General features: G+C 61.5%; 51 protein-coding genes. 42 read left to right on the top strand and 9 right to left on the bottom strand.

Annotated elements, in window-relative coordinates; translation table 11 throughout:
• From DNJ95_RS15670 to DNJ95_RS15655, 4 genes are all read left to right on the top strand, one after another.
• The coding region (locus tag DNJ95_RS15670) for an alpha/beta hydrolase (RefSeq protein ID WP_131185666.1) at positions 1–881 on the top strand (881 nt) is incomplete at its 5' end.
• 122 nt (positions 882–1,003) lie between these two features.
• On the top strand, positions 1,004–1,921 hold the full coding sequence (locus DNJ95_RS15665) for a DUF4351 domain-containing protein (RefSeq protein WP_131185665.1): 918 nt from the start codon (positions 1,004–1,006) through the stop codon (positions 1,919–1,921).
• A gap of 253 nt (positions 1,922–2,174) precedes the next feature.
• On the top strand, positions 2,175–3,437 hold the full coding sequence (locus DNJ95_RS15660) for a 3-phosphoshikimate 1-carboxyvinyltransferase (protein ID WP_131185664.1): 1,263 nt from the start codon (positions 2,175–2,177) through the stop codon (positions 3,435–3,437).
• 570 nt (positions 3,438–4,007) lie between these two features.
• Entirely contained in the window at positions 4,008–4,514 is a 507-nt protein-coding gene (locus DNJ95_RS15655; protein ID WP_131185663.1) for a macro domain-containing protein, read from the top strand.
• 130 nt (positions 4,515–4,644) lie between these two features.
• Here DNJ95_RS15655 and DNJ95_RS15650 read toward each other — a convergent pair whose 3' ends face one another.
• Positions 4,645–6,549, bottom strand: a complete 1,905-nt coding sequence (locus tag DNJ95_RS15650) for a HAMP domain-containing methyl-accepting chemotaxis protein (RefSeq protein WP_131185662.1) — start codon at positions 6,547–6,549, stop codon at positions 4,645–4,647.
• Between the two features lie 338 nt (positions 6,550–6,887).
• Between DNJ95_RS15650 and glyQ the strand changes: the two genes are divergently transcribed.
• The 5 genes from glyQ to DNJ95_RS15625 are packed head-to-tail and all read left to right on the top strand — an operon-like array spanning position 6,888 to position 12,601.
• A complete protein-coding gene (gene glyQ, locus DNJ95_RS15645; RefSeq protein WP_131185661.1) occupies positions 6,888–7,835 on the top strand; it encodes a glycine--tRNA ligase subunit alpha in 948 nt (315 codons plus the stop codon).
• Positions 7,832–9,886 (top strand): glycine--tRNA ligase subunit beta, encoded by a 2,055-nt coding sequence (gene glyS / locus DNJ95_RS15640; RefSeq protein WP_131185660.1) that lies wholly within the window; start codon positions 7,832–7,834, stop codon positions 9,884–9,886. The genes glyQ and glyS overlap by 4 nt, the downstream gene beginning before the upstream one ends.
• Before the next feature lie 4 nt (positions 9,887–9,890).
• Positions 9,891–10,430, top strand: coding sequence for a D-glycero-beta-D-manno-heptose 1,7-bisphosphate 7-phosphatase (gene gmhB / locus DNJ95_RS15635; protein WP_131185659.1), 540 nt, complete (start codon positions 9,891–9,893; stop codon positions 10,428–10,430).
• A complete protein-coding gene (locus tag DNJ95_RS15630) occupies positions 10,430–11,182 on the top strand; it encodes a lysophospholipid acyltransferase family protein (protein WP_131185658.1) in 753 nt (250 codons plus the stop codon). The genes gmhB and DNJ95_RS15630 overlap by 1 nt, the downstream gene beginning before the upstream one ends.
• 42 nt (positions 11,183–11,224) lie before the next feature.
• On the top strand, positions 11,225–12,601 hold the full coding sequence (locus tag DNJ95_RS15625; protein WP_131185657.1) for a diguanylate cyclase: 1,377 nt from the start codon (positions 11,225–11,227) through the stop codon (positions 12,599–12,601).
• A gap of 131 nt (positions 12,602–12,732) precedes the next feature.
• On the opposite strand, the gene ahpF is transcribed toward DNJ95_RS15625, so the two are convergent.
• Positions 12,733–14,298 carry an alkyl hydroperoxide reductase subunit F gene (gene ahpF / locus DNJ95_RS15620; protein WP_131185656.1) on the bottom strand — a complete coding sequence of 522 codons (1,566 nt, stop codon included), beginning with the start codon at positions 14,296–14,298 and terminating at the stop codon, positions 12,733–12,735.
• A gap of 592 nt (positions 14,299–14,890) precedes the next feature.
• On the opposite strand from ahpF, the gene DNJ95_RS15615 reads away from it, so the two are divergent.
• Both DNJ95_RS15615 and DNJ95_RS15610 read left to right on the top strand, forming a co-directional pair.
• Positions 14,891–15,484 (top strand): biliverdin-producing heme oxygenase, encoded by a 594-nt coding sequence (locus tag DNJ95_RS15615; RefSeq protein ID WP_131185655.1) that lies wholly within the window; start codon positions 14,891–14,893, stop codon positions 15,482–15,484.
• Positions 15,477–15,911 (top strand): YbaN family protein, encoded by a 435-nt coding sequence (locus DNJ95_RS15610; RefSeq protein ID WP_242671889.1) that lies wholly within the window; start codon positions 15,477–15,479, stop codon positions 15,909–15,911. Before DNJ95_RS15615 ends, DNJ95_RS15610 begins: the two co-directional genes overlap by 8 nt.
• Before the next feature lie 149 nt (positions 15,912–16,060).
• Here the strand turns inward: DNJ95_RS15610 and gyrB are convergent, their stop codons facing one another.
• Genes gyrB through dnaA form a run of 4 tightly spaced genes read right to left on the bottom strand, consistent with a single transcriptional unit; the run spans position 16,061 to position 22,166 of the window.
• Positions 16,061–18,478, bottom strand: coding sequence for a DNA topoisomerase (ATP-hydrolyzing) subunit B (gene gyrB / locus DNJ95_RS15605; RefSeq protein WP_131185654.1), 2,418 nt, complete (start codon positions 18,476–18,478; stop codon positions 16,061–16,063).
• On the bottom strand, positions 18,475–19,572 hold the full coding sequence (recF, locus tag DNJ95_RS15600; protein ID WP_131185653.1) for a DNA replication/repair protein RecF: 1,098 nt from the start codon (positions 19,570–19,572) through the stop codon (positions 18,475–18,477). Before recF ends, gyrB begins: the two co-directional genes overlap by 4 nt.
• A 9-nt stretch (positions 19,573–19,581) precedes the next feature.
• Positions 19,582–20,688, bottom strand: a complete 1,107-nt coding sequence (gene dnaN / locus DNJ95_RS15595) for a DNA polymerase III subunit beta (protein ID WP_131185652.1) — start codon at positions 20,686–20,688, stop codon at positions 19,582–19,584.
• A 35-nt stretch (positions 20,689–20,723) separates the two neighbouring features.
• A complete protein-coding gene (gene dnaA, locus DNJ95_RS15590) occupies positions 20,724–22,166 on the bottom strand; it encodes a chromosomal replication initiator protein DnaA (RefSeq protein ID WP_131185651.1) in 1,443 nt (480 codons plus the stop codon).
• Positions 22,167–22,740: 574 nt separating this feature from the next.
• Here dnaA and rpmH point away from each other — a divergent pair.
• The 5 genes from rpmH (at position 22,741) to mnmE (ending at position 26,665) form a co-directional block, all read left to right on the top strand.
• The gene (gene rpmH, locus DNJ95_RS15585) at positions 22,741–22,875 is read left to right on the top strand and encodes a 50S ribosomal protein L34 (protein WP_003246698.1); all 135 of its coding nucleotides are present in this window, start codon (positions 22,741–22,743) and stop codon (positions 22,873–22,875) included.
• Between the two features lie 17 nt (positions 22,876–22,892).
• Entirely contained in the window at positions 22,893–23,261 is a 369-nt protein-coding gene (gene rnpA / locus DNJ95_RS15580) for a ribonuclease P protein component (RefSeq protein WP_131185650.1), read from the top strand.
• Between the two features lie 6 nt (positions 23,262–23,267).
• Positions 23,268–23,513 carry a membrane protein insertion efficiency factor YidD gene (gene yidD / locus DNJ95_RS15575; RefSeq protein ID WP_131185649.1) on the top strand — a complete coding sequence of 82 codons (246 nt, stop codon included), beginning with the start codon at positions 23,268–23,270 and terminating at the stop codon, positions 23,511–23,513.
• A 2-nt stretch (positions 23,514–23,515) separates the two neighbouring features.
• Positions 23,516–25,228, top strand: a complete 1,713-nt coding sequence (gene yidC, locus DNJ95_RS15570; protein ID WP_131185648.1) for a membrane protein insertase YidC — start codon at positions 23,516–23,518, stop codon at positions 25,226–25,228.
• 69 nt (positions 25,229–25,297) lie between these two features.
• Positions 25,298–26,665, top strand: coding sequence for a tRNA uridine-5-carboxymethylaminomethyl(34) synthesis GTPase MnmE (gene mnmE, locus DNJ95_RS15565; RefSeq protein ID WP_131185647.1), 1,368 nt, complete (start codon positions 25,298–25,300; stop codon positions 26,663–26,665).
• 36 nt (positions 26,666–26,701) lie between these two features.
• Here the strand turns inward: mnmE and DNJ95_RS15560 are convergent, their stop codons facing one another.
• Together DNJ95_RS15560 and DNJ95_RS15555 are read right to left on the bottom strand one after the other, a co-directional pair.
• Entirely contained in the window at positions 26,702–27,487 is a 786-nt protein-coding gene (locus DNJ95_RS15560; protein ID WP_242671890.1) for an amino acid ABC transporter permease, read from the bottom strand.
• Positions 27,484–28,308 (bottom strand): ABC transporter substrate-binding protein, encoded by an 825-nt coding sequence (locus tag DNJ95_RS15555; RefSeq protein WP_131185645.1) that lies wholly within the window; start codon positions 28,306–28,308, stop codon positions 27,484–27,486. Before DNJ95_RS15555 ends, DNJ95_RS15560 begins: the two co-directional genes overlap by 4 nt.
• A gap of 115 nt (positions 28,309–28,423) precedes the next feature.
• Here DNJ95_RS15555 and DNJ95_RS15550 point away from each other — a divergent pair, with 115 nt between their 5' ends.
• From DNJ95_RS15550 to DNJ95_RS15475, 16 genes are all read left to right on the top strand, one after another.
• On the top strand, positions 28,424–29,323 hold the full coding sequence (locus DNJ95_RS15550; RefSeq protein ID WP_131185644.1) for a homocysteine S-methyltransferase family protein: 900 nt from the start codon (positions 28,424–28,426) through the stop codon (positions 29,321–29,323).
• 607 nt (positions 29,324–29,930) lie between these two features.
• Complete coding sequence (gene mnmG, locus DNJ95_RS15545; protein WP_131185643.1) at positions 29,931–31,817, top strand: tRNA uridine-5-carboxymethylaminomethyl(34) synthesis enzyme MnmG; 1,887 nt, start codon at positions 29,931–29,933, stop codon at positions 31,815–31,817.
• Entirely contained in the window at positions 31,814–32,476 is a 663-nt protein-coding gene (gene rsmG / locus DNJ95_RS15540; RefSeq protein ID WP_131185642.1) for a 16S rRNA (guanine(527)-N(7))-methyltransferase RsmG, read from the top strand. The genes mnmG and rsmG overlap by 4 nt, the downstream gene beginning before the upstream one ends.
• Before the next feature lie 5 nt (positions 32,477–32,481).
• Positions 32,482–33,270, top strand: coding sequence for a ParA family protein (locus DNJ95_RS15535; RefSeq protein WP_131185641.1), 789 nt, complete (start codon positions 32,482–32,484; stop codon positions 33,268–33,270).
• A 9-nt stretch (positions 33,271–33,279) separates the two neighbouring features.
• Positions 33,280–34,152, top strand: a complete 873-nt coding sequence (locus DNJ95_RS15530) for a ParB/RepB/Spo0J family partition protein (protein ID WP_131185640.1) — start codon at positions 33,280–33,282, stop codon at positions 34,150–34,152.
• Positions 34,153–34,276: 124 nt separating this feature from the next.
• Entirely contained in the window at positions 34,277–34,672 is a 396-nt protein-coding gene (locus tag DNJ95_RS15525) for a F0F1 ATP synthase subunit I (RefSeq protein WP_131185639.1), read from the top strand.
• Between the two features lie 15 nt (positions 34,673–34,687).
• Entirely contained in the window at positions 34,688–35,542 is an 855-nt protein-coding gene (gene atpB / locus DNJ95_RS15520; protein ID WP_131185638.1) for a F0F1 ATP synthase subunit A, read from the top strand.
• Positions 35,543–35,598: 56 nt separating this feature from the next.
• Positions 35,599–35,826 (top strand): F0F1 ATP synthase subunit C, encoded by a 228-nt coding sequence (gene atpE, locus DNJ95_RS15515; protein WP_019340921.1) that lies wholly within the window; start codon positions 35,599–35,601, stop codon positions 35,824–35,826.
• A gap of 93 nt (positions 35,827–35,919) precedes the next feature.
• On the top strand, positions 35,920–36,390 hold the full coding sequence (locus DNJ95_RS15510) for a F0F1 ATP synthase subunit B (RefSeq protein WP_131185637.1): 471 nt from the start codon (positions 35,920–35,922) through the stop codon (positions 36,388–36,390).
• Between the two features lie 12 nt (positions 36,391–36,402).
• The gene (locus tag DNJ95_RS15505; RefSeq protein ID WP_131185636.1) at positions 36,403–36,939 is read left to right on the top strand and encodes a F0F1 ATP synthase subunit delta; all 537 of its coding nucleotides are present in this window, start codon (positions 36,403–36,405) and stop codon (positions 36,937–36,939) included.
• 15 nt (positions 36,940–36,954) lie between these two features.
• On the top strand, positions 36,955–38,499 hold the full coding sequence (gene atpA, locus DNJ95_RS15500) for a F0F1 ATP synthase subunit alpha (protein WP_131185635.1): 1,545 nt from the start codon (positions 36,955–36,957) through the stop codon (positions 38,497–38,499).
• A gap of 51 nt (positions 38,500–38,550) precedes the next feature.
• Entirely contained in the window at positions 38,551–39,417 is an 867-nt protein-coding gene (gene atpG, locus DNJ95_RS15495) for a F0F1 ATP synthase subunit gamma (RefSeq protein ID WP_131185634.1), read from the top strand.
• A gap of 30 nt (positions 39,418–39,447) precedes the next feature.
• Positions 39,448–40,824, top strand: coding sequence for a F0F1 ATP synthase subunit beta (atpD, locus tag DNJ95_RS15490; RefSeq protein ID WP_131185633.1), 1,377 nt, complete (start codon positions 39,448–39,450; stop codon positions 40,822–40,824).
• An 87-nt stretch (positions 40,825–40,911) separates the two neighbouring features.
• Positions 40,912–41,334: a F0F1 ATP synthase subunit epsilon gene (locus tag DNJ95_RS15485; protein ID WP_276330891.1), complete on the top strand. Its 423-nt coding sequence runs from the start codon at positions 40,912–40,914 to the stop codon at positions 41,332–41,334.
• An 85-nt stretch (positions 41,335–41,419) separates the two neighbouring features.
• Positions 41,420–42,781: a bifunctional UDP-N-acetylglucosamine diphosphorylase/glucosamine-1-phosphate N-acetyltransferase GlmU gene (gene glmU / locus DNJ95_RS15480; protein ID WP_131185631.1), complete on the top strand. Its 1,362-nt coding sequence runs from the start codon at positions 41,420–41,422 to the stop codon at positions 42,779–42,781.
• A gap of 363 nt (positions 42,782–43,144) precedes the next feature.
• Positions 43,145–43,627, top strand: coding sequence for a TonB-dependent receptor domain-containing protein (locus DNJ95_RS15475; protein ID WP_131185630.1), 483 nt, complete (start codon positions 43,145–43,147; stop codon positions 43,625–43,627).
• A gap of 101 nt (positions 43,628–43,728) precedes the next feature.
• On the opposite strand, the gene DNJ95_RS15470 is transcribed toward DNJ95_RS15475, so the two are convergent.
• A complete protein-coding gene (locus DNJ95_RS15470; protein WP_131185629.1) occupies positions 43,729–44,277 on the bottom strand; it encodes a gamma carbonic anhydrase family protein in 549 nt (182 codons plus the stop codon).
• Between the two features lie 238 nt (positions 44,278–44,515).
• On the opposite strand from DNJ95_RS15470, the gene prlC reads away from it, so the two are divergent.
• The 10 genes from prlC to azu all read left to right on the top strand — a co-directional run bounded on the left by prlC (position 44,516) and on the right by azu (position 52,990).
• Positions 44,516–46,567 carry an oligopeptidase A gene (gene prlC, locus DNJ95_RS15465; RefSeq protein ID WP_131185628.1) on the top strand — a complete coding sequence of 684 codons (2,052 nt, stop codon included), beginning with the start codon at positions 44,516–44,518 and terminating at the stop codon, positions 46,565–46,567.
• Positions 46,564–46,842 carry a YheV family putative zinc ribbon protein gene (locus tag DNJ95_RS15460; RefSeq protein WP_131185627.1) on the top strand — a complete coding sequence of 93 codons (279 nt, stop codon included), beginning with the start codon at positions 46,564–46,566 and terminating at the stop codon, positions 46,840–46,842. Before prlC ends, DNJ95_RS15460 begins: the two co-directional genes overlap by 4 nt.
• An 89-nt stretch (positions 46,843–46,931) precedes the next feature.
• Positions 46,932–47,714, top strand: a complete 783-nt coding sequence (locus DNJ95_RS15455) for a DUF1835 domain-containing protein (protein ID WP_131185626.1) — start codon at positions 46,932–46,934, stop codon at positions 47,712–47,714.
• Between the two features lie 92 nt (positions 47,715–47,806).
• The gene (locus DNJ95_RS15450) at positions 47,807–48,658 is read left to right on the top strand and encodes a class I SAM-dependent methyltransferase (RefSeq protein WP_131185625.1); all 852 of its coding nucleotides are present in this window, start codon (positions 47,807–47,809) and stop codon (positions 48,656–48,658) included.
• 141 nt (positions 48,659–48,799) lie between these two features.
• The gene (locus DNJ95_RS15445) at positions 48,800–49,771 is read left to right on the top strand and encodes a bile acid:sodium symporter family protein (protein ID WP_131185624.1); all 972 of its coding nucleotides are present in this window, start codon (positions 48,800–48,802) and stop codon (positions 49,769–49,771) included.
• 73 nt (positions 49,772–49,844) lie between these two features.
• On the top strand, positions 49,845–50,906 hold the full coding sequence (locus DNJ95_RS15440; RefSeq protein ID WP_420824378.1) for a PA0069 family radical SAM protein: 1,062 nt from the start codon (positions 49,845–49,847) through the stop codon (positions 50,904–50,906).
• 109 nt (positions 50,907–51,015) lie between these two features.
• Positions 51,016–51,249 (top strand): hypothetical protein, encoded by a 234-nt coding sequence (locus DNJ95_RS15435; protein WP_131185622.1) that lies wholly within the window; start codon positions 51,016–51,018, stop codon positions 51,247–51,249.
• Complete coding sequence (locus DNJ95_RS15430; protein WP_131185621.1) at positions 51,230–51,445, top strand: sigma factor-like helix-turn-helix DNA-binding protein; 216 nt, start codon at positions 51,230–51,232, stop codon at positions 51,443–51,445. The genes DNJ95_RS15435 and DNJ95_RS15430 overlap by 20 nt, the downstream gene beginning before the upstream one ends.
• Positions 51,446–51,589: 144 nt before the next feature.
• Entirely contained in the window at positions 51,590–52,216 is a 627-nt protein-coding gene (locus DNJ95_RS15425) for an SCO family protein (RefSeq protein ID WP_131185620.1), read from the top strand.
• A gap of 324 nt (positions 52,217–52,540) precedes the next feature.
• The gene (gene azu, locus DNJ95_RS15420) at positions 52,541–52,990 is read left to right on the top strand and encodes an azurin (RefSeq protein ID WP_131185619.1); all 450 of its coding nucleotides are present in this window, start codon (positions 52,541–52,543) and stop codon (positions 52,988–52,990) included.
• Positions 52,991–53,181 lie beyond the last annotated feature (191 nt).

Genomic DNA, 53,181 nt, shown 5'->3' with positions numbered 1-53,181 from the left:
GCCCCGACCCGCTCAACCCAACCCCGCCGCTGTACGAGCGCCACGCCGACGCTGAACCGCTGCAAGCGGTATCACTGCTGGAACTGCCCGGCGCGGTGCCGCAGCCCTGGCTGCAACCCGTCGCGCCCGGGCAGGCAGGCCACAGCCAGCGGCTGCAATGGCGCAGCGACAAGCTGGGCAACTCGCGCCCGCTCACGCTCTACACGCCCCCCGGCTACCAGGCCGGGCGCGCCTACCCGCTGCTGGTCCTGTTCGACGAGCACGCCTACACCGCCCAGGTACCGACCGCCGTCATCCTCGACAACCTGATCGCCGCTGGCGAGATACCGCCAATGCTGGCGGTCATGCTGAGCAACCCGAGCCGGAACTCACGCCAGCGGGAACTGGCGTGCAATCCGCTGTTCGCCGATGCCCTGGCCCATGAATTGCTGCCCTGGCTCGCCGCTCGCCACCGCCTCAGCGAACGGGCGAGCGAACGCATCCTCGCCGGCTCCAGTTATGGCGGCCTGGCCGCCGCCTGTGCGGCCTATCGTTATCCCGGGCATTTCGGCGCCGTGTTGAGCCAGTCCGGCTCCTTCTGGTGGGGTCCGGAGAGCGAAGTGCAATGGCTGACCAACCGGTTGCGCGAAACGCCCCGGCTGCCCCTGCGCTTCTACCTGGATGCGGGATTGCTGGAGGGCGCGGATGCCCGGGGCATACTCGGCAGCACCCGGACCCTGCGCCAGGTGCTGTGCGAGAAAGGCTACCCGGTGGCCTACCAGGCATTCACCGGCGGCCATGACTATGCCGCCTGGCGCGGCACTCTGGCCGATGGCCTGCGAGCCCTGCTGGGGGCGCCGCCGGAACGGTTGCAGGGATGTGGAAGTACCCTGAAACCATGAGGTGTTTCACAAAACAGCACATCCTTGTGTGACCGACTTCACAGTTCCAGCCCATCGTCCTTGTCGGCAGATTTCATCTGCCAGCAGTCTGGCCGCCAGACGGATAGCGACGGGCGGCCAGCATGAACGAAGACCACGACTCACCCTGGGAAGAGGCATTGGAAGTGTTCTTCCAGCCTTTCCTGCAACTGCTGTTTGCAGATGTCGAAGCATTGATCGACTGGCGCCAGGCGCCGGTCTTCCTCGACAAGGAATTGCAGAAGATCAGCAATGATGCCGAACAGGGACGGCGCTATGTCGACAAACTGGCCCAGGTCCGGCTGCGGGATGACGTAGAACACTGGCTGCTGATCCACACCGAGGTGCAAGGCGAGCCGGAGCAGAATTTCGCCGAGCGCATGTACCACTATTACAGCCGTATTCGAGAACGCTACCAGAAGCCAGTCATCAGCCTGGCAATACTCACCGACACCCATCCAGGTTTCCGTCCCAAGTGCTTCTCCAGTCATTTCGCCGGCAGTGGTGTCACCTTTCACTTCCGCACCTGCAAGCTGCTGGATTTCCAGGCGGATATGGACAAGCTGCAACACAGCGACAATCCATTCGCCCTGCTGGTGGCAGCCCAGCTCACCGCCAAGCTGATCCGCGATGGCCGGCAGCGCGCCGACAACCTGATTGGCTTCTATCGCCTGGCCATTCGTCAACGCCTGGACCGGCAACTGATCGGTCGCCTGGTGATCTTCCTGGAATGGATGGTGGCCTTGCCGGCCGAGTCCAGCGACTACTACGATGCATACATTGACCAGCTACAGGAGAAGGCCATCATGCCCTACGTCAGTTCATTCGAACGCAAGGGAATAGCGAAGGGGTTCGAACACGGTACCCAGGCCATTCTGCTGAAGCTGCTGGCCCGCCGTTTTGGTGAACTGGACGAGGCTACCCTGGCGCGCGTCCAGGCAGCGAAGACCCCGGAGCTGGAGCGCTGGGCGGAAAACATCCTCGAAGCAGGAACCCTGGATGAGGTATTTGCCGAGCACTGATCCTGCTTCCTCCGGGACTGTCGCAGCATATGCAAAAGCCTTCGATGAACGCGCTGGAGGCTTGGCTGGACGGAAAAGGGAAAAGCGTCCGAAACCAAGGCTTCTACGTCCAGCTGTCCAGCCTCCAGCGCTTTTGTCGGCGCTTTGAGCGCATAGCGCGATCGCTCTCTGTACCTACCCCCCAGGCCAATCACCAAGGCACTGGCTTGCCGCTATAATCGCCGGCACTTTCGTCGAGCCAGCAGGCCGTGCCATGACCGATTTCCTCAAGCGTCCTTCCCTGACCCCCATTCCAATCGAGCAACCCCTGCGTGGCCGACTGACCCTGCCCGGCTCCAAATCGATCACCAACCGAGCCCTGCTGCTGGCCGCGCTGGCCAAGGGTAGCAGCCGCCTCAGCGGTGCCCTCAAGAGCGCCGATACCCACTGGATGGCCGAGGCACTGCGGGCCATGGGCGTGGTGGTGGAAGAACCGGACGACAGCACCTTCGTCGTGCACAGCCAGGGTCGCCTGCAGACGCCGAGCGCACCGCTGTTCCTCGGCAATGCCGGGACCGCTATGCGCTTTCTCACCGCCGCCCTGGCCAACAGCGAGGGCAGGGTGGTGGTCGATGGCGACGAACATATGCACAAGCGCCCCATCGAGCCGCTGGTCCGGGCCTTGCGCGCCCTCGGGCTGGATATTTCCGCCAGCAATGGTTGCCCGCCCGTGACCATCGAGGGCCGCGGCCGCCTCAAGGGTGGCCGGATGGAGATCGACGGTGGCCTCTCCAGCCAGTATGTCTCGGCACTGCTGATGGTCGCCGCCTGCGCCGAAGGCCCATGTGAGGTAGCGCTGCTCGGCAGCGAGATCGGCGCACGCGGCTATATCGACCTGACCCTGGCGGCGATGCGCGCCTTCGGCGCCGAAGTAGAGCAGGTGGACGAAGCCACCTGGCGCGTGCAGCCGACCGGCTACCAGGCGCGGGATTTCGCCATCGAGCCGGATGCCTCGGCCGCCACCTACCTGTGGGCCGCCGAGGCGCTGAGCGGAGGCGCTATCGACCTGGGCATGCCAGCCTCCGAGTTCACCCAGCCGGACGCACGGGCCAAGGCGCTGATCGACAGCTTCCCGGACATGCCGGCGCTGATCGACGGCGCCCAGATGCAGGACGCCATTCCCACCCTGGCGGTACTGGCGGCTTTCAACCGCACCCCGGTGCGCTTCACCGGCATCGCCAACCTGCGGGTCAAGGAATGCGACCGGATCGCGGCGCTGGCCACCGAGCTGTCGCGCATCCGTCCGGGGCTGGCCGTGGAGGAGGGCGATGACCTGCTGGTGGCTGCCGATCCGAACCTGGCCGGGCAACATCTGCCGGCGCGTATCGAAACCTATGCCGACCACCGCATCGCCATGAGCTTCGCCCTGGCGGCATTGAAGATCGACGGCCTGGAGATCCTCGACCCGGCCTGCGTGAGCAAGACCTATCCGGGCTACTGGCAGGCACTGGCGCAATTGGGTGTTCGCTATCGCTGAATGACGATGTCATGGGGGAGATATCGGATTGGCAATCCAGTGTGCGTTTTATCGTAGGCCGCTGGCGATGTTTTGTTGTCCGCGTTGTTGCGAACCCGGCGAGCCCCGCTACGAAACACGTATGCACCCGTCGCCCATATGAATAAGGGGGTGCTCTTCGTCGGCGTCCCTGACGACGAAGGTTTCGTAGCGGGGCTCGCGGTAGATACCGTGGCGACTATGGAAAGAGCTGTCGGCGTAGTACCGAATCATCCATAGGGCTTTCTGTTTCGCGCTCTTTCCCACAGGCGCTACTGAAGGTGACTGTGCGGATGCCTGGTGGTGGGACGGGGCCTTCGCCGCCAGGGATGGCGGCGAAGAGCTACAGGGATGTATTCACGCGTGCCCCGTCCCGCCACCAGGCATTCGCACAGGGAAGGTGAGCCCGAGATCACGCTCTGCACCCTATGGCCAGACACACTATTGCCAATCCAGTCTCACAGCAGTCATGGCCCCCCCTGATGACCTGTATCAAGCCCGCCAGCAACGAAAGGTTCATGCTGGAAACAGGCAAAAACCAAGGAGATATGCATGATTCATTTCGTCGAAGGCGACATCCTGCTTTCCCACGCCCAGGTCATCGCCCACGGTATCGCGCCGCACGATCACTTCGACAAGGGGCTGGCCTTGGAGCTGCGCCAGCGCTGGCCCTCGCTGGTGCGCGACTATCGCCACTGGGCGCATGACAACTCGCCGGAATCCGGCACCCTGTGGGCATGGTCCGGGGTGGATGCCGATGGTAGCGTGCGCGGCATCGTCAACCTGCTGACCCAGGAAGATCTGCACCGTGGTCCGGCCGGCAAGCCGGGCAAGGCCAGCCTGGAAAACGTCAGCCGCTGCCTCAAGGAACTGGCGCACCATGTACAGAGCGAGGGCATCCACAGCCTGGCCCTGCCGCGCCTGGCGACCGGCGTGGGCGGCCTCGAGTGGGCGGAAGTCAGGCCGCTGGTGGAGAAACACCTGGGCGATCTGGATATTCCCGTGGTGGTTTATGAGGTGTTCCGCCAGGGCGTCGAGGCCGAGGAACCGCTGGGCTGATCCGCGCCGCCATCCATAGGAGCAGCTTGGCCGCCAGCACGCCGTCATTCGCGACCAAGGCCGCTCCTACGGAGTTGTTCAGTGAACCGGGCGCCTGGCGTAATCGCCTCGGTGCCGGCGAGGTGGTGGCTCAGATACGGAAGCGCCCGATCACCTGCTGCAGGTCCGTCCCCAGCCGCGCCAGCTCGACGCTGGAGGCGGCGGTTTCTTCACTGGCGGCGGCGCTCTGTTCGGAAATGTCGCGCACATTGATCACGCTGCGATTGATTTCCTCGGCCACCGCGCTCTGCTCCTCGGCGGCCGTGGCGATCTGCTGATTCATCGACTGGATACTCGACACCGAGTGGGTGATGCTCTCCAGCGCCCGGCCCGCCTCACGTGCCAGTTCGGCGGTTTCATGGGTCAGTTCCCGGTTCTTCTCCATCAATGTCGCGGATTGCTGGGTCCCGCCTTGCAGGCTGGCGATCAGCTCTTCGATTTCCTCGGTGGATTTCTGCGTGCGCTGGGCCAGGCCGCGCACTTCATCGGCGACCACGGCGAAACCGCGCCCGGCTTCCCCGGCCCGAGCGGCTTCGATAGCAGCGTTCAGCGCCAGCAGGTTGGTCTGCTCGGCCACCGCCTTGATCACATCCAGCACACCCCCGATCTTGTCGCTTTCCTGCTTCAGTTGCAGGATCGTGCTGGCGGATTGCTCGACCTCTTCGGCCAGGTGGTTCATCTGCTCGACGGCCTTGCGTACCACGCGCTCACCCTGCTGCGCATCCTGATCGGCCTGACGGGCGATATTCGAAGCATCTTCGGCATTGCGTGCAACTTCATGAACGGTGGCCGCCATTTCGTTCATGGCAGTGGCCACCTGGTCGGTCTCCACCTTCTGGCTGTTGACGCCGGCACTGGTCTGCTCGGTAACCGCCGACAACTGCTCGGCGGCGCTGGCAATCTGCGTGGTGCTGTCGCTGATATGCCCGATCAGTTCGCGCAGGCTCTGGGTCATGTTCTGTACGCCCTGCTGCAGGCGACCGATCTCATCCTTGCGGGAAGTCAGCAGGTCACGGGTCAGATCACCCGCGGCGATATGGCCAACGGCCGTCAGCGTCTGCTGCAGAGGCTGGGTGATGCGCCGGCTGATGACCACCGCGGCCAGTATGCCGATGAACAGTGCCACCAGGGCGCTGGCGTTCAGCAACAGATAGGCGGAAGAGGCTTCGCTGTCACGCTTGCCCAACTGGCTCTGTTGCAGTGCCTGGGTGATGCCGAGGATTTTCTCGATATGATCGAACAGATCCTGGCGCTCCCGCTGCAAGGATTCGGTGTCGGCCTGGAAGCGGTCGAAATCGGCGATATAGCTGTCGATGGCGCCCTTGAGGGCCTGCTGGCCGGCACCATCGCTCGTGTCCAATGCCGCGGCGGCGGCTCCGGCCTGTTCGACAGCGGCCCGGGAGGATGCCAGAAGGCTGGCGTCTTCCCTGAGAATGTAATTGAGCGTCTGCAGGCGGGCCTGTACGTAGGTACTGCTGAAACGTGAAACAGCCAGCAGTTGCAGGGTGCGCGCATCGCCTTCAGGCTGCCTGCCAATGCTGTCTTCTATGCGCAGGACCGCCTGGGTGGCATCGGCGGCATTCCTGAGGAAGCTCTGGTGTACCTGGTCACGGCTATGCCGGGTAGCCACCAGCCGCTCGAAGGTCTCCCGGTAATCCTTCAGGTGCTGTTCGAAACGGCTCAACAGCTCCAATTCGCTCCGGTCACTCAGCCGCGAGGAAAGCTCGTTCTCCTTCTGCTGCAGAAAATCCAGCAACTTGCCCACCACCTCCTGGTTCTGCCCGGTCGGTGACTGGGTGTAGTTCAGCCGGGCAATCCGCAGGTCCTTGCTGGCCTCGTTCAACTCCTGGATAGCCTGCAACTTGTCGCCACGCTCGATGAGCCCGCCAGTGGAAAAGGTGCCTACCAGGGAAATCCCTATCGTCAGCAACAGAACGAGGCCAAAGCCGACCGCAAGCTTGATACCCGCATTCAGATCATCGAACAGTCGAAACATGGCGGCACCCCGATTCATCGCATGAGGAAGTGAATGGGTTATCGGCCTGAAACAATCGCGCTAGAGGGCTTTCAATGTTTAATTGACATTTAACGTCTATTGTGTTGATAAAAATCATCATATAGATGAGCGCCCACACAATGCCCCTTGCGGCCTCTCCATTGGCAAGGCCCCATCCGAATACGCCGATTGCACGATCCATGAGCAATGCCGGACAGGCCGCCATGGCATCTCCAGGCACTGCGACACCCAGTGCAAAGCTACAGCGCATGCGGGTTTGCCGTTGCATCGGGTATACTCTCCGGCTTTCCGTCGCAGCCCCCACAGGTGAATTTTTCGTGAGCCAGACTACGCCTGCCGTGCGCACCTTCCAGGATCTGATCCTCGCCCTGCAAAGCTACTGGGCCGAACAGGGGTGCGTGGTCCTGCAGCCCTATGACATGGAAATGGGTGCCGGCACCTTCCACACCGCCACCTTCCTGCGCGCCATCGGTCCCGAGACCTGGAACGCCGCCTATGTCCAGCCCTCCCGCCGCCCGGCGGACGGTCGCTACGGCGAGAACCCCAACCGCTTGCAGCACTACTACCAGTTCCAGGTGGTGCTCAAGCCCAACCCCGACAACATCCAGGACCTGTACCTGGAATCGCTGCGACGCATCGGCGTGGACACCGCCGTGCATGACGTGCGCTTCGTCGAGGACAACTGGGAATCGCCGACCCTGGGCGCCTGGGGCCTGGGTTGGGAAGTCTGGCTGAACGGCATGGAAGTGACCCAGTTCACCTACTTCCAGCAAGTCGGCGGCATCGAGTGCTATCCGGTCACCGGCGAGATCACCTATGGCCTGGAGCGCCTGGCCATGTACCTGCAGGGCGTCGACTCGGTCTACGACCTGATCTGGACGGACGGCCCCTTTGGCACCGTGACCTACGGCGACGTGTTCCACCAGAACGAAGTGGAGCAATCCACCTACAACTTCGAACACGCCAATGTGCCGAAGCTGTTCGAACTGTTCGACTTCTACGAGAGCGAAGCCAACCGGCTGATCGGCCTCGAACTGCCGCTGCCGGCCTATGAGATGGTGCTCAAGGCTTCCCATACCTTCAACCTGCTCGATGCCCGCCGCGCCATCTCGGTGACCGAGCGCCAGCGTTACATCCTGCGCGTACGCAGTCTGGCCCGCGCCATCGCACAGAGCTACCTGCAAGCCAGGGCACGCCTGGGCTTCCCGATGGCGCCCGGCGACCTGCGTGACGAAGTACTGGCCAAACTGGAGGCAGCACAATGAGTGCACTGGATTTTCTGGTGGAACTGGGCACCGAGGAGCTGCCACCCAAGGCCCTGCCGAAACTGGCCGCAGCCTTCCTCGCCGGCATCGAGACGGGCCTGAAAGAGGCCGGCCTGGCCCATGGCCAGACCCACGTCTACGCCGCGCCGCGCCGCCTGGCGGTATTCGTCGCCAACCTCTCCACCGAGCAGCCCGAGCGTAGCGTCAACCTCGACGGCCCGCCTGTACAGGCCGCCTTCGATGCCGATGGCGAACCGACCCAGGCCGCCCTCGGCTTCGCCCGCAAGTGCGGGGTGGACCTGGCGGAAATCGACCGCAGCGGCGCCAAGCTCAAATTCAGCCGCACCATCCCCGGCCAGCCGGCCAGCGAGTTGCTGCCACAGATCGTCAGCGCTTCGCTGGGCGCCCTGCCGATTCCCAAGCGCATGCGCTGGGCGGCGCGCAAGGAAGAGTTCGTACGTCCGACGCAGTGGCTGGTGATGCTGTTCGGCGACCAGGTGATCGACTGCGAGATCCTCGCCCAGCGCGCCAGTCGCGAATCCCGCGGGCACCGCTTCCACAGCCCGGCACCGGTGCGTATCAGCCAGCCGTCCAGCTACCTGGAAGACCTGCGTGGCGCCCGTGTGATCGCCGACTTCGCCGAACGTCGCGAACTGATCGCCCGCCGCACCGAACAACTGGCGGGCGAGCAGAACGGCAGGGCTATCGTACCACCGGCGCTGCTCGATGAAGTCACCGCCCTGGTGGAATGGCCGGTGCCGCTGGTCTGCTCGTTCGAGGAGCGCTTCCTCGACGTGCCGCAGGAAGCGCTGATCGCCACCATGCAGGACAACCAGAAATACTTCTGCCTGCTGGATGACACCGGCAAGCTGCTGCCGCGCTTCATCACCGTGGCCAATATCGAGAGCCTCGACCCGCAGCAGATCGTCGCCGGCAACGAGAAGGTGGTACGCCCGCGCCTGACCGACGCCGAGTTCTTCTTCAGGCAGGACAAGAAGCAGCCCCTGGAAAGCTTCAACGAGCGCCTGCAGAACGTGGTCTTCCAGGCCCAGCTCGGCAGCGTCTACGACAAGGCCGTGCGAGTTTCCCACCTGGCCGCCTTCATCGCCGAAAGCCTGGGCGGCAACGTGCCGTACGCCGCCCGCGCCGGGCTGTTGAGCAAGTGCGACCTGGCCACCGAAATGGTCGGTGAATTCCCGGAAATGCAGGGCATCGCCGGCTATTACTACGCCCTCGGCGGCGACGAGCCGGAAGAGCTCGCCCAGGCCCTGAACGAACAATACATGCCGCGCGGCGCCGGGGCCGAACTGCCCTCGACGCTGACCGGCGCGATCCTGGCGATCGCCGACAAGCTCGACACCCTGGTCGGCATCTTCGGCATCGGCATGCTGCCCACCGGCAGCAAGGACCCCTACGCCTTGCGCCGAGCCGCGCTGGGCATCCTGCGCATCCTGATCGAAAAGCGGCTGGACCTGGACCTGGTCAGGGCGGTGAACTTCGCCCTGGCGCAATACGCCAGCAAGGTCAGCGCCAGCGATGTCGCCGAGCAGGTGCTGGAGTTCATCTTCGACCGCTTGCGCGCGCGCTACGAGGACGAAGGCGTCGAAGTGGCCTGCTATCTCTCGGTGCGCGCCGTGCAGCCGGCCTCGGCACTGGACTTCGACCAGCGCGTGCAAGCCGTGCAGGCATTCCGCTCGCTGCCGGAGGCCGAAGCACTGGCCGCGGCCAACAAACGCGTATCGAACCTGCTGGGCAAGGCGCAGGACATCCTGCCGGAGAGCGTGGAGCCACGCTACTTCGATAACGCCACCGAGTTCTCGCTGTACTCGGCGATCCAGCAGGCCGAGCAGGCCGTGCAACCGCTGGCGGCGGCTCGCCAGTACAAGGAAGCGCTGGAGCGCCTGGCGCACCTGCGTGGCCCGGTGGATGCCTTCTTCGAAGCGGTGCTGGTGAACGCCGAGGATGCCTCGGTGCGCGCCAACCGCTATGCGTTGCTGGCCCGCCTGCGCGCCCTGTTCCTGGGCGTTGCCGACATTTCCGTGCTTGGCTAACTCATTGAAACTGATAGTTCTCGACCGCGACGGAGTCATCAATGAAGACTCCGATGCCTACGTCAAATCGGTGGACGAGTGGATTCCGCTCCCCGGTTCGCTGGAAGCCATCGCTCGCTTGTGCAAGGCGGGCTGGACGGTCGCCGTGGCGACCAACCAGTCCGGCCTGGCACGCGGCATGTTCGATGCCGACGCGCTGGAGGCCATGCACCGCAAGATGCAACGCCTGGCGACGGAGCAGGGCGGGCATATCGAGCTGGTCGTCCATTGCCCCCACGCTCCGGAAGACCACTGCGATTGCCGCAAGCCCCGCCCGGGCCTGTTCCGCACCATCGCCGGGCACTTCCACCTGGCCGACCTGGATGGCGTACCAGTGGTCGGCGATAGCCTGCGCGACCTGCAAGCCGGTATCTCGCTGGGCTGCACTCCCTATCTGGTCAGGACCGGAAAGGGCGAAAAGACCCTGAAAAGCGCACTGCCCACGGGCACGCAGGTTTTCCCCAACCTGTCGGCGGTCGCCGATCATCTACTCGGAACTCCCTGATGAACGCTCTGTACCCTGTGCGCATTCTGCTGTTCTATGTACTGCTTTCGATATCAGCGCTGGTCTGGTGCCTGATCAGCCTGGTCTGCGCCCCCTTCATGTCCTTCCGCACCCGTTACCGTTTCGTGGTGCGCACCTGGTGCCGCAGCGCCATCTGGATGGCCAGCGGCATCCTCGGCCTGCGCTATGAAGTCAGCGGCCAGGAGAATATCCCCGAGCGCCCTTGCGTCATCCTCGCCAAGCACCAGAGCACCTGGGAAACCTTCTTCCTCTCGGCCTATTTCGAACCGCTGACCCAGGTGCTCAAGCGCGAACTGCTGTTCGTTCCCTTCTTCGGCTGGGCCATCATGCTGCTCAGGCCAATCGCCATCGACCGCGCCAATCCCAAGGCCGCGTTGCGGCAAGTGGCCAAGCAGGGTGACGAGCGCCTGCGCCAGGGCACCTGGGTGCTGATCTTCCCGGAAGGCACGCGCACCCCGGTCGGCCAGCCTGCCCGATTTTCCCGTAGCGGTGCAGCGCTCGCTGCCAACGCCGGACTGCCGGTACTGCCGGTGGCGCACAATGCGGGGGTATTCTGGCCGCGAACCGGCTGGGGCAAGCGGCCTGGCACCATACGGGTGGTCATCGGCCCCGCCATGTACGCACAGAACGAGCCTGGCTCACGGGCCATCGCCGAGCTCAATCAACGCGCCGAGGATTGGGTAAATGCCGAAGTATCCCGGCTGGAAAGCCTGGCCTCTTCGGGCAGTTGAGCGCATACGAGTGCAACACCGACCAGTGATGATCCTGCCGATATGCAACAGATAAGCAACGAGGAACTCTCCCAAGAGTGGACCAGCCTGGTCGAGCGCTTCTCACCCCAGGCAGCCTCGATATTGCAGGAGACGGCCAAGGAGAAGAGTGCCGATCTGGCCCGGCATTTCTATGCCTACATGCTGAGCGACTCGCACTCGGCCAGCTTCCTCTCCCATGAGCAGGTCAAGACCCGGCTGAGCAAATCCATGCAGCAGTGGGTGATCACGGTATTCACCCCGATCGCACAGATAGACGACCTGCAGACGGTCATCGACCTGCAGCGCAAGATCGGCGAAGTGCACGCCCGCATCGAGCTTCCGGTCAGCCTGGTGCTGCGCGGCTCCCGGGTGCTCAAGGAGCGCCTGCGCCATCTGCTGGCCCTGCGCGGACTGAGCGACGAGCTCTATCGCGAAACCATCTGCCTGGGCAGCGACATCATCGACCTGGCCATCGAAATCATCTGCTTCGCCTTTTCCCAGTCCCATGACCGTAACTCCCGGGCGGAGGAGGCCTATCGTCTGTTCTCCGTGTCGCAGAACATCGGTACCGAGAAAGAACGCCAGCGCGGCGCCCTGCTGGACTGGGAAAACCAGTTGATGTTCGACCTGGCTATGGGCAATACAGGCGACAACCTGCCCAAACTGGCCAGTTCGGAATTCGGCCTGTGGTTTCGCCACAAGGCTTCCCATGCCTTCCAGAGCTCTCCGGAAAGCGAAAGCATCCTCGAGTACATCAGGCAGATCGACACCGCCTTGCAGGATATTCCCGATGGCCAGCAGCCAGGCAGCGACCATGGGCTGAGCGTACTGCGGGAGATACGCCAGCAGACACGGGCCATCAAGTTCCTCCTCGACACGCTGTTCGAACAGGCCAACGACCTGGAGGCGGGCAGGGACGTACTCACCCGACTGCTCAACCGCAAATTCCTGCCCGTGGTGATGAGCAAGGAAATCCTCTACAGCCGCCAGTCCAGCAATACCTTCGGTGTACTGGCCATCGATGTCGACCACTTCAAGACCATCAACGACCGCTACGGGCATGATGCCGGCGACTCGATATTGCAACAGGTCGCCACGCTGCTGGCCGGCAATACCCGTGGCGGTGACTATGCATTCCGCCTGGGAGGCGAAGAGTTTCTCGTCGTACTGGTGGATATCAATCCGGAAAAGGGCATCATCGCAGCCGAGAAACTGCGCGAAAGCGTGGCGCGGGAACGCTTCAAGCTGCCCCAGGGCGGGGACCTGAAAGTCACCATCAGCATCGGCATGGCCGTGCACAATGGCCATCCGGACTACGAGAAGCTCTTGCAACAGGCTGACCAGGCGCTCTACCAGGCCAAGGCGACAGGCCGTAATCGCAGCGTACTCTATAAGTAGGAATGGGCTTGCCCACGAAGCTTCCCATGGCTTGAAGGCTGTTCGCGGCCAAGACCACTCCTACCTCACCGCTCACCAGCAGCCACGAAAAAGGGCCTCATCACGAGGCCCTTTTTTTCCGCTCGGCACCATCAGGCAGGCGCGGAAGTCCTGATCAAGTGATCGAACGCGCTCAAGGAAGCCTTGGCGCCTTCACCGACGGCGATGACGATCTGCTTGTACGGCACGGTCGTCACATCGCCCGCCGCGAAGACACCGGGGATGCTGGTCTGGCCCTTGGCATCGACCACGATCTCGCCGAAGCGGGACAGCTCCAGCGTACCCTTGAGCCATTCGCTATTGGGCAGCAGGCCGATCTGCACGAAGATGCCTTCCAGTTCCAGGTTATGCGATTCCTCGGTCGAGCGATCCTTGTAGACCAGGCCGTTGACCTTCTGGCCATCGCCCTTGACCTCGGTGGTCTGTGCCTGCTTCAGCACGGTGACGTTGGGCAGGCTGTTCAGCTTGCGTTGCAGCACCGCATCGGCCTTCAGGGTGTCACCATACTCCAGCAACGTGACATGGGCCACGATACCGGCCAGGTCGATAGCCGCCTCGACGCCCGAGTTGCCACCGCCGATCACCGCCACGCGCTTGCCCTTGAACAACGGACCATCGCAGTGTGGGCAGTAAGCCACGCCACGCCCACGGTATTCCTGCTCGCCCGGCACGTTCATCTCCCTCCAGCGTGCACCGGTGGCGAGGATCAGTGTCTTCGCCTTGAGCGAGGCGCCATTTTCCAGCTTCACTTCGTGCAACCCGTTTTCCCCGCTGGCAGGGATCAGCGCGGCGGCGCGTTGCAGGTTCATGATGTCCACGTCATAGGCGCGCACATGTTCTTCCAGGGCGCGGGCCAACTTCGGCCCTTCGGTTTCCTGCACGGAAATGAAGTTCTCGATGGCCATGGTGTCAAGCACCTGCCCACCGAAGCGCTCGGCGGCGACCCCGGTACGGATACCCTTGCGCGCGGCATAGATCGCCGCAGCGGCGCCGGCAGGCCCGCCACCGACCACCAGCACCTCGAAGGCCTCCTTGGCGCCAATTTTCTCGGCATCGCGGGCAGCGGCACCGGTATCCAGCTTGGCGAGGATTTCCTCCTCGCCCATGCGGCCCTGGCCGAACAGTTCGCCATTCAGGTAGATGCTCGGCACAGACATGATCTGCCGGCGCTCGACTTCATCCTGGAACAGTGCGCCATCGATGGCCACGTGGCGGATGTTCGGGTTCAGCACCGCCATCAGGTTCAGTGCCTGGACCACGTCAGGGCAGTTCTGGCAGGACAGCGAGAAATAGGTCTCGAAGTTGAACTCGCCCTGCAGCCCCTTGATCTGCTCGATCACGTCGGCCGCCAGCTTGGATGGGTGGCCACCGACCTGCAGCAATGCCAGCACCAGGGAGGTGAACTCGTGCCCCATGGGAATTCCGGCGAAACGCAGGCTGATATTGCCGTTCGGGCGGTTCAGGGCGAACGAGGGACGACGCTGGTCATTGCCATCGGTCTTCAGCGTGATCTTGTCGGTCAGGCCGACGATGTCCTGCAGCAGCCCCAGCATCTCTTGGGATTTCTCCCCGTCGTCCAGGGAGGCGACGATCTCGAACGGCTGGGTGACTCTTTCCAGGTAGGCTTTCAACTGGGTCTTGAGGTTGGTATCCAACATGGCGGCTATATCCTCTCGTGCAATGTCAGGAAGGGATGGGAAATTTCAATGGAGCCACCTTACGCCAAACCGATCCATTTTCTAAATTGCTTAAACCACTCGGCATGATTGCTTTTGCCTATGGTCAGCCTGCCGACAGGAAGGCAGGCAAAAGAAGAGCGCCACCCTCCATACGGCCGGCCCTCTAGAAGCGATATTCCAGTGCCCCTTGCACCGTGCGGTCACGGCCCAGAGTGTAGGAAATGGAATCGCCGTAGCCGACGATGTAGGCCCGGTTACCGAGCTTCCGTTCTCCACCGAAGCGCTGAGTTTCAGGTGACTGCTCAACCGGTAGGAGGCATACAGGTCGACCCGTGCGTATTCGGGCCAGTCCGCCACATAGAAGGCCCCGGTTCCCCCGGGACTGTTGAGCGTGGAATCGTCCCGCAGCCCTCGGTTGTAGCGCACGATCAGCCCCGCATCCAGCCGCCGGTCGAACCAGCGCCTGCCCAGGGTCAGCGAGCCACGCAAATTTTTTTACTCCATCCGGGTAGCTGATTCGTCTTCTATTGGAGATGGACCAATCGCCACCTACCGATACGAGAACACCCGCATGACTGCCCAGCAATCCGCACTGTCCCACCCACTACGCTCGCAACGCCTGAATGCACTGACCCACGAGCCGCACAGCCGCCTCGACAAGCAGGTCAAAAGCCACGACCCGTTCGCCAGCACCGGGCGTTTCGCCCGTTTCGTCGCCGCCCAATACCTGTTCCAGTACGACCTGGAAAAACTTTATGCCGATACTGACCTGGCCAGATGGATTCCCGGGCTGGAAAAACGCTGCCGTGTCGAACAGACCCTCCTGGACCTGGCCGACCTCGAACATGCCGTTCCCAAAGGCGACGAAAGCATTCGGGAACGGGAAATGGATATCAGCGAAGCCCTGGGCTGGCTGTTCGTTTCAGAGGGTTCCAAGCTCGGCGCGGCATTCCTGCTCAAGCGCATGCCGCCACTGGGCCTGAGCGACAGCTTCGGTGCACGCCATCTGGGTGAACCGGAAGGAGGGCGAGCACAGGGTTGGAAATCCTTCGTCACAGCCCTGGACAGCATCGAACTGAGCGCCGAACAGGAACGTCTGGCCGAAGCCGCCGCAAGCGCGGCCTTCGAACGCTTCACTGTGCATCTGGAGCGCAGTTTTGCCTGATACACCGGCTGCTACCCGGCCACGCCCTGGACGACTGCGCTGGCTATGGCTGATCGTCGCCTACCTGAGCATCGGCCTGGCCATGCTCGGTGTACTACTTCCAGGCTTGCCAACCACCGAATTCGTGCTTCTGGCGGCCTGGGCCGCTTCGCGCAGTTCGCCACGGCTCAGCGCCTGGCTGGAAAACCACCGGTTGTTCGGCCCACTGCTGCTCGACTGGCGGGATGGAGGCATCATCACTCGCCAGACCAAGCTGGTATCCGCATTGCTCATGTCGGTAGCCCTGCTGATCATGCTGCTGACCGTCCATCACCGGCCCTCGATCCTCTTCGCAGCACTCGGCATGGCTTGTGGGGCCGCCTGGATATGGTCGCGCCCGGAGCGCAGGAGCAAGCCTGCGACATCCGCAGATGGAGTGCAGGAATAGAGCAGCGGATGAGCCGATAGCCGTGACTGGCAAGCAAGCCCTCGACAATCCGGTGTGCTGAAAGGACGAATGGGGCATTGCCTTTCGGCAATGCCCCATCCGTGCAATACGCCGGTCCGGGATTTGGCACCCAGGACCAGGATGCATTATCAGAAATCCAGGTTGGATACCGCCAAAGCGTTGGCCTCGATGAAATCACGTCGAGGCTCGACTGCATCGCCCATCAGGGTATTGAAGATCTGGTCGGCACCAATGGCATCCTCGATGGTCACCTTGAGCATCCGGCGCACCTCCGGATCCATGGTGGTTTCCCACAACTGTTCCGGGTTCATCTCGCCCAAGCCCTTGTAGCGCTGGATGGTGTGGCGCTTGGTGCTTTCATTCATCAGCCAGTCCAGGGCCTCCTTGAAGGTCCTGACCGGCTTCTTGCGCTCGCCACGCTGGACGTAGGCATTCTCTTCCAGCAGGTTGTTCAGGGCCTCGCCCAGGCGCACCACCGTACGGTAGTCGTTACTGGCAAAGAAATCCCGGTTGAAGGTGACGTAGTTGGAAACCCCATGGGAGATCAACTCCACCACCGGTAACCAGATATGCCGCTCGGTATCCTCACGTAGACTCACCTTGTAGCTGAGGCCGGACTTTTCCGAGGTTTTCAGACGGACATCGAGCTGTTCGAGCCAGCCCTGCATGGCCTCGCGCTGTGCCAGTTGCTCGACCGGCACCCCGGGCAGATAGAGGAAATGCTCGGTGATATCCTGCGGATAGAGCCGCGACAGGCGCTGCAGCGTCTTGATCACCGCACGGTAATCATTGACCAGCTTCTCCAGGGCCGCGCCCGACAGGCCGGGAGCGCTTTCGTTGACATGCAGGCTGGCATCCTCGAGGGCCGACGAGGTCATGTACTCCTCCATGGCCTCGTCGTCCTTGATGTACTGCTCCTGCTTGCCCTTCTTGACCTTGTACAGCGGTGGCTGGGCGATATAGACGTAGCCACGCTCGATCAGCTCCGGCATCTGCCGGAAGAAGAAGGTCAGCAGCAGGGTACGGATGTGCGAACCGTCCACATCGGCATCGGTCATGATGATGATGTTGTGGTAACGCAACTTCTCGATGTTGTATTCCTCGCGCCCGATCCCGCAGCCCAGTGCAGTGATCAGGGTGCCGACCTCCTGGGAAGACAGCATCTTGTCGAAACGCGCCTTCTCGACATTGAGGATCTTGCCCTTGAGCGGCAGGATCGCCTGGGTCTTGCGGTTGCGCCCCTGCTTGGCAGAGCCGCCCGCCGAGTCCCCTTCCACTATGTAGAGTTCGGACAACGCCGGGTCTTTTTCCTGGCAATCGGCCAGTTTGCCGGGCAGACCGGCGATATCCAGGGCACCCTTGCGCCGGGTCATTTCACGCGCCTTGCGCGCCGCTTCACGGGCCCTTGCCGCGTCGATCATCTTGCCGACCACAGCCTTGGCTTCGTTGGGGTTCTCCAGCAGAAAGTCGGCGAAGTACTTGCCCATTTCCTGTTCCACGGCGGTCTTCACCTCGGAGGAAACCAGCTTGTCCTTGGTCTGCGAGCTGAACTTCGGGTCCGGCACCTTGACCGAGATGATCGCGGTCAGGCCTTCACGGGCATCGTCACCGGTAGTCGCGACCTTGTGCTTCTTGGCCAGGCCTTCCTGCTCGATATAGTTGTTGAGGTTGCGGGTCAATGCCGAGCGGAACCCTGCCAGGTGCGTACCGCCATCGCGCTGCGGAATATTGTTGGTGAAACACAGCAGATTCTCGTTGAAGCTGTCGTTCCACTGCAGAGCGACTTCGACGCCCACACCATCGTCACGCTGCACATTGAAGTGGAACACGTTATTGACGGTGGTCTTGTTGGTATTCAGGTATTCCACGAACGCACGCAGACCACCTTCGTACTTGAACAACTCCTCCTTGGCCGTACGCTCGTCACGCAGCAGGATACCCACGCCGGAATTGAGGAATGACAATTCGCGCAGGCGCTTGGCCAGGATGTCCCAACTGAAATGGATATTGGCGAAGGTCGCGGGCGAAGGCTTGAAGTGGATCTGCGTGCCGGAACTGTCGGTATCACCGACCGGAGCAAGGGGCTCCCTGGGCACACCATGTTCATAGACCTGCTCCCACACCTTGCCTTCACGGCGAATGGTCAGTTGCAGCTCGGAAGACAGGGCATTCACCACGGAAACCCCCACACCGTGCAGGCCACCGGAAACCTTGTAGGAGTTATCGTCGAACTTCCCCCCGGCGTGCAGCACGGTCATGATCACTTCGGCAGCGGAAACCCCCTCCTCCTTGTGGATATCCACCGGAATGCCACGACCGTTATCACGAACGGTGATCGATTCGTCGGTATGGATGGTGATGCTGATATCGTTGCAATGGCCGGCCAGTGCCTCGTCGATCGAGTTGTCGACGACTTCGAACACCATGTGATGCAGGCCCGAACCATCATCGGTATCACCGATGTACATACCGGGGCGTTTGCGTACGGCATCCAGTCCCTTGAGGACCTTGATACTGGAGGAATCGTACGTGTGAACTTCGCTCATGCCTTCGCTCCCAAGGGGTCGTGGACCTGGAGGATATTTCCATGTTCCACGTGAAACATTGAGACTGGCGTATCTTCCAGCCAGCCTTCCTGCAATACTTTTGAATCAACGCAGGTTATGAAAACCTGACATTCAAGCTGCTCGAGCAACGAGCATAGTGCCCGCCGATGCTGTTCATCCAGTTCCGACGGCAGGTCATCCACGAGATAGACGCACTGGCTGCGGCGTGACGCACTGACCAAATGGCCCTGCGCGATTCTCAAGGCACAGACCACCAGTTTCTGCTGTCCTCGCGACAATATATCCACGGCATTATGGTTGCCGAGACGCAAACGCAAATCGGCGCGCTGAGGCCCGGCCTGGGTATGACCGAGTGCCCGGTCGCGCTCGAAGGAGGCCGTCAGCACTTCAGCCAGTGGGCGCTCCCTGTCCCAGCCCCGGTAGTAACTCAGGGCCAGCTCGTCGAGCTCGAGCAACGCCTTCAGCACCTGCTCGAAAACCGGCTTCAGTGCCTGGATATAAGCCCTGCGGTACTTATCCATTTCATCGCTGGCCAGGGTCAACTCATGATCCCAGGCCAATTGCGAAGCAGCGTCAAGTGTACCATGACGCAGCCACGAGTTCCTTTGCCGCAAGGCCTGCTGCATGCGTTGCCAAGCCTTGATGAAACGAGGTTCCACGTGGAACACACCCCAATCGAGGAACTGCCGGCGCAACTTCGGCGAACCTTCCAGCAAGCGGAAGCTGTCAGGATTGATCAATTGCAGCGGCAGGGTTTCGGCCAGCTCGGCAGCCGAGCGGACGTTGTTGCCATCTATCCTGATACGTACATCGCCGGAGCGATCGCGGGAAATACCGAGCGCGCAATGCCCTACCTGGCCGAATACCGTACAGGATGGTTGCTCATGGGTGATCACCGGCGTCAGCTTGTGGCTGCGAAAGGAGCGGGCCATGCCCAGCAGGTAGATGGCTTCCAGCAGGCTGGTCTTGCCGCTGCCATTGTCGCCGTAGAGGATGTTGATGCGGGGAGAGGGAGTCAACGTCACCGGTTGCAGATTACGCAAACCGGTGACGGACAGACGGCTGAGCGCCATGCAGAACGGTTACAGGCGCATCGGCATGACGACGTAAGCCGAGTTGTCGTTATCGAACTCCTGGACCAGTGCACTGCTGTTGGAATCGGAAAGCAGCAGGCGAACCTGTTCGCTGTTGATCACACCCAGCACGTCCAGCAGATAGCTGACGTTGAAACCGATTTCCAACGAGGCACCGGCATAGTCGACCGCCACTTCCTCCTCGGCCTCTTCCTGCTCCGGGTTGTTCGCCTGGATCTTCAGCAAGCCGTTTTCCAGTTGCAGGCGGATGCCACGGTATTTCTCGTTGGAAAGAATCGCCGTACGGCTGAAGGCTTCACGCAGCGCCTGACGGTCACCGACCACCAGTTTGTCGCCACCACGCGGCAGCACACGCTCGTAATCGGGAAACTTGCCGTCCACCAGCTTGGAGGTGAAGGTGAACTCTCCGGTGGTAGCGCGGATATGATGCTGACCCAGCACGATACCGACCTCGGCATCCTGATCGGTGAGCAGGCGCGCCAGTTCGAGGATCCCCTTGCGCGGCACGATGACCTGGTGTTTCTCAACCTGTTCGATACCTTCGGCCTGCATTGAACACATGGCCAGGCGATGACCATCGGTGGCGACGGCGCGCAACAGGCCGCTGGATACCTCGATCAGCATGCCGTTCAGGTAGTAGCGAACATCCTGCTGCGCCATGGCGAAGCTGCTACCTTCGATGATCCTGCGCAGCTTGTGCTGGGGAACGCTGAAATTCAGCGAGCCCGGGCCTTCCTCCACGGTCGGGAAGTCGTTGGCAGGCAGGGTCGACAAGGTAAAGCGGCTACGGCCGGATTTGATGATGATCTTCTGCTCATCCAGGCGAACGTTGATGACGGCATCGTTCGGCAGGCTTTTGCAGATATCCATCAGTTTGCGCGCGGGTACCGTGATCTCACCCGGTTCGGCAGCGTCCTCCAGGGACACGCGCCCGACCAGTTCCACTTCCAGATCGGTGCCGGTCAGGGACAGCTGTTGCCCCTCCACGACCAGCAGTACATTGGAAAGAACCGGCAGGGTCTGCCGGCGTTCGACGACACCGGCAACCAGTTGCAGAGGTTTCAACAAGGCTTCGCGCTGAATGGTGAAATGCATGGTCTGATCCCTTGCCTGTTAAATGGGTGCTCTATTCAAGTTGTCAGTGTACGTAGCAAATTCTTGTAGTCTTCCCGAATATCCGCATCTGTTTCACGAAGTTCGGCGATTTTACGACAAGCATGCAAGACCGTCGTGTGGTCCCGGCCGCCAAAGGCGTCGCCTATCTCCGGAAGACTGTGATTGGTCAGTTCTTTCGACAGCGCCATCGCCACCTGACGCGGCCGGGCCACCGAGCGCGAGCGACGCTTGGACAACAGATCGGCGATCTTGATCTTGTAGTACTCGGCGACCGTACGCTGGATATTGTCGATGCTGACCAGTTTGTCCTGCAATGCCAGCAGATCCTTGAGCGACTCGCGAATCAGCTCAATGGTGATATCGCGCCCCATGAAGTGGGAATGGGCGATCACCCGCTTGAGCGCGCCCTCCAGCTCGCGGACATTGGAACGGATACGCTGGGCAATGAAGAAGGCGGCATCATGGGGCAGTTCGATCTTCGCCTGGTCGGCCTTCTTCATCAGAATCGCGACCCTGGTTTCCAGCTCCGGCGGTTCCACCGCCACTGTCAGGCCCCAGCCGAAGCGCGACTTGAGGCGTTCTTCCAGGCCATCGATCTCCTTGGGATAGCGATCGCTGGTGAGAATCACCTGTTGCCCACCCTCGAGCAGCGCATTGAAAGTATGGAAGAACTCCTCCTGGGAGCGCTCCTTCTTGGCGAAGAACTGGATATCGTCGATCAGCAGTGCGTCCACCGAGCGGTAGAAACGCTTGAACTCGTTGATGGCATTGAGTTGCAGCGCCTTGACCATGTCGGCGACGAAGCGCTCCGAATGCAGGTAGACCACCTTGGCATTGGGGTTCTTCTTCAACAGGTGGTTGCCCACCGCATGCATCAGGTGAGTCTTGCCCAGGCCGACGCCGCCATAAAGGAACAGCGGGTTATAGCCATGCTTGGGATTATCGGCCACCTGCCAGGCCGCGGCGCGTGCCAGTTGGTTCGACTTGCCCTCGACGAAATTCTCGAAGGTAAAGGTTCTGTTCAGATAGCTGGTGTGCTTGAGCCCACCTTCCACCTGTACCGAGCGCTCGGCAGCGGCCCTGGGAGCGGCAGCCATCGTAGAAGGCTCCTCTCGCACGCTGGCGGAGGCGACGACATTAGCTGGTGCACTCATCGCGACAGGAGCAACGGGTACCTGCGCCCTGGGCGCCTGAACACTGCCTGCGGCCCGTTTGCTGCCTATCAGCAACGAAAGCGCGGGAGCCATGCCACCATCACCGCGTTCCGACAGCAGCTCGAGCAGACGGGTCAGGTATTTCTCGTTGACCCAGTCGAGCACGAAGCGATTGGGCGCATAGACGCGCAGCTCATCGGCACCACCCTCGACCTGCAGAGGACGAATCCATGTGTTGAATTGTTGAGCCGGCAGCTCGTCGCGCAGGATTTCTACGCATTGCTGCCAAAGTTCCACCGACACGGACGCTCCTATCGACTCTGGGCCTGGCCTGAAAACGACCGACATTGTATCCGTGCCCGGCACGGTTATCCACAAATCCCAGGAGGCAGGGGCGTCTCGACGAGACATTTTCCTGTGAGCGATGAAAAAGATCGCCGCCTACCCTTGCGGATAGCCGTCTAAGCCTTGTTGATAAGTTACCCTGAAGGCTCTGCAAAAGCCTGTGTAGAAACGACCCGGTAAAGCCCCTGTGGGTAAAATCGCATTCCATCCCCAGCTTTTCCCAAGCGAATCCACCAGCGGAGCACGGCTTTCCAACCGGGTTCCCATTCTCTGTAGTCCTTGTACCACAAGGGATTTAGGGGTTTATCCACAGATAGTCGGCTGACCATATATAACAGCAGTATCAGAAAAGATTTAAAATGCTTTCTTTCTATTCATATCTACCTGTGCCTCTCGACTCGATCGCTGGCAAGGAAGAAGATGCACATAAGGCTGGTTGGAAATTGACCTGACCCGACAGCTTCTCTACAATCGCCGGTCTCTTTAAGCGCAGGCCATTCCGGCCCGCAGTGGATTACCAGGTAAACGCATCATGAAACGCACTTTCCAACCCAGCACCATCAAGCGCGCTCGCACCCACGGCTTCCGTGCCCGCATGGCTACCAAGAATGGCCGCGCCGTCCTGTCCCGTCGTCGTGCCAAAGGCCGCAAGCGTCTGACCGTCTGATCACTGCGGAACAGGTGGTGAGTCGGGACTTCGGTCGGGACAGGCGTCTACTGACCCCAAGCCAATTCAAAGCAGTCTTCGACTCCCCTTCCGCCAAACTGCCGGGCAGAAATGTCCTGTTGCTGGCTCGCAGGAACGATCTGCAGCAATCCCGTCTGGGGTTGGTCATCGGCAAGAAGAGCGTCAAGCTCTCGGTTGAACGCAACAGAATCAAACGGCAGATACGTGAAACCTTCCGCCTGCAACAGACTGGCCTGGTCGGTTGGGACGTGGTGATCATCGCGCGCAAGGGATTGGCCGATATGGACAACCTCGAGTTGGCTCGACAGTTCAACAAGTTCTGGAAGCGCTTGTCACGTGATCGATCCGCGAATCCTGAAGATTGACCCCCCATGCGCAGACTGGCTCTCATCCCCATCAGGATCTACCAGTACGCTATCAGTCCGATGATGGCCAGCCATTGTCGTTTCTATCCCAGCTGTTCCTGTTATGCCTATGAGGCCATCGAGACGCATGGCGTCATCCGTGGTGGCTGGTTGAGCGTACGCCGGCTCGCGCGTTGTCATCCATGGCATCCGGGCGGCTACGATCCAGTGCCTTCTCATAAAACTTCCAATTCATCTTCGATGGCCGAGTAACCATGGATATCAAACGCTCGATTCTGCTCGTAGCCCTGGCAGTCGTTGCCTACCTGATGGTTCTGCAGTGGAACCAGGATTACGGCCAGGCTGCATTGCCTGCGGAAACGACACAGCTGCGTCCAGCCGACACGGACAATTCCCTGCCTGAAACGCCTGTTGCGAACACCCCGCAACAGAGCGACCTGCCCACGGTGGCCGGGCAACCCGGGGCCGACGACCTGGCCAGCGGTTCGAACGCAGGCTCTGGCGCACTGATCCGGGTAACCACCGACGTACTGGACCTGGCCATCGACCCCCGTGGCGGCGACATCGTCGACCTGCGCCTGCCCCAGTATCCGCGCCGCCAGGATCGCCCCGATGTGCCCTTCCAGCTGTTCGAGCGCAGCGCCGAGCGGACCTACGAAGCCCAGAGCGGGCTGATCGGCGACGGGCCGGACCAGGCCAGTGGCCGCCCGCTCTACAGCAGCGCCCAGAGCCATTACGCCCTGGACGATGGACAGCAACAACTGGTGGTCGACCTGACCTACAGTGCCGAGGGTGTCGACTACACTAAGCGCTTCGTGTTCGAGCGCGGCGAATACGCCCTGGATGTGCGCTACCTGATCGACAACCGCAGCGACAAGGTCTGGACCGGCTATCTGTTCGGCCAGCTCAAGCGCGACAACAGCGGCGACCCATCCTCCAGCACTGCCACCGGTACCGCCACCTACCTGGGCGCGGCCTTGTGGACGGCGGAAGAGCCCTACAAGAAAGTGTCGATGAAGGATATCGACAAACAGGATGAGAAGCGCCGCGAAGGCAACCCGAACGCCTGGCTCAAGGAAAGCGTGCAAGGCGGCTGGGTCGCCTGGCTGCAGCACTATTTCGTCACCGCCTGGATCCCCACGGCCAGCGATACCCACCAGGTGCAGACGCGCAAGGACAGCCAGGGCAACTACATCATCGGCTTCACCGGCCCGGCCGTCAGCGTCGCCGCAGGCGCCCAGGGGGAAACCGGCGCCAAGCTGTATGCCGGCCCTAAAATCCAGGACAAGCTCGAATCGCTGGCCGAAGGCCTGCGCCTGACCGTCGACTACGGCATGCTGTGGTTCCTCGCCCAGCCGATCTTCTGGCTGCTGGAAGTGATCCATGGCCTGCTCGGCAACTGGGGCTGGTCGATCATTGCCCTGACCGTGATCATCAAGCTGATTTTCTTCCCGCTGTCCGCCGCCAGCTACAAGTCGATGGCGCGCATGCGCGCCGTTGCGCCGAAAATGCAGGCGCTCAAGGAACAGTTCGGCGATGACCGGCAGAAAATGTCCCAGGCGATGATGGAGCTGTACAAGAAGGAAAAGATCAACCCGCTCGGCGGCTGCCTGCCGATCCTGGTGCAGATGCCGGTGTTCCTGGCGCTCTACTGGGTACTACTGGAAAGTGTCGAGATGCGCCAGGCGCCCTGGCTGCTGTGGATAACCGACCTGTCGATCAAGGATCCGTTCTTCATCCTGCCGATCATCATGGGTGCCAGCATGTTCATCCAGCAGCAACTCAACCCGACACCGCCGGACCCGATGCAGGCACGTGTGATGAAGCTGCTGCCGATCATCTTCACCTTCTTCTTCCTGTGGTTCCCGGCGGGCCTGGTGCTGTACTGGGTGGTCAACAACATCCTGTCCATCGCCCAGCAGTGGTACATTACCCGCAAGATCGAACGGGCCAGTAAAGCAGCCTGAGACCGCGAAGGTCATCGACAGCCACAAGACGCCCCTTTCCAGGGGCGTCTTGCTATCAGGGGGAACCTCATGCCCACAAATACCGAAAGCATCGCCGCCATCGCCACGGCTCCCGGGCGCGGTGGCGTGGGGATCGTGCGGGTATCGGGCGCTCGCGCCAGGTCGATCGCCATCACCCTGACCGGCCGCGAACCCTTGGCGCGGCATGCCCATTACGGTCCTTTCCATTCCAATGAAGGCGATGTGATCGACGAAGGCCTGATGCTGTTCTTCCCGGGGCCGCACTCGTTCACCGGCGAGGACGTACTGGAACTGCAAGGGCATGGCGGCCCGGTGGTGCTGGACATGCTGCTGCAGCGCTGCATCGAGCTGGGCGCACGGCTGGCCCGCCCCGGCGAGTTCAGCGAGCGTGCCTTTCTCAACGACAAACTGGACCTGGCCCAGGCGGAAGCCATTGCCGACCTGATCGAAGCCAGTTCGGCCCAGGCCGCGCTGAATGCGGTGCGCTCGCTGCAGGGGGAGTTTTCCCGCCGCGTGCATGGGTTGACGGAAGAATTGATACGCCTGCGCATCCATGTCGAGGCGGCTATCGACTTTCCCGAGGAGGAAATCGACTTCCTCGCCGATGGCCATGTCCTGCAACAGTTGAACGCGGTACGCGCGTCACTGGCCGGCGTACAACGCGAAGCCGGCCAGGGCGCCCTGCTGCGCGACGGTATGAACGTGGTGATCGCCGGCCGGCCGAATGCCGGCAAGTCCAGCCTGCTGAATGCCCTGGCCGGGCGGGAAACCGCCATCGTCACCGATATCGCCGGCACCACCCGGGACGTGTTGCGCGAACATATCCACATCGACGGCATGCCCCTGCACGTCATCGACACGGCGGGCCTGCGCGATACCAGCGACCAGGTGGAGCGGATCGGCGTACAGCGTGCCCTGCAGGCCATCCAGCAGGCCGACCGCATCCTGCTGGTGATCGATGCCAGCGCCGCTACGGGCGCGGACAAGGACGCGCTGTGGGAAGAGTTCCCGGATCTCCGGCCCGACCCGGCCAGGGTCACCCTGGTCCGCAACAAGTGCGATCTTTCCGGAGAGCCGGCAGGTTTGCAGCAGGCGCCACAGGGGCAAGCCACCATCAGCCTTTGCGCCCGCTCCGGGGAAGGCATCGAGCTGCTGCGCGAGCACCTCAAGCAGTGCATGGGCTACCAGCAGACCGCGGAAAGCGGCTTCAGCGCCCGCCGCCGCCACCTCGATGCCCTGCGCCAGGCAGCCAGCCATCTCGAGCATGGCCATGCGCAACTGACCCGTGCCGGCGCCGGCGAACTGCTCGCCGAAGACCTGCGCCTGGCCCAGCAGGCCCTGGGGGAAATCACCGGTGCCTTCAGTTCGGATGATCTGCTGGGGCGGATTTTCTCCAGCTTCTGCATCGGCAAGTGAAATGACGTTCATGAAGCCAATGTCACAGCAGTGAAGCTAACGGATATAGCCTTTACCGTAATGGCGTTCCAGGCGGGCCTGGATCAGCTCCAGCCCGATCGACAGTACCCAGTAGATCACCGCCGCAGTGGTCAGCATTTCGATGTAGCGATAGGAGGAGCGCCCGTAGGACTGGGCCAGGAACATCACCTCCCAGACCCCCATCACCGATATCAGTGAAGAGTCCTTGAGCATCGAGATGAACTGGTTGGTGGCCGGTGGCAGGATGGTACGCATCGCCTGGGGCAGGGTGATGTGCCAGAAGATCGTGGCTGGTTGCAGGCCCAATGCCAGGGATGCCTGATGCTGCCCATGGGGAACGCCGATAATGCCGGCGCGGAAGATTTCACTGAGGTATGCCCCGTAGTTCAGCGACAGGGCGATGATGCCGGCGGTGATCGCGCCTGGCACCACACCCAGTTGCGGCAGCCCGAGGTAGATCAACAGGATCTGGATCAGCAAGGGCGTGCCGCGGAAGAACGACGCATAGAAGGTCGCGATACCGAACGCCACCGCACTGCTGGACAGCCGTGCCAGGGCTGCCGCGAAACCCAATGCCAGTGAGGCGAAGATCGAACAGACACAGAGGAACAGCGTCAGCGCGGCTCCCTGCAGGAAACCATTGGGCGACAGGCTCAGCCCCAGCAGGTTGGGCAACTTGTCGAGGATGATCGAGAACTTCAAGTCGAAGTTCAGGAAGAACGCCACACACAGGCCGAACATCACCGCCCAGGTCAGGTACAGGCGTATATGAAACCCCAATGGCCGTTGCCCACTACTCATCTGCTGCTGATATCGGCGCCAATCCATTTCTGCGAGAGCCCGCTCAGGGTACCGTCGCGTTTCAGCTCGGCAAAGACTTCACGCACCCGTGCTTCCCACTCGGCATCGCCTTTTTCGATAGCCACCGAGTTGGGCTCGGCGTAAAGAGGTTCGCCAGCCAGTTTGAAACGCTGGTCCTGGGCGAGTCGCGGCTGTGCAGTCACCAGGTTGGTGAGGATGGCATCCAGGCGCACACCCGCTCCCAGGGCGAGATCATGGAAGGCGACGTTGTCGGTGTCGTAGGGCGCGATCTGCACATTATCGAAGGGATATTCCAGTGGCGTGTCTTCCGCGCCTTCGATCACCAGGTTCTTTTGCAGGTAGCTTTCGTAGCTGGAGGCGCTGGTCAAGCCGACCTTCTTGCCGCTGAGATCCCTGGCCGAATGGATACGCTGGTCCTCGGCGTTGACCACGATGACCGCCGGCGAAGCGTAGTACTCGACCGGAAAGCTGAACACTTCGGCGCGCGCCTTGCTCGGTGTCATCGAACAGATACAGATGTCGTAGCGGCCACCCCAGCGGCCTGCGGCGATCACATCCCAGGACGGGGTTTCCAGGCGCAGCCTGACGCCAAGCCTGTCGGCGACGGCCTTGGCCACATCAACGTCGAAACCATCCAGTTGGTTCTCTTCATTCAGGAAGGAGAACGGTGGATAACTCTCCATCAATACGCCGACCAATTCCTTCTTCTGCTCGATACGATCCAGCGTGGCGCCTGCCAACACCTGGGTTGAAGCAGTCAGAAAAGCCACGCCAGCGGCCAGTAGCAGGTGAAGTTTCACCGGATTCTCCTGTTAAAAACGAAAACTTGTCATATGGAACAGGTTGGCTATTAAATAGTTATAAGCATTAGTGTGGTAATACATTATTTTCATAATCTTATAAATGGAAGATATTATGAGTAAAGCATCGCCCCTGATCCTCGATGGCGGCATGGGCCGTGAACTGCAGCGTCGAGGTGCACCTTTTCGCCAGCCTGAATGGTCGGCACTGGCGTTGACCGAAGCGCCAGAGCAGGTCGAGGCGGTCCACCGTGCCTATATCGAAGCAGGCGCGCAAGTAATCACCAGCAACAGCTACGCGGTGGTGCCCTTCCATATAGGTGACGCACGCTTTGCCGCCGAGGGCCGGAAATTGGCCGAGGCCGCCGGCAGGCTCGCACGCCATGCGGCGGACGCCGGCCCGCAACAAGTGCAGGTGGCAGGCTCACTGCCGCCGCTGTTCGGTTCCTACCGCCCGGATCTGTTCGACGCTGCACGCGCCCAGGATATCCTGGCTCCGCTGGTAGCGGGCCTGGCGCCATACGTCGATCTGTGGCTGGCGGAGACCCAGAGTTCGATCGCCGAAACAAGGGCGATCCGTGCGGGTCTACCGCGTGACGGCAGACCATTCTGGCTTTCTTTCACCTTGCAGGATGAAGATACCGATGAAACCCCACGCTTGCGTTCCGGAGAATCTGTTACCGCCGCCGCCGAGGCTGCGGCAGAACTCGATGTGCAGGTACTGCTGTTCAATTGCAGCCAGCCTGAAGTGATCGGGGCTGCGATCGACCAGGCGCGACAGACCTTCGAACGCCGGGGCGTGAAAATCGATATTGGTGCCTACGCCAACGCTTTCCCGCCACAACCCAAGGACGCCAAGGCCAACGATGGACTCGACGAGTTGCGCGAGGACCTCGACCCGCCGGGTTATCTGCAATGGGCCGCCGACTGGCGGCAACGCGGTGCCAGCCACATCGGCGGCTGTTGTGGCATCGGGCCGGAGCATATCGAACTGCTGGCGTGCAAGCTGGGCTGAGGGCTGGAACGCTATAGGGTCTTTGACGGTGATCGAAGCGAGTGCGTTCTCCAGGTCCTGGAAGGAACCGGAGGCCACCCTAGCGCCAGTGCCTGGATTTACAGTTCATCGGAGGCTCGAGCGGCTGCAGGTGAAGAGTGACTGCGGCAGCGATGAATGCATGGGTATCCATGGATAAAGATTCAAAAGAGAGCCCATGCATCCGATTGCATAAAGATCGGACAGCCATAAGCCTTGTGGAAAAGTCCCCCTGAGCCAGGTAGATAAGCCTGTCGATAAAGGCCCCCTAAAATCGCCTGTGCATAACCTTGCTACTTACGCACAGCTTCCTGACCGGAATTACACCGGAACGACGCAGGCGGAACACAGGTTTTCGATTCCCTGTAATGCTTGACATCAAAGGCCTGTAGAGACTTATCCACAGAAAGTCGAGACACCATATATAAACATAAGAACAAGCTTTTAATACATTCTTTCCTATTATCTATATCTGCGTCCGACGGCCTCCCGGGCATGCAATGCATCTGGTCAATTTTTGTCCATGGCCCTTCTTTAGTCGCAGGCAAGTCCCTATACTTCCGCTCCCGATGAAAAGCCGAGGTGTGTGGTGGATTTCCCTTCCCGTTTTGACGTGATCGTGATCGGCGGTGGTCATGCCGGTACCGAGGCTGCGCTGGCCGCCGCGCGCATGGGCGTGAGGACCCTGCTGCTCTCGCACAACGTGGAAACCCTCGGGCAGATGAGCTGCAACCCGGCCATCGGCGGGATCGGCAAGAGCCACCTGGTCAAGGAAATCGACGCACTCGGTGGCGCCATGGCGGTGGCCACCGACAAGGGCGGTATCCAGTTCCGTACCCTGAACAGCCGCAAGGGCCCGGCGGTTCGCGCCACCCGTGCCCAGGCCGACCGTATTCTCTACAAGGCGGCGATAAGGGAAATACTGGAAAACCAGCCCAACCTGTGGATATTCCAGCAGGCCGCTGACGACCTGATCGTCGAACAGGATCAGGTCAAGGGTGTGGTGACCCAGATGGGGCTGCGTTTCCTGGCGGATTCGGTGGTGTTGACCACCGGTACCTTCCTCGGCGGACTTATCCACATCGGTTTGCAGAACTATTCCGGTGGCCGCGCCGGCGATCCTCCCTCCATCGCCCTGGCCAACCGCCTGCGCGAGTTGCAGTTGCGCGTCGGTCGCTTGAAGACCGGCACACCGCCACGGATCGACGGGCGTTCGGTGGATTTCTCGGTGATGACCGAGCAGCCCGGCGATACGCCGATCCCGGTGATGTCCTTCCTCGGCTCGCAGGAACAGCACCCACGGCAGGTCAGTTGCTGGATCACCCATACCAATGCGCATACCCACGAGATCATCGCCGCGAACCTGGATCGTTCGCCGATGTATTCCGGGGTGATCGAAGGCATCGGGCCGCGCTACTGCCCGTCGATCGAAGACAAGATCCACCGCTTCGCCGACAAGGACAGCCACCAGGTATTCCTCGAGCCCGAGGGGCTTACCACCCATGAGCTGTATCCGAACGGCATCTCCACCTCGTTGCCGTTCGACGTGCAATTGCAGATCGTGCAGAGCATCCGTGGCATGGAGAACGCCCATATCGTGCGGCCCGGTTATGCCATCGAATACGATTACTTCGACCCGCGCGACCTGAAATACAGCCTGGAGACCCGGGCCATCCAGGGCCTGTTCTTCGCCGGGCAGATAAACGGCACCACCGGCTACGAGGAAGCCGGCGCCCAAGGCTTGCTGGCCGGCTGCAACGCCGCGTTGCGCGCCCAGGGCCGGGAAGCCTGGTGTCCGCGCCGCGACGAGGCCTACCTTGGTGTGTTGGTGGACGACCTGATCACCCTGGGTACCCAGGAGCCGTACCGCATGTTCACTTCGCGGGCGGAGTACCGCTTGATCCTGCGCGAGGACAACGCCGACCTGCGCCTGACCGAGAAGGGCCGGGAACTGGGCCTGGTGGATGATGCGCGTTGGGCCGCTTTCGAACGCAAGCGCGAAGGTATCGTGCTCGAGGAGCAGCGCCTGAAAAGCACCTGGGTACGCCCGAACACGGCGCAGGGCGATGCCATCGCCACACGCTTCGGCACGCCCTTGAACCATGAATACAGTTTGCAGAACCTGCTGTCGCGGCCGGAAATCGACTATGCCGTGTTGATCGAACTGACCGGGCCGGGCGCCGAAGACCCACAGGTCGCCGAGCAGGTGGAGATCAGGAGCAAGTACGCTGGCTATATCGACCGCCAGCAGGACGAGATCGCCAGGCTCAGGGCCAGCGAGAACGTCCGCCTGCCGGAGGACATCGACTACACCGCCATCGCCGGCCTTTCCAAGGAGATCCAGCACAAGCTCGGTGCGGCCCGCCCGCAGACGCTTGGGCAGGCTTCGCGGGTTCCCGGTGTCACGCCGGCGGCTGTGTCGCTGTTGCTGGTCAACCTGAAAAAGCGCAGCGCAGCGCAGTCGCACAGCCTATGAGTGGCGTGACTCAGCGGCATGCCCTGGAACTGTCGCAGGGCGCGGAACGACTCGGGGTGGCCTTGGACGATGGGCAGCAGGAACGCCTGCTGGCCTACCTTGCGCTGCTGATCAGGTGGAACAAGGCCTACAACCTGACCGCCGTGCGCGATCCCGACGAGATGGTGTCGCGGCACCTGCTGGACAGCCTGAGCGTTGCCGCTTACGTCCAGCAAGCGGGCGAGCATATCCTCGATGTCGGCAGTGGCGGCGGCATGCCCGGCATTCCCTTGGCGATACTGTTTCCGCAGCGACGATTCACACTGCTCGACTCGAACGGCAAGAAGACCCGCTTCCTCACCCAGGTGAAACTGGAGCTGAAGCTGGACAATCTCGAGGTTATCCACAGCCGTGTCGAAGCCTTTAGACCGGAGCGTCCATTCGCTGGCATCACCTCGCGGGCATTCAGCTCGTTGCGCGATTTCACCGAATGGACCCGCCACCTGGGCGACGACAGGACGCAGTGGCTGGCGATGAAAGGCGTGCATCCGGACGATGAGCTACAGGCCCTGCCTGCCGATTTCAGTCTGCAGGCCTGCCACCTGTTGCAGGTTCCAGGTTGCCAAGGGCAGCGTCATCTGCTGATACTGCGCCGCACTCGCGAATCGGACAGGCACTGAACGCCATGGGCAAAGTAATCGCCATCGCCAACCAGAAGGGCGGTGTCGCCAAGACCACCACCTGCATCAACCTGGCGGCCTCGCTGGTCGCCACCCGTCGGCATGTGCTGCTGATCGACCTCGATCCACAGGGCAACGCCACGACCGGCAGCGGTGTGGATAAGTTGCAACTGGAGCACTCCATCTACGATGTGCTGATCGGCGAATGCAACCTGCTCGACGCCATGCAGTATTCCGAGCATGGCGGCTATCAGTTGCTGCCGGCCAACCGCGACCTGACGGCGGCGGAAGTCGAGCTGCTCGAGCTGCCGGCCCGCGAGCACCGGCTGCGCGAGGCACTGGCGCCGGTGCGCGACAATTACGACTACATCCTGATCGATTGCCCGCCGTCGCTGTCCATGCTGACGGTCAACGCGCTGACCGCGGCCGATGGTGTGATCATCCCCATGCAGTGCGAATACTATGCATTGGAAGGGCTGAGCGACCTGGTCGCGTCGATCCAGCGCATCAGCCAGGCCCTCAACCCGGGCCTGAGGATCGAGGGGCTGCTGCGCACCATGTACGACCCGCGCAGCAGCTTGACCAACGATGTTTCCGAGCAGCTCCGCGAGCACTTCGGCGACCGCCTCTACGACACCGTGATCCCGCGCAACATACGGTTGGCCGAAGCGCCCAGCCATGGCATGCCGGCCCTGGTGTACGACAAGCAGTCGAAAGGAGCACTGGCTTACCTGGCGCTGGCAGGCGAACTGTCGCGCAGACAACGCAGCGAGGCCCGCAAGGCCCGCGCATAAGGAATTTTCATGGCAACCAAGAAACGAGGTCTGGGACGCGGACTGGATGCCCTGTTGGGGGGAAACGCGGTCGCCAGCCTGCAGGAAGAGGCGGGCAGGGCCGATAGCCGCGAGCTTCGGCAACTGCCGCTGGAACTGGTGCAGCGTGGCAAGTACCAGCCGCGTCGCGACATGGACCCCGAGGCGCTGGAGGAACTGGCGCAATCGATCCGGGTCCAGGGCGTGATGCAGCCCATCGTGGTGCGCCCGATCGGTGGTGACCGCTTCGAGATCATTGCCGGCGAGCGGCGCTGGCGTGCCAGCCAGTTGGCGGGGCTGGACAAGGTCCCGGCACTGGTGCGCGAAGTGCCCGACGAAGCCGCCATCGCCATGGCGCTGATCGAGAATATCCAGCGCGAAGACCTCAACCCGATCGAGGAAGCGCAGGCACTGCAACGCCTGCAGCAGGAGTTCCAGCTGACCCAGCAGCAGGTCGCCGATGCGGTGGGTAAATCGCGGGTGACCATCAGCAATCTGTTGCGCCTGATCGGCCTGCCGGAAGAGATCAAGATACTGCTGTCCCATGGCGACCTGGAGATGGGACATGCCCGGGCGCTGCTGGGCCTGCCGGCGGAAAGACAGGTCGAGGGGGCGCGTCATGTTGTCGCACGTGCATTGACCGTACGGCAGACCGAGGCGCTGGTGCGCCAGTGGCTGAGCGGCAAGCCGCAGCAGAAGGAACAGGTTGCCGGCGATCCCGATATCGTCCGGCTGGAACAGCGATTGGCCGAGCGTTTGGGCTCTCCGGTGCAGATACGCCACGGTAGCAAGGGAAAGGGAACGCTGGTGATCAGTTACAGTTCACTCGATGAACTGCAAGGTGTGCTGGCACACATTCGCTGAAACAAAAAATCATGTAGCTGCCCTGGCAAATTACTACCTGAAGGTTGAACCAGGGGTGGGCTACTCCTATACTCGCCGCGCTTTTTTGACTGCGGTGAAAACACTGCACAGCGATGGATAAAGGGTGAAAATACGCAACAGAACACCTCTCCATCGCTTGCCGGTTTTCCGTGTGATACGGATGCAGATGCTGGTCACCCTGGTGGCGGCTATCCTGGCGGGCCTGGTGTTCGACCTGACTGCCGGGTATTCGGTTCTATTGGGTGGGCTGATTGCCCTGCTGGCTAACGTGTATTTTGCTTACAAGGCCTTTCGTTACTTTGGCGCACGTTCCACCAGGGCAATCATCCAGTCCTTCTGGTCCGGGGAAATGGGTAAACAGATTCTTGCAGCAGCGCTGTTTGCGCTGGTGTTCGTGGGAGTGAGACCTCTTGAGCCGCTTGCCCTGTTTGCCGGCTATCTGCTGGTTCTGGGCGTAGGCGCAGGGGCACTCCTGCTGAAAAACAATCCGAAGCATTGAGCATTTGAGGCGTCTATGGCGAGCACCCCGGCTGAATATATCCAGCATCACCTGCAAAACCTGACCTATGGCAAGTTGCCTGCGGGTTACGAGCGTGCGGATGGCACCGTTCTCGACCAGGCTACCTGGACCATCGCCCAGACCGGCCTCGAGGCGCGCGAGATGGGCTTCATGGCGGTTCACCTGGATACCCTGGGCTGGTCGCTGTTCATGGGCCTGATTTTCATCCTGGTGTTCAGCGCCGCCGCCAGGGCCGCCACCGCCGGCGTTCCGGGCAAGCTGCAGAACTTCGTCGAGATGTGCGTCGACTTCGTCGAGGGCGTGGTCAGGGACACCTTCCACGGTCGCAACACCCTGATCGCCCCCCTGGCCCTGACCATCTTCGTCTGGGTGTTCCTGATGAACAGCCTGAAGTGGATCCCGGTCGACTACATCCCTGGTATCGCCAGCCTGCTGGGCCTGCCGGCGTTCAAGATCGTGCCCACCGCCGATCCGAACGGCACCTTTGGCCTGTCCCTCGGCGTGTTCATCCTGATCCTGTTCTACAGCATCAAGGTCAAGGGGCTCGGTGGCTTCACCAAGGAACTGTCGTTCACACCGTTCAACCACTGGACACTGGTTCCGTTCAACCTGTTCCTCGAGATACTCGGTCTGCTGACCAAGCCGCTGAGCCTGGCCCTGCGTCTGTTCGGCAACATGTATGCCGGTGAGGTGGTGTTCATCCTCATCGCCCTGCTGCCGTTCTACGTGCAGTGGACCCTGAATGTGCCCTGGGCGATCTTCCATATCCTGGTGATTCCGCTGCAGGCCTTCATCTTCATGGTATTGACGGTGGTGTACCTGAGCTCTGCCCATGAAGAACATCACTGAAAACGCATCAACGCGCTAACCTAAAACCCTAACCCCCTTAGCTTCAGGAGCTTTACATGGAACTCGTCTACATCGCTGCCTCCATCATGATCGGTCTGGGTGCCCTGGGCACCGGTATCGGCTTCGCCCTGCTGGGCGGCAAGCTGCTGGAATCCACCGCTCGCCAACCCGAGCTGGCTCCGCAACTGCAAACCAAGACCTTCCTGATGGCCGGCCTGCTCGACGCCGTACCGATGATCGGTGTGGGTATCGCGATGTACCTCATCTTCGTTGTCGCTGCCTAAGCATTTTCCGGTTCCTGACGGGGTTCGCCTGGCGAGCCCCGTTGCCGTGGAATTGACAACCGCGTCGAACGAGATAGCACGAGGTAAATCGCTGTGAACATTAACTTGACGCTGTTCGGTCAAACGTTCGCCTTCGCTATTTTCGTCTGGTTCTGCATGAAGTTCGTATGGCCGCCCATTACCAAGGCCATGCAGGAACGCCAGAAGAAAATCGCTGAAGGGCTGGACGCCGCAGGCCGTGCGCAGCAAGACCTGAAACTGGCTCAGGAGAAGGTGGCCAACACCCTCCGCGAGACCAAAGGGCAAGCTGCCCAGATCCTTGAGCAGGCTAACAAGCAGGCCAACGCGATCGTTGAGGAAGCCAAGCAACAGGCGCGTACCGAAGGCGAGCGACTGGTCGCCAGCGCTCGCGCAGAAATCGAACAGGAAGTGAACCGTGCCAAGGATCAGCTTCGCTCCCAGGTAGCGGCTCTGGCCGTGCTGGGTGCCGAGAAGATTCTGGAATCCCAGGTGGATGCCAGGGCACACAACGATCTGGTCGAAAAACTGGCCTCCCAACTCTAAGCGAGGCAAGCGATGATCAATACCCAGACGCTTGCCCGGCCTTACGCGAAAGCCGCTTTCGAGTTCGCCAGCGCCGGCGGCCAGACCGAATCCTGGTCGGGCATGCTGAACCTGGCTGCGATCGCCGTTGAGGTCCCGGAAGTCGCCGAATTTCTGAAAAACCCGCGTCTGACCAGTGAAGAAAAGGTCAAGACGCTGGTGGACGCGTTGGGCGATTACATCGATGAAGCGTTCCGCAATTTCGTCAACGCGCTGGGCGAGTATGATCGCCTGCTGGTGTTGCCGACCGTTCGGACACTGTTCGAGGACCTCAAGGCCGAGGCCGACAAGACAATCGACGTCGAGGTGCAGACAGCTTACGAGCTGAGCGCCGAGCAACTCCAAACTTTGGCTGCCGCCCTGTCGAAGCGGCTAGATCGTACCGTCAACCCCCAGCAGGTCGTTAACCCTGCTCTGATCGGCGGCTTGCTTATCCGCGCCGGTGACGTGGTTGTCGACGGTTCGGTCCGCGGCAAACTGAGCCAGTTGGCCGAATCGTTGAAATCCTGATTTGAGGGTCATGGCATGCAGCAACTGAATCCTTCCGAGATTAGTGAAATCATCAAGCAGCGTATCGCCAAGAGCGATGTGACTGCCCAAGCCCGCAATGAGGGCACCATCGTCAGCGTTTCCGACGGCATCGTTCGCATCTACGGCCTGGCCGATGTGATGTACGGCGAGATGATCGAATTCCCTGGCGGCATCTACGGCATGGCGCTGAACCTGGAGCAGGACTCCGTAGGCGCCGTGGTCCTGGGCAGCTACCAGGGCCTGACCGAAGGCATGAGCGCCAAGTGCACCGGCCGCGTTCTGGAAGTACCGGTAGGTCCGGAACTGCTGGGCCGTGTGGTCGATGCCCTGGGCAATCCCGTCGATGGCAAGGGCCCGGTAAACGCCCAGGCCACCGATGCGGTCGAGAAAGTCGCACCGGGCGTGATCTGGCGTAAATCGGTCGACCAGCCGGTACAGACCGGCTACAAGTCGGTCGATGCGATGATCCCGGTCGGTCGTGGCCAGCGCGAGCTGATCATCGGCGACCGTCAGATCGGCAAGACCGCTCTGGCCATCGACGCCATCATCAACCAGAAAGACAGCGGCATCCGCTGCGTCTACGTCGCCATCGGTCAGAAACAGTCGACCATTGCCAACGTGGTACGCAAGCTGGAAGAGCACGGTGCCCTGGCCAACACCATCATCGTCGCCGCATCGGCTTCCGAATCCGCTGCTCTGCAATACCTGGCACCGTATGCCGGTTGCACCATGGGCGAGTACTTCCGTGACCGCGGCGAAGACGCACTGATCGTCTATGACGATCTGTCCAAGCAGGCCGTGGCCTATCGCCAGATCTCCCTGCTGCTGCGCCGTCCGCCAGGACGCGAAGCCTACCCGGGCGACGTGTTCTATCTCCACAGCCGCCTGCTGGAGCGTGCCTCGCGCGTTTCCGAGGAATACGTCGAGAAGTTCACCAATGGCGCGGTGACCGGCAAGACTGGTTCGCTGACCGCCCTGCCGATCATCGAAACCCAGGCTGGCGACGTTTCCGCGTTCGTTCCGACCAACGTGATTTCGATCACCGACGGTCAGATCTTCCTGGAATCGGCCATGTTCAACTCGGGTATCCGTCCGGCCGTCAACGCCGGTATCTCGGTATCCCGCGTGGGTGGTGCCGCTCAGACCAAGATCATCAAGAAGCTGTCCGGCGGTATCCGTACCGCGCTGGCCCAGTATCGTGAACTGGCGGCCTTCGCCCAGTTCGCTTCCGATCTGGACGAAGCGACCCGCAAGCAGCTCGAACATGGTCAGCGCGTCACCGAGCTGATGAAACAGAAGCAGTATGCGCCGATGTCCATCGCCGAAATGGCCCTGTCCCTGTATGCCGCCGAGCGTGGCTTCCTGCAGGACATCGAAGTGGCCAAGGTCGGTGCCTTCGAGCAGGCGTTGATCGCCTACTTCCAGCACGAGCATGCCGCTCTGCTGGCCAAGATCAACGAGAAGGGCGACTTCAACGACGAAATCGACGCGGGCCTCAAGGCCGGTATCGAGTCGTTCAAGGCCACCCAAACCTGGTAAGCCGCAGCGGGAGCCGCAAGGCTCCCGCCTGCTTAACCCGATAGGTGTCAAATGGCAGGCGCAAAAGAGATTCGCAGCAAGATTGCGAGCATCAAAAGCACGCAGAAGATCACCAGCGCCATGGAGAAAGTGGCGGTCAGCAAGATGCGCAAGGCACAACAGCGCATGACTGCCAGCCGTCCCTACGCGGAGCGGATCCGTCAGGTGATTGGCCATCTGGCCAACACCAACCCGGAATACCGTCATCCCTTCATGGTCGAGCGCCCGGTCAAGCGCGTCGGATACATCATCGTGTCGTCCGACCGTGGCCTGTGCGGTGGCTTGAACATCAACCTGTTCAAGGCCCTGATCAAGAACATGAAGCAGTGGCACGACAGCAATGTCGAGGCTGACCTGTGCGTAATCGGCAGCAAGGGCGCAAGCTTCTTCCGCAGCTTCGGCGGCAATGTCGTCGCGGCGATCAGCCAGTTGGGCGAAGCCCCTTCGGTGAATGATCTGGTCGGTAGCGTCAAGGTCATGCTGGACAGCTTCGACCAGGGCCGCATCGACCGCCTCTACCTGGTGTCGAACAAGTTCATCAACACCATGGTGCAGAAGCCGACCATCGATCAACTGCTGCCGCTGGCCGCAGGCGAAGACGATCAGACCGCACCGAAAGGCCAGTGGGACTACCTGTACGAGCCGGACCCGCAGCGGCTGCTGGACGCGCTGCTGGTTCGCTACATCGAGTCGCAGGTCTACCAGGCCGTGGTCGAGAACGGCGCCGCCGAGCAGGCAGCCCGCATGATCGCGATGAAGAGCGCGACCGACAACGCCGGCGATCTCATCAAGGATCTGCAACTGGTGTACAACAAGGCCCGTCAGGCTGCGATCACGCAGGAAATTTCGGAAATCGTCGGCGGCGCTGCCGCGGTTTAAGAACGGTTCAAATATTCAGAGGAACCAAACATGAGTAGCGGACGTATCGTTCAAATCATCGGCGCCGTTATCGACGTGGAATTTCCGCGCGATCTGGTGCCGAACGTCTATGACGCGCTGAAAGTCAGCGGCGCCGAGACCACCCTGGAAGTCCAGCAACAGCTGGGTGACGGCATCGTCCGTACCATCGCCATGGGCTCGACCGAAGGCCTCAAGCGTGGCCTGGATGTCAGCAACACTGGCGCCGCCATCTCCGTACCGGTTGGCACCGCCACCCTGGGCCGGATCATGGACGTACTGGGCAACCCCATCGACGAAGCCGGTCCGATCGGCGAAGAAGAGCGTTGGGGCATCCACCGCGCCGCTCCGAGCTATGCCGACCAGGCAGGTGGCAACGAGCTGCTGGAAACCGGCATCAAGGTCATCGACCTGGTCTGCCCGTTCGCCAAGGGCGGTAAAGTCGGTCTGTTCGGGGGCGCCGGTGTCGGCAAGACCGTGAACATGATGGAGCTGATCCGCAACATCGCCATGGAGCACAGCGGTTACTCCGTGTTCGCCGGTGTGGGCGAGCGTACTCGTGAAGGTAACGACTTCTATCACGAGATGAAGGACTCCAACGTTCTGGACAAGGTAGCCCTGGTCTATGGCCAGATGAACGAGCCGCCAGGAAACCGCCTGCGCGTGGCACTGACCGGCCTGACCATGGCCGAGAAGTTCCGTGACGAAGGCCGTGACGTGCTGCTGTTCGTCGACAACATCTACCGCTACACCCTGGCCGGTACCGAAGTGTCCGCGCTGCTGGGCCGTATGCCGTCCGCGGTGGGTTACCAGCCGACCCTGGCCGAGGAAATGGGCGTTCTGCAAGAACGCATCACTTCCACCAAGCAAGGTTCGATCACTTCCGTGCAGGCGGTCTACGTACCTGCGGATGACTTGACCGACCCGAGCCCGGCGACCACCTTCGCCCACCTGGATGCCACCGTGGTTCTGTCCCGCGACATCGCTTCCCTGGGTATCTACCCGGCGGTCGATCCGCTCGACTCCACTTCGCGCCAGCTCGATCCGCTGGTGATCGGCCAGGAGCACTACGACACCGCCCGTGGCGTGCAGTACGTGCTGCAGCGCTACAAGGAGCTGAAGGACATCATCGCGATCCTCGGCATGGACGAGCTGTCGGAGTCCGACAAGCAACTGGTATCCCGTGCCCGTAAGATCCAGCGCTTCCTGTCCCAGCCGTTCTTCGTGGCCGAAGTCTTCACCGGTTCGCCAGGCAAGTACGTTCCGCTCAAGGAAACCATCCGTGGTTTCTCCGGCATCCTCAATGGTGATTACGATCACCTGCCGGAGCAGGCGTTCTACATGGTCGGCGGCATCGACGAAGCCATCGAGAAAGCTGCGAAACTGTAACTGGCGCGCCCGTTCGCGGGCGCCGATCCGGGCCTGGCGGCGCGTCGAGCGCCTGCCGGGGCCGACTACCGAGGCAATAGTATGGCTATGACAGTCCACTGTGACATCGTCAGCGCGGAAGAAGAGCTGTTCTCGGGGCTGGTGGAAATGGTCGTTGCCCATGGCCACCTGGGTGACCTGGGCATCCTGCCAGGCCACGCGCCATTGCTGACCGATCTCAAGCCGGGCCCCGTGCGTGTGATCAAGCAGGGTGGCGAGGAAGAGATCTTCTATATTTCCGGCGGCTTCATCGAAGTCCAGCCGAATATGGTCAAGGTCCTGGCCGATACCGCCACCCGTGCCAAGGATCTCGACGAAGTCGCTGCACAGGCCGCCGTCAAGGCTGCCGAAAAGGCGCTCAATGAGAAGGGTGCGGAATTCGACTACGGCTCCGCCGCAGCTCGTCTGGCCGAAGCCGCCGCGCAACTGCGCACCATCGAGCACCTGCGCAAGAAGTACGGTCGCGGCTGATCGCCCGCCCGTTTCATCTTGCACGAGTAAAAGGGTAGCCTTGGCTACCCTTTTTCTTTTTCCGAAACCGTACAGGATCGTTTTCATGTCCCTCGATATCGTCATCCTCGCCGCTGGCCAGGGCACCCGCATGCGTTCCAGCCTGCCGAAGGTACTGCATCCGGTCGCCGGCAAGCCCATGCTTGGTCATGTGATCGATACGGCTCGCCAGTTGCAGCCTCGGGGTATCCATGTGGTGATTGGGCATGGCGCCGACAGCGTGCGTGAACGCCTTGGGGCGGATGACCTGAATTTCGTCTTGCAGGCCGAGCAATTGGGCACTGGCCATGCCGTGGCCCAGGCGCTGCCGGTGCTGACGGCCGAGCGGGTGCTGATTCTCTACGGCGATGTGCCGCTGATCGAGAAAGGCACGCTGGAGCGTCTGTTGCAGAAGGTAGGCGCCGAGCAACTGGCTTTGCTGACGGTCGAGCTGAACGATCCCACGGGCTATGGCCGCATCGTGCGAGACGAAGCAGGGGTGGTCATGGCCATCGTCGAACACAAGGACGCCACTGCCGAGCAGCGGCTGATCCGCGAGGGCAATACCGGCATCCTGGCCGTGCCGGGCAGCCGCCTGGGCGACTGGCTGGGGCGCCTGTCCAACGGCAATGCCCAGGGCGAGTACTACCTGACCGATATCATCGCCATGGCAGTGGGCGATGGCTTGGTGGTGGCTACCGAGAAGGCCGAGGATGCGATGGAGGTGCAGGGTGCCAATGACCGCATCCAGCTTTCGCAACTGGAGGGCCACTACCAGCAACGCCTGGCCAATCGCCTGATGGCGCAGGGCGTGACGCTGATCGATCCCTATCGCTTCGATGTGCGTGGCGAGGTCAATATCGGCCGCGACGTGACTATCGATATCAACGTGATCCTCGAAGGACGCGTGGTCATCGAAGACGATGTGCAGATCGGTCCGAACTGCGTGATCAAGGACAGCACCCTGCGCCAGGGCGCGATCATCAAGGCCAACAGCCACCTGGAAGGTGCCGAGGTCGGCGTGGGTGCCGACTGCGGTCCTTTCGCCCGCCTGCGGCCCGGCAGCGTGCTGGGGGCCAAGGCCCATGTCGGCAACTTCGTCGAACTGAAGAACGCCGTACTGGGCGAGGGCGCCAAGGCCGGCCACCTGAGCTACCTGGGCGATGCCGAGGTGGGCGCGCGCAGTAATATCGGCGCCGGCACCATCACCTGCAACTATGACGGTGCCAACAAGCACCGCACCGTGCTGGGCGAGGATGTCTTCATCGGCTCCAACAGCTCGCTGGTGGCGCCGTTGGTGCTGGGCGACGGTGCTACCACTGGCGCCGGCTCCACCATCACCGAGGATGTGCCGGCGCACACCCTGGCCCTCGGCCGTGGCCGCCAGCGCAATATCGAAGGCTGGAAGAGGCCGGAAAAGCAGCGGTAAGCCGCAAGCGGCAAGCAAGAGCAGAAGGCTCGCAAACCGCCACCTTCCCGCTGCTCTATAACAATGGGCAACCCACCGGGGCGGATGCTGCCGACAACGATACCCCTGCCTGGGCTTATTACGATCACGAGCTGAAGAATGTTTTCGCCTCCATCGAGCACCAGTTCGATTCCGGCTGGAGCCTCAAGAGCGATCTCAGCCATGCCGAGTACGACCATGACGCGACAGGCGCAGGCTTGAGCGGGACGTTCAGCCAGGCAACGGGGGCGGGCGGTAGTGCCATGTTCCAGCGTTATGCTGGACACAGTGAGCAAGACAATCTCGACACCTATGTCACAGGACCTTTTCGCTACTTGGCCATGAGTGCTCAACGCCAGCCTTTCCCTGTTCAAGACCGATCAGGAGAATCTGGCCGTCTGGAATGGCACCCTCTATTCCTATGTCAGTACGACGGTGACCACCGAGGGTGTCGAGCTGGAGCTCAATGGCGAGCTTGCCGAGGGATGGCAGTTCAGCAGTGGTTATGCATACAGCGTCAGCCGTAATGACGACAACGAACGCATTCTGATGCGGGCTCCATTGCACAGCCTGAAAACCTTCACCACTTACCGACTGCCGGGTGCGTTCAACAAGCTCACGGTCGGCGGTGGCTTCAATTGGGAAAGCAGGACCCATGACGGTGCGCAAACCGAACAGAGCAGTTATGCATTGTTCAACCTGTGGGGGCGCTATGAAATCAGTGAAAACCTGTCTGCCTCGATCAATATCAACAAACTGTTCGACAAGGAGTACTACCTCTCTATCGCAGGCAACAGTGTGGCCTATGGAGCCCCCGTAATGTCATGACATCGTTGACCTATAACTATTGATGCCCCGTACGGGCTCCACCCCTGCACAAGCGCAAGCCATGGGTTCCACGTGGAACCCATGGCTCTGAAGGGGGTCGGTCATTCGCTTGCGCCATAACCCTCGGCCAGGTACTGGTCCTTCAACCTGGCATAGTTGTCCGCGCTGTAGCCGAAGAACGCCCGCTCCTGGTCGCTCAGCGGGCGGGCCTGTTTGACCGGGCTGCCGATATAGAGATAGCCGCTTTCCAGGCGCTTGCCAGGGGGCACCAGGCTGCCGGCGCCGATCATCACTTCGTCCTCGATCACCGCGCCATCCAGCACGATGCTGCCCATGCCGACCAGCACCCGGTTGCCCAGGGTGCAGCCATGCAGGGTGACCTTGTGGCCCACGGTGACTTCGTCACCGATGGTCAGCGGGAAGCCGTCGGCGTTGAAAGGGCCGGCATGGGTGATGTGCAGCACGCTGCCGTCCTGGATATTGCTGCGGGTACCGATACGGATACGGTGGATATCGCCACGAATCACCGTCAGTGGCCAGACCGAGCTGTCCGCCCCCAGTTCGACATCGCCCAGTACCACGGCCGACGGATCGACGAATGCACCTTCACCCAGCTTCGGGGTGATGCCTCGAAAACTGCGAATTGTCACCTTTGTCTCCTCCCAGGCTGCGCGAAAGGCCGATTGTATTTAAGATGATGGCCTGTCGGCTGGACCTGCATCCTACAGGGCAAGCGCGCTATGCTGCCAAAGCCTTCGATGAAAAGCGCTGGAGGCTGGAAAGCTGGACGTAGAAGCTCCAGTTTCGCGTTCTTCGAGCGCATTGCACGATTGCCCTGCTGTATCCGAGGTCGCCGTTTCCTGCCATTCATTCCGTTGGGTACCTGACGTGAGCCTGAACAATCCTCTCTTGCAACGCTTCGACCTGCCGCCGTATTCCGAGATTCGCCCGGAGCACGTCGAGCCGGCGGTCGACCGTATTCTCAGTGACAACCGTGCGGCGCTGCCGGCGCTGTTGCAGCGCCCGGCAGACAGCCTGGACTGGAACACCCTGGTGGTCGGCCTGGACGAGCTGAACGAGCGTCTGGCCCGTGCCTGGAGCCCGGTCAGCCATCTGAATGCCGTCTGCAACAGCCAGGAACTGCGCAGCGCCTATGAAGCCTGCCTGCCCAAGCTATCGGCCTACTACACCGAACTGGGGCAGAACCATGAACTGTTCGAGGCTTACCAGGCGCTGAGCCAGAGCCCCGAGGCAGCAGGTTTCGATGTGGCGCAGAAGACCATCATCGAGCACGCGCTGCGCGATTTCCGCCTGTCCGGCATCGACTTGCCGGCGGCCGAGCAGCAGCGTTTCGGCGAGATCCAGATGAAGCTGGCGGAACTGGCCAGCCGTTTCTCCAACCAGTTGCTGGACGCCACCCAGGCCTGGACAAAACACATCACCGACGAAGCGCAACTGGCCGGTATCACCGATTCGGCCAGGGCGCAGATGAAACAGGCGGCCGAGGCCAAGGGCCTCGATGGCTGGCTGATCACCCTGGAATTCCCCAGCTATTACGCGGTGATGACCTACGCCGACGGTCGCGCCCTGCGCGAGGAAGTCTATGCCGCCTACAGCACGCGGGCGTCCGAGCAGGGGCCGAATGCCGGCCAGTTCGACAATGGCCCGGTGATGCAGCAGTTGCTCGACCTGCGCCAGGAACTGGCCAGGCTGCTGGGCTTCGGCAACTACGCCGAACTGTCGCTGGCGACCAAGATGGCTGACTCCACCGAGCAGGTGCTGGGTTTCCTGCGCGACCTGGCGGTGCGCAGCAAGCCGTTCGCCGAGCAGGACCTGGCGGAGCTGCGGGCGTTCGTCGCCGAGCAGGGCGTGGATGACCTGCAGAGCTGGGATGTCGGTTACTACTCGGAAAAACTGCGCCAGCAACGCTATGAGCTGAACCAGGAGGAACTGCGCGCCTGGTTCCCGATCGACAAGGTGCTGTCGGGGCTGTTCGCCATCGTGCAGCGCCTGTACGGCATCGAGATCCACGAACTGGAGGGTTTCGATGCCTGGCATGCGGATGTGCGCCTGTTCGAAATCCGGGAAAACGGCAAGCATGTCGGGCGCTTCTTCTTCGATCTTTACGCCCGTGCCAACAAGCGTGGCGGCGCCTGGATGGACGGCGCCCGCGACAAGCGGCGCGATGCCGAAGGCGAACTGGTCAGCCCGGTGGCCAACCTGGTGTGCAACTTCACCCCGGCGGTGGGCGAGCGCCCTGCGCTGCTGACCCATGACGAGGTCACCACGCTGTTCCACGAGTTCGGCCACGGCCTGCACCACCTGCTGACCCAGGTCGAGCATGCCGGCGCCTCGGGCATCAATGGCGTGGCCTGGGATGCGGTCGAGCTGCCCAGCCAGTTCATGGAGAACTGGTGCTGGGAGCCGGAAGGCCTGGCGCTGATCTCCGGCCACTACCAGACCGGCGAGGCACTGCCCCAGGCGCAACTGGAGAAGATGCTGGCGGCGAAGAACTTCCAGTCCGGGCTGATGATGGTGCGGCAACTGGAGTTCTCGCTGTTCGACTTCGAACTGCACGCCACCCATGGCGATGGCCGTGGCGTGCTGGAGGTGCTCGAAGCCATCCGCAGCGAGGTTTCGGTGCTGCGTCCGCCGGCCTATAACCGTTTCCCCAACAGCTTTGCGCATATTTTCGCGGGTGGTTACGCGGCGGGTTACTACAGCTACAAGTGGGCCGAGGTGCTGTCCGCCGATGCCTTCTCGAAATTCGAGGAGGAAGGCGTGTTCAATGCCGACACCGGCCGTGCCTTCCGCCAGGCGATCCTGGCCCGCGGCGGCTCGCAGGAGCCGATGGTGTTGTTCGTCGACTTCCGTGGCCGCGAGCCGTCCACCGATGCCCTGCTGCGCCATCTGGGGCTGAGTGGAGAGGAGGCGGCATGAGCGAAGCGCCGGTGGTCACCTCCAAGCGTTTCATCGCCGGAGCGGTGTGCCCGGCCTGCAGTACGGCGGACAGTATCCGCATGTGGAACGTGGATGCGGTGCCGCACCGCGAATGCGTTGAGTGTGGCTACAGCGATACGCTGGACGAGCGTGGCAACTCGGTGCCGCGCGAGTTGCCGACGCGGGTCAATATCAGCGCCCTGCAGCCCAGGGCCGCCGATCCCGCGGTACAGACGGTGCAGTTCTTCCCCAACCCAAGGTTGAAGAAGCCGTAGTAGCGGCCTTGGCCGCGAAGCGCTGATGTGTTGATGGGCTGCGCCCTGTTCGCGGGATAAGTACTGGTGATAACGGACAGGGAGGCGGCATGTGGCATCTGGTCTGTGGCGATGCGGCGGTGGAAGGCGTGTCTTTTGTCCTGGGAGCTGAGTGTGCGCGGTCATCCTTGCGGGTCTTGCGCGATGACCTGGCAGTTGGGCCCCTGCACGATATAGACCTGCCGCCATGCTGTGCGCGGGCCGAATTCTGGCGCACCGTCTGGCCGGCCGAGATGCCGCCGTTGCCGAAACTCGAAGAGTCCCTGAGCGAGGATGCGCGGTGGCTGGCTGACCTTGCCCGGCAATCGCGTGCGGTAACCGTCTGGCAGGGAGACAGCGCTGCCGAGCAATTGTTGCTGGCGCGTGTGGCGGCGATGCTGCTGGACTCGGACACCGAACTGTGGGAGGTGGCCTGCGGCACGGGCGACAGTTCGGGTGGCAGGCGCCGGGCGGTGGCTATGCATGAGCCACAGGCCCTGGCTACCCTCTACCTGCCTCGGCGGGTTGCTCCCGAGCGACAGCGCACGCTGGCTGGGCAGTGGCGCCAGGCTGTGCAGGAGAATGCCAGGATTCGCCGCTGGCATGGCTCGGCCTTCCATGGCGAGGATTTCACCCGCATCGATAAGCAGTTGCTGGCAGCCATCTCGCCGCAGTGGCATCCCCTGGGCCAGGCCATGGCCGATGTGATGAAAAACTGCGATGGTTTCTTTGCCACGGACATGCTGTTGTTCTGGCGGGCCAGGGTCCTGGTGGAGCAGGGGCTCATCGAAGCGCAAGGCAATGCTGGCGAAGGTTATGCCGGCTGGCGTGCTCGGCGAGTGAACAAAACTTAATGTACTAATTTCTCATATGAGAATATCTTTCGTTAACTGCGGGGCATCACCTCGAAGGGAGGTGATCGCACACGGATGGGAAGATATTCATCATGGCGATACAACAGCCCATTGATCCGGGGCTTCAGGGTGTTCCGGAAACCATGCTGATGACGGTCTGGAACCGTTCGCGTCATTCGCAAGGCGGCGATGCCCTGCTGGACGATCCTCTTGGCGAGGGACTGGTTCATCGCCTGAACTATGATTTTCGTGGCCATTTCGGCAAGCCCCATCCTGCCCACGCCATCCGTTCCCGTTATGCCGATGAGCGTCTGCGGGATTTTCTGGCACGCTTTCCCGGAGGCACGGTAGTGGCCCTGGGTGAAGGTCTGGAAACCCAGTTCTGGCGTGTCGATAATGGCCGCGTGATCTGGTACTCGGTGGACCTGCCGGAAGCGATCGCTATCCGCCGTCGGCTATTGCCCGAATCCTCGCGCAATTATCTGGTCGAGTGCTCGGCCCTGGACCATGCCTGGCTCGAGCGTATCGTCAGTGAACGTGCTGGGCCGATTTTCGTCAGTGCTGCCGGCTTGCTGATGTATTTCGAAGCCGAGCAGGTGCTGGCATTGCTGCGGGCCATCGTCGAGCGCCTGGGGCAGGGCGAGCTGTTCTTCGATACCATTCCGCCGTGGTTTTCCCGCAAGACGTTCAAGGGCTGGCAACTGACGCCCAGCTATACCGCGCCAGTGATGCCCTGGGGAATCGAACTGGGCGATCTGCCGTCGTTCATTGGCCAGGTCGAGGGGCTGCAACTACGCGAATGCCTGACCTATGCCGAGCCCTGGCCGCGCTATATGCCGATGCTGGCGTTGCTCTCGCGTATTGGCTGGGTCCGTCGCCGGCTGGCGCCGGGGCTGGTGCATGCGGTATTCGAGCGCGCAGCGGATCAAAGCCATAAGGCATAAGCGGGATTCACCATTCACAGGCCGCCCCAGTCTTTACAGGGGGCTGTTCCCGCGTATGCTCGGCAGCTTCAAGCTTCAAGCTTCAAGCTGTCAGGCCCCTGGCTACCCCCTTGTGATTTCGCTGCTTCTGGATGAATCTGCATGTCCCGTCCCCGTCTTTTGCCCGATAACTTCACGCTGACACTGATTGCCGTGGTTGGCATTGCCTCGCTGCTGCCCTGCTCCGGTCAGACGGCGGTGGCGTTCGGCTGGATCACCAACCTGGCGATCGCCCTGCTGTTCTTCCTGCATGGTGCCAAGCTGTCGCGCGACGCAATCATCGCCGGCGCCGGCCACTGGCGTTTGCATCTACTGGTGTTTGCCTGCACCTTCGTCCTCTTTCCGTTGCTCGGCCTGCTGCTCAAGCCGGTACTGGCTCCTCTGGTGGGAACCGAACTGTACCTGGGCATCCTCTACCTCTGCGCCTTGCCCGCCACGGTGCAGTCGGCGATCGCCTTCACGTCGCTGGCGCGGGGCAATATCCCGGCTGCGATCTGCAGTGCGGCGGCTTCCAGTCTGATCGGTATCTTCCTCACGCCACTGCTGGTGCTGCTGCTGATGGGCGCGCAGGGCGAGGCTGGCTCCACCCTGGATGCGGTGGGCAAGATCGTCGTGCAACTGCTGTTGCCCTTTATTGCCGGGCAGATCGCCAGGCACTGGATCGGCGCCTGGGTGCAGCGTAATCGCAACTGGCTCAGGTACGTCGACCAGAGTTCCATCCTGCTGGTGGTCTATACCGCCTTCAGCGAAGCGGTGATCGAAGGTATCTGGCAGCAATTGCCGCTGTCGACCCTGGCCGCCCTGCTCTTCGCCTGTACGCTGTTACTGGCGCTGGCGCTGTTCATCACCGCCTGGCTGGGCAAGCGCCTGGGCTTTTCCCTGGAGGATCGCATCACCATTCTCTTCTGCGGCTCCAAGAAGAGCCTGGCCACCGGGGTGCCGATGGCCCAGGTGCTGTTCGCTGGCGGGGGGATAGGCCTGCTGATCCTGCCGATCATGTTGTTCCACCAGATCCAGTTGATGGTGTGCGCTGTGCTGGCGCAGCGCTATGCACAGAGGCCCGAACAGTCCTGAGATCGTGACGGGTTTCCCGATGGGGCGTTTCATGTTCTGATACTGTTTTTATATACAGTATTGGAGCATGGCCTTGGACAGCACTTCGACACCGCGTGGCCGTGGTACGGCCTGCAACCCCGGCAACCGTTTCGCAGCGACCCACAGTGAAGCCTTCGATGACGGCTGGCAGCAGGAAGTACCGACCTGCCAGGCTACCGAGGTGCGCTTCGAACAGGCCAGGTCGGTGATCAGTCGAAATCGTTCGCCGGACCTTGGCTTCGATCGTTCGGTCAATCCGTATCGGGGCTGCGAACATGGCTGCATCTACTGCTTCGCGCGGCCGACGCATGCCTATTGGGACCTCTCGCCCGGGATCGATTTCGAGACACGGTTGATCGCCAAGAGCAACCTGGCGGAGCGCCTGGAAGAGGAATTGAGTCGCCCCGGCTACCGACCGCGGCCCATCGCCCTGGGCATCAATACCGATGCCTACCAGCCGCTGGAGCGTGAGCTGCGGCTGACCCGCCAGGCTCTGGAAGTGCTGCTGCGCTTTCGCCATCCGGTACATCTGGTTACCAAGAGTTCGCTGATATTGCGTGATCTCGACCTTCTGTCGGCCATGGCCGAGCAACGGCTGGTGAGTGTGGCCGTGAGCCTTACGACTCTGGATAATTCGCTCAAATGCATCATGGAACCACGCGCGGCTTCACCGTCGGCGCGGGTGCGGGTCATGCGCCGGCTGGATGAGGCCGGTGTTCCGGTTGGCATCATATGTGCCCCGGTCATTCCGATGATCAACGACATGGAACTGGAACATCTGCTGGAGGCTGCCCGTGGCGCGGGCGCGACTTCGGCGGGCTACATCCTGCTGCGTCTGCCGTATGAGGTCGCCGGCCTGTTCGAGGACTGGCTGGCAAGGCACTTCCCCGAGCGCGCCGGGCATGTGATGAGCCTGGTGAGGCAGACACGAGGGGGCCAGGTATATGACAGTCGTTTCGGTAGCCGCATGCGTGGGGAAGGTGTGTTCGCGGAATTGCTGGGCCAGCGTTTTCGTCTGGCCAGCAAGCGCTTCGGCTTTTCCCGCAGGGACGAAGCCTGGGCTCTGGATAGCAGCCGTTTCTCCCCCCCGGGGCAGCAACTGGGCCTGTTTTGAGAAGTGGATGTCAATCATGGAAATATTTGTTGACTGGATAAAGGCTGGCCAATTGTTGTAGATTGAACTGTATGTTCCATGTTAGTTAAAAGTAACAAAGGAAGTCATTATGGATCGGAACGATCAAGTGGTGGATGACGAACGCTTTGCCAGGGCTGCCGAGTTGTTGCTGGCAGTCACGGGGGAGCCTGAAGAGCCGACCCATTTGCGCAATCTCATTGATTGGGTTGAATCCGACGAGCGCAACAAGGCCGCATTCAAGGAACTGGAGCGGGTATGGCAAGTGACGGGGGACGTTTTGCAACGCGAACCGGGGCTTGTGCATGACGACTCGGCACACTGAGAGTGGTACGAATGCCTGGGCCTTGCTGGAACACGCGCTGAGCGCATTGCCACGTGATACGTCACAGGTATTTCTGTTGCGCACACGGGAACGGCAATCGGTAGAGCAGATCGCGGCGTCCCTGAGCCTCGCGCCTTCCGAAGTCGAGCGGCAACTGATCGAGGCAATGACCTTCATTCGACTGTTCAGGGCCTGAACGATACGTCGACAGGCTGCGGCAGTGGGCCGCATGCGACAATGGTTACTCGAAAATCCACTGTTCGGCGTCCGTTCCCGCTGTTCATCATGGCTCGGGTCGATCACTATCCGCCTTCGAATATTTCGAGACTCGGGATGGGGCATGACACGTATCCAGAAAACGGTTTTCATTTCTCTGGCCTTGATCGCGCTGATAGCCGGCCTGATCCTATCCAGGGCCTTCGACAGGCCGGCGGACCTCGACCCGGCACGGCTGGTCGAAGCGGGTATCGTGCTGTTGCCGCAGCCGCGGCTGTTGCCGGAACTGGAGTTGACCAACCAGGACGGTGAGCCGGTCCGGGTCGACCAGTTGAACGGTCGCTGGAGCTTGCTGTTCTTCGGCTATACTTTTTGCCCGGACATCTGTCCGACGACCCTGGTCGATCTGCGCCAGTTGAAGGAAATGTTGCCGCCGGAGATGGCCGAGCGACTGCAGCCGATACTGGTCAGTGTCGATCCACGGCGCGATACGCCGGAGCAGCTCAAGCAGTACCTGAGCTATTTCAAGTCCGGTTTCCAGGGGTTGACCGGGCCCCTGGGCAATATCCAGGCGTTGGCCAACTCGGTTGGCATTCCTTTCATTCCGGCTGATCCCGCCAGCGAGAACTACACGGTGGACCACAGCGGCAACCTGGCCATCATCGGCCCGGATGGCCGCCAGCATGGCTTCATCCGCGGGCCCTTGAAGGTCAGGCAACTGTCTGAGCAATTGCCACCGCTGATCCGCTAGGGTCTGGCAGTTCAGCTGCGCCCGAGCCAGGGCCCCACTGGCGTACGGAAAGGCCGCTTGTTGGCACCAAGTGCTTAGTCAATCGCTACCTGTGGACGGGTGGCAGCCTGGCCTGCAACAGGCATAATGGGAAAAGCATATGAGAATCTGCCGTGTTGCTGACACGCATCAAAGCAGGCGGAACCCGTTGATGGTCGGATGAACCGGTCGAGAAACAAGGCGGGAACGGGTGATCGATGAACACCCCTCGCTGTATGTGAAGCCGAGCGAGAGAGACTCGGCGACTGTTATCGATTCACCTACAACAAACCCTTAGGAGTTGCCATGATTCGTAAAGTACTCGTTGCATCCGTTCTGGCTATGGCCGCCGCCCCTGTATTCGCTGCCGACTGCTCGGTGACTGTCACCGGCACCGACCAGATGACCTGGGACGTCAAGAACATCGATGTCAGCAAAAGCTGCAAGGAATTCACCGTCAACCTGAAGCACAGCGGCAGCATGCCCAAGCAGGTCATGGGCCACAACTGGGTGCTGGCCAAGGCTGGCGACTTCCAGCCGGTTTCCTCCGAGGGCATGGCCCAGGGGCTCGACAAGAACTACGTCAATGACGCCGACGCTCGCGTCCTGGCTCACAGCAAAGTGATCGGCGGTGGCGAGAGCGACAGCATCACCTTCGATGTATCCAAGCTGGCCGCTGGCGAGGAGTACACCTATTTCTGTTCCTTCCCGGGACACTTCTCCATCATGCGCGGTACGCTGAAACTGGTCGACTGATCCCCCTAGGGGTTTCGCCGGCTGCACAGGATCCCCGCTCTTCGCTCGAAGGCGGGGATTTTTCATGTGCGCCCAGCATGGGCGCACTCCTGTGGGTGCAAGTCCCACCGTAAGCTGATCACCGCGAACGAAGTGAAGCGCAACTGCGTGAGGGCGACCGAGCGTGGGGAGGAAGGGTAGAGCGTAATCTG

It is taken from the genome of Stutzerimonas kirkiae, assembly GCF_004327335.1.
GTDB lineage: Bacteria > Pseudomonadota > Gammaproteobacteria > Pseudomonadales > Pseudomonadaceae > Stutzerimonas > Stutzerimonas kirkiae.
Note: the sequence above shows the minus strand (reverse complement) of the source record. Positions and strands in the feature narration are given on the sequence as shown.

Coding starts and splice junctions, on each gene's coding strand:
- DNJ95_RS15435 (WP_131185622.1), top strand. CDS start 51,016: ATGGATCGGAACGATCAAGTGGTGGATGACGAACGCTTTGCCAGGGCT.
- DNJ95_RS15650 (WP_131185662.1), bottom strand. CDS start 6,549: ATGTTTCGACTGTTCGATGATCTGAATGCGGGTATCAAGCTTGCGGTC.
- dnaN (WP_131185652.1), bottom strand. CDS start 20,688: ATGCATTTCACCATTCAGCGCGAAGCCTTGTTGAAACCTCTGCAACTG.
- DNJ95_RS15630 (WP_131185658.1), top strand. CDS start 10,430: ATGAACGCTCTGTACCCTGTGCGCATTCTGCTGTTCTATGTACTGCTT.
- recF (WP_131185653.1), bottom strand. CDS start 19,572: ATGGCGCTCAGCCGTCTGTCCGTCACCGGTTTGCGTAATCTGCAACCG.
- ahpF (WP_131185656.1), bottom strand. CDS start 14,298: ATGTTGGATACCAACCTCAAGACCCAGTTGAAAGCCTACCTGGAAAGA.
- DNJ95_RS15535 (WP_131185641.1), top strand. CDS start 32,482: ATGGGCAAAGTAATCGCCATCGCCAACCAGAAGGGCGGTGTCGCCAAG.
- DNJ95_RS15445 (WP_131185624.1), top strand. CDS start 48,800: ATGTCCCGTCCCCGTCTTTTGCCCGATAACTTCACGCTGACACTGATT.
- atpA (WP_131185635.1), top strand. CDS start 36,955: ATGCAGCAACTGAATCCTTCCGAGATTAGTGAAATCATCAAGCAGCGT.
- DNJ95_RS15550 (WP_131185644.1), top strand. CDS start 28,424: ATGAGTAAAGCATCGCCCCTGATCCTCGATGGCGGCATGGGCCGTGAA.
- DNJ95_RS15505 (WP_131185636.1), top strand. CDS start 36,403: ATGATCAATACCCAGACGCTTGCCCGGCCTTACGCGAAAGCCGCTTTC.
- yidD (WP_131185649.1), top strand. CDS start 23,268: ATGCGCAGACTGGCTCTCATCCCCATCAGGATCTACCAGTACGCTATC.
- rpmH (WP_003246698.1), top strand. CDS start 22,741: ATGAAACGCACTTTCCAACCCAGCACCATCAAGCGCGCTCGCACCCAC.
- DNJ95_RS15530 (WP_131185640.1), top strand. CDS start 33,280: ATGGCAACCAAGAAACGAGGTCTGGGACGCGGACTGGATGCCCTGTTG.
- DNJ95_RS15460 (WP_131185627.1), top strand. CDS start 46,564: ATGAGCGAAGCGCCGGTGGTCACCTCCAAGCGTTTCATCGCCGGAGCG.
- azu (WP_131185619.1), top strand. CDS start 52,541: ATGATTCGTAAAGTACTCGTTGCATCCGTTCTGGCTATGGCCGCCGCC.
- DNJ95_RS15450 (WP_131185625.1), top strand. CDS start 47,807: ATGGCGATACAACAGCCCATTGATCCGGGGCTTCAGGGTGTTCCGGAA.
- glmU (WP_131185631.1), top strand. CDS start 41,420: ATGTCCCTCGATATCGTCATCCTCGCCGCTGGCCAGGGCACCCGCATG.
- DNJ95_RS15660 (WP_131185664.1), top strand. CDS start 2,175: ATGACCGATTTCCTCAAGCGTCCTTCCCTGACCCCCATTCCAATCGAG.
- atpG (WP_131185634.1), top strand. CDS start 38,551: ATGGCAGGCGCAAAAGAGATTCGCAGCAAGATTGCGAGCATCAAAAGC.
- rsmG (WP_131185642.1), top strand. CDS start 31,814: ATGAGTGGCGTGACTCAGCGGCATGCCCTGGAACTGTCGCAGGGCGCG.
- DNJ95_RS15625 (WP_131185657.1), top strand. CDS start 11,225: ATGCAACAGATAAGCAACGAGGAACTCTCCCAAGAGTGGACCAGCCTG.
- glyS (WP_131185660.1), top strand. CDS start 7,832: ATGAGTGCACTGGATTTTCTGGTGGAACTGGGCACCGAGGAGCTGCCA.
- DNJ95_RS15455 (WP_131185626.1), top strand. CDS start 46,932: ATGTGGCATCTGGTCTGTGGCGATGCGGCGGTGGAAGGCGTGTCTTTT.
- DNJ95_RS15665 (WP_131185665.1), top strand. CDS start 1,004: ATGAACGAAGACCACGACTCACCCTGGGAAGAGGCATTGGAAGTGTTC.
- mnmE (WP_131185647.1), top strand. CDS start 25,298: ATGCCCACAAATACCGAAAGCATCGCCGCCATCGCCACGGCTCCCGGG.
- yidC (WP_131185648.1), top strand. CDS start 23,516: ATGGATATCAAACGCTCGATTCTGCTCGTAGCCCTGGCAGTCGTTGCC.
- DNJ95_RS15430 (WP_131185621.1), top strand. CDS start 51,230: ATGACGACTCGGCACACTGAGAGTGGTACGAATGCCTGGGCCTTGCTG.
- atpB (WP_131185638.1), top strand. CDS start 34,688: ATGGCGAGCACCCCGGCTGAATATATCCAGCATCACCTGCAAAACCTG.
- gyrB (WP_131185654.1), bottom strand. CDS start 18,478: ATGAGCGAAGTTCACACGTACGATTCCTCCAGTATCAAGGTCCTCAAG.
- DNJ95_RS15485 (WP_276330891.1), top strand. CDS start 40,912: ATGACAGTCCACTGTGACATCGTCAGCGCGGAAGAAGAGCTGTTCTCG.
- DNJ95_RS15655 (WP_131185663.1), top strand. CDS start 4,008: ATGATTCATTTCGTCGAAGGCGACATCCTGCTTTCCCACGCCCAGGTC.
- DNJ95_RS15425 (WP_131185620.1), top strand. CDS start 51,590: ATGACACGTATCCAGAAAACGGTTTTCATTTCTCTGGCCTTGATCGCG.
- atpD (WP_131185633.1), top strand. CDS start 39,448: ATGAGTAGCGGACGTATCGTTCAAATCATCGGCGCCGTTATCGACGTG.
- atpE (WP_019340921.1), top strand. CDS start 35,599: ATGGAACTCGTCTACATCGCTGCCTCCATCATGATCGGTCTGGGTGCC.
- DNJ95_RS15615 (WP_131185655.1), top strand. CDS start 14,891: ATGACTGCCCAGCAATCCGCACTGTCCCACCCACTACGCTCGCAACGC.
- DNJ95_RS15560 (WP_242671890.1), bottom strand. CDS start 27,487: ATGAGTAGTGGGCAACGGCCATTGGGGTTTCATATACGCCTGTACCTG.